Here is a 56,086-nt window from a genome sequence, read left to right as displayed (position 1 = left end):
GGTCGCGTGCCGCCCTCGACGGCGTGGCGGTGGTCGTGAACTGCGCCGGACCGTTCCTCGACACGGCCGAGCCGCTGGCGAGCGCGGCGGTCGCGGCCGGCGCCCACTACCTCGACGTCACGGCCGAGCAGCCCGCGGTGCAGCACCTCTACGAGCGGCTCGACGCCCCCGCGCGTGCCGCCGGCGTCGCCGTCGTGCCCGCCATGGCGTTCTACGGCGGGCTCGCCGACCTGCTCGTCACCGCCGTCCTCGACGGCGAGCGCGGGGCGGACTCCGTCGAGGTCGCCGTCGGGCTGGACCACTGGTGGCCCACCGCCGGCACCCGCGTCACGGGGGAGCGCAACACCGCGACCCGCCTCGTCGTCCGCGGCGGCCGCCTCGTGCCGCTCGCCGACCCCGCGCCCACCGGGCGGTGGGCGTTCCCGGCCCCGCTGGGCGAGCAGCCGGTGGTCGAGCTGCCGTTCTCCGAGGTCGTCACGGTCACGCGGCACCTCGCCGTCGGCGAGCTCACCTCGTACCTGAGCAGCGCCCCGCTGGCGGAGCTCCGTGACGACCGGACGCCACCTCCGCCCGGCGACGGAGCCCGGTCGCCGCAGCGGTTCGTCGTCGACGTCGCCGTGCGACGCGGCGGGACGACGCACCGGACGGCCGTCGCCGGCCAGGACATCTACGCCGTGTCCGCCCCGATCCTCGCGGAGGGAGTGGTCCGGCTCCTGGACGGGCGTGTCCGGGGCGCCGGGGCGCTCGCACCGGCCGAGGCCTTCGACGCGGCCGACGTCCTCGCGGACCTGGAGGCGCACCCGGCCGGGCTCACGACGGCCCGGCCGGAGGCGCAGCCGGCGGCCCTGGCGGCGGACCCGCTGCCCGGTCGCTGACGGCGCCGACCAGCCGTTCGAGGGGGCCCCGACCGAGGAGGAACCGCCACGCCGTCGCCGCGGCGAGGGTGACCAGGACCATCACGAGCAGCGGGCCGTTGGTGGTGGACCCCAGCAGGTCCCAGTGCCAGACGGCGACGATCTGGAGCGAGTACACCGTCAGCGCCATCGAGCCGACGGCGGCCAGCGGGGCCAGCACCCACCGCCCGACCCGGCCGACGTACAGGCACAGGCCCACGACCGCCGCCGCGAACCCGCCCGACGCGAGCACCTCGATCGTCGTGTCGTCGTGCGGGCCGTCGAGGAAGAGCCCCGCGACGCCGGGCCACGGGTCGCCCCAGGCGAACGGCGTCGTGTCGACGGACTGCCGCGCCATGACCTGGGAGGTCAGCACGACCTCCTCGCCGCCGGCGGCGCCCACCACCGCGCCGGAGAGGAACGAGAACGCACCCCACGCGGCCAGCCCGCCCAGCAGGAGCCCGCGGCGCAGCCGCGGCGAGCGCAGGTCGCAGCGCCCGATCGCCATGCCCGCGAGCACGTACGCCATCCAGACGATCGCCGGGTAGTGGCCGGTGAGCACGAAGTCCGTGACGGCGCCGGAGCCGTCGTGCGGCAGCCGCAGCCCGGCCCGCAGCAGCGCCTCCGGCCCCCAGTACGCGAGCAGCGGCCCCACCAGGGCGACCACCGCGGCGAGCGCGAGGAGGCGCGGGGGCCGCCAGCGCAGGAACGGCAGCGCGAGCGCGAAGTAGCAGGCGTAGAAGCCCAGGATGAGGGCGACGCGCGTGCCGAGGAGGTCCAGCAGCGCGACGACCACCAGCAGCAGCGCGGCGCGCACGAGCAGGCGGAGGCGGGCCCGCCGCAGCGGGTCGCCGTCGAGGGGGCGCGGCCCGCCGGTGACGATCGCGATGGAGACGCCGGCCACCAGCGCGAACAGGATCGAGGAGTGGCCGTGGGAGAGGTCGAGCAGCCACCAGGCGGGCCCGGCGTCGGGCGTCGTCACGCCGACGTGGGCGGTGAACATGCCCAGGACGGCGATCCCGCGGGCGACGTCGACCCCCGGGACGCGTCCCGGGCCGCCGGCGAGACGGCGCAGGCCGACGCGCAGCCCGGCACGAAGACGGGAGGTCGGCGCGCCGGTGGCCGCGGTCATGGCGTGATGATGCCACCGGCGGGTGGTGCGCGTCGTCCCGGTGCGTGAGAACGTCACGGCTTGCAGGCCGCGCGGTCACTACGGTAGGAGCATGAGTGACCTCAGCGCGGAGCCCGCACCCCAGGGCGACCCCGAACCCGCCGGTGCCGACCTCAACGACGCGATCGAGGCACCCAGCACCCACCACACGGTGCCCAGCAAGGAGTCCGAGTCGTACACGCACGGGCACCACGAGTCCGTGCTGCGCTCGCACCGCAGCCGCACGGCCCAGAACTCGGCCGGCTTCCTGGTGCCGCACCTGCGCGACGACATGTCCCTGCTCGACGTCGGCTGCGGACCCGGCACGGTGACCGCCGACTTCGCGCGGATCCTCGCCGGCGGCGAGGTCGTCGGCGTCGACGCCAGCCCCAAGGTGCTCGAGGCGGCGCGCGAGCACGCCGCGGCCCTCGGGTACGGCAACGTCCGCTTCCAGCAGGCGAACGCCTACGAGCTGCCGTTCGAGGACGACTCCTTCGACGTCGTGTACGCGCACCAGCTGCTGCAGCACCTGTCCGACCCGGTCGCCGCGCTGCGCGAGATGAAGCGCGTCGCGAAGCCGGGCGGGATGGTCGCGGTGCGCGACGCCGACTACGCGGGCATGGCTTGGTACCCCGAGACCCCGGGCCTGACGGAGTGGAACGAGCTGTACCACGAGGTCACGCACGCCTACGGCTTCGAGCCCGACGCCGGCCGCCGCCTCATGTCGTGGGTGCAGGAGGCCGGGCTGGAGGGCATCGTGCCCTCCGCGTCGTCGTGGTGCTACGCCACGCCGACCGACCGGCAGTGGTGGGGCGAGCTGTGGGCCGAACGCTGCGTGGAGTCCAACTTCGCGGTGCAGGCCAAGGAGTCTGGCCTGGCCGACGATGTCGCGCTCGAGCAGATCGCGCAGGACTGGCAGGCGTGGGCGCAGGCGCCCGACGGCTGGTTCGCCATCCTGCACGGCGAGGTGCTCGCCCGCGCCTGACGGTGCGGCTGACGGTGCCGCGCACGCGCCCCGCGTAACCTGGGCGCGTGCGCATCGCGAGATTCACCACCGGAGACGACCCCCGCTTCGCCCTCGTCCAGCAGGAGGGCGACAAGACGTTCCTCGCCGTCCTCGGCGGCGACCCGCTCTACATGCCGGCGATGCCGACGGGGGAGCGGATCGAGCTGGGCGACGGCGTCCGGCTGCTCGCCCCGGTGATCCCGCGCTCCAAGGTGGTCGCCGTCGGCAAGAACTACGCCGACCACGCCAAGGAGATGGGCGGCGAGGTGCCGGCCACGCCGCTGCTGTTCTTCAAGCCGAACACCGCCGTCGTCGGGCCCGACGACCCGGTGGTGCTGCCCGAGTTCACGCGCGAGGTCAGCTACGAGGCCGAGCTCGCCGTCGTGATCTCCAAGGTCACCAAGGACGTGGAGCCGGAGAACGTGCGCTCGTACATCCTGGGCTACACGGTGGCCAACGACGTCACCGCCCGCGACGCGCAGCGCACCGACGGCCAGTGGGCGCGCGCCAAGGGCTTCGACACCTCGTGCCCGCTGGGCCCGTGGATCGACACCGACCTGAACCCCGAGGACGTCGCCGTGCGCTCCCGCGTCAACGGCGAGCTCAAGCAGGACGGTCGCACGTCGGACATGGTCTTCGACGTGCCGTTCCTCGTGTCGTACATCAGCAAGGCGATGACCCTGCTGCCCGGCGACGTCATCCTCACCGGCACGCCGGCGGGGGTGGGCCGCATCGACCACGGCGACCGGGTGGAGTGCGAGGTCGAGGGGATCGGCGTCCTCGCCAACCCCGTGTTCCGGCGTGACTGAGACGCCCCTGCGGGACGACGCGCGGTCGGTGCTGCGGCGGATGCCCGCCGCCGACGACGGGCAGCGGGCGCTGCGCGACCGGTTCGTGGCGCACCTGGACGCGCACCCCGACGGCGTGCTGCGCACGTGCCGCCCGAACCACGTCACCGCGTCCACGGTGGTGCTGTCGGGCGACGCGTCGCGCGTGCTGCTGACGCTGCACGCCAAGGCGGGCCGCTGGTTCCAGCTCGGCGGGCACGCCGAGCCCGGCGACGGCACGTTGCTCGCCGCCGCCCGTCGGGAGGCCGTCGAGGAGTCCGGGCTGGACGTCGTGCTGGACCCCGTGCCCGCGCACCTGGACGAGCACGCCGTGCCGTTCTGCGGGCCCGACGGCGAGGCGCACCACCTCGACGTGCGCTTCGTCGCCGTCGCGCCCGACGGCGCCCGCCACACCGCGAGCGACGAGTCGCTCGACGTGCGGTGGTGGCCCGTCGACGACCTGCCGAACCCGGACCTCGCCGTGCTCGTGGCGCTCGCCGTCGCGCGCGTGCGCGCGGGTCAGGACGCCGTCCTCGGCTCGCGGTAGCGGTCCTCGTCGATGCCGGCCAGGCGGGAGGGGTGCACCTGCCCGCCGAGGCCGTAGAACCGCTGGAAGCTCAGGACCAGCGGCCGCCACAGGTCGGGGTCGATCCGGTCGGGGTGGCCCGCCAGCCGGATCGCCGGGTCGACCCACACCCGAGTCACGTGCGCCTCGACGGCGAGCTGCCGCGCGGCCCCCGGGTCGTCGCCGGGGCGTGAGCCGAGCGGCCGGACCTCCCGGACCACGGCCTCCAGGTGCACCAGGCACTCGGCCACGCGCTGCGGGCGCACGGTCGCCGAGCTGAGCGGCGTCAGCCCCGCGGCGGCGAACTTGTCCGGCACGTGCACGTAGCCTGCGCGGGTCTTCCACGGCGAGACGTCGGGTCGGCCCGTCGTGAGGGCCAGACGGTCCACGTGCGCCACGTTGGACGGTGACGCGAGGTTCATCACGAGCTCCGGGCGCCGTCTCAGGTTCGCCGCGGTCTGGCTGCGGGCGCCGATGCCCAGCACGGCGCTGCGCCCCAGCCAGAACACGGACGACATGGGCATGAGGTTCGTCGTCCCGTCCTCGTTGGCGGAGCTGAGCAGCACCACGGGCGTGCCGAAGTACAGGATCGCGGGGTCCACCGTGACGTGCTGGCCGGTGTGCTCACGGACGGACGGGGTCGTGGTCATGCCTCGACGCTAGGGCGGGCGGCGCAGGAGGTCCGGCGGGAATCGGACGCGGCGTCCGAGGCCCGGGAAGGTCGGCACCCGCTCGCGGCCAACTACGCTTGTCCCGTGATCCCCGCAGCAGGCTCCTCCGCCGTCCGTGTCCGCTTCGCCCCGTCACCGACGGGCATGTTCCACGTGGGCGGCGCCCGCTCGGCGCTGTTCAACTGGGCGGTCGCCAAGCAGCAGGGCGGTACGTTCGTGCTACGGGTCGAGGACACCGACGCCGCGCGCAACAAGCCCGAGTGGGTGGACGGCATCCTGAACGCCCTCGCGGCGCTCGGCATGCACGCCGAGGACCCGACGTTCGAGGGCCCGTACTTCCAGTCGCAGAACGTCGAGAAGCACCGCGAGGCGTCGGCCCGCCTGTACGGGGCCGGCCGTGCGTACTACTGCGACTGCACGCGCGACGACGTCGCCGCCCGCACCGGCAACGCGCACTCCGGCTACGACGGCTTCTGCCGCGACCGCGGCCTCACGTACGAGCCGGGCCGGGCGCTGCGCTTCCGCACCCCCGACGACGGCGAGACCCAGGTCGTCGACCTCATCCGCGGCAACCCGACCTTCCCGAACTCCGCGATGGAGGACTTCGTCGTCGCGCGCGGGGACGGCTCGCCCGTCTTCCTGCTCGCGAACGTCGTCGACGACCTCGACGAGGGCATCACGCACGTCATCCGCGGCGAGGAGCACCTGCCGAACACGCCCAAGCAGCAGCTGCTGTGGGAGGCGCTCGGCGCGCAGCCGCCCACGTGGGCGCACCTGCCGGTGATCGTCAACGAGAAGCGCCAGAAGCTCTCCAAGCGCCGCGACAAGGTCGCGCTCGAGGACTACCTCGCCGAGGGCTACCTGCCCGACGCGATGGTCAACTACCTCATGCTGCTCGGCTGGGCGCCCGGCAACGACGAGGAGATCCTGCCCTTCGACGAGCTGATCGAGCGGTTCCGCATCGAGGACGTCAACAGCGCGTCCGCGTTCTTCGACGTCAAGAAGCTGCTGTCGTTCAACGGCGAGTACATCCGGAAGCTGTCGGTCGAGGACTTCGTCGCCGCAGTCGACCCGTGGCTGCACGCCCCGAAGGCGCCGTGGACCGAGGAGCAGTACGACGCCGCCGCGTTCGCGAAGGTCGCCCCGCTCGCCCAGTCCCGCGTGGCCCTGCTGGCCGACATCACCGACAACGTGGACTTCCTCTTCCTCGACGAGCCGGTCGACGACGAGCGCTCGTGGGCCAAGGCGATGAAGGAGGGCGCCGCCGAGCTGCTCGCCGACGCCCGCGCGGCGCTCGCGGACCTCGCGACGTGGGAGGCGGAGCCGCTCAAGGACCTCGTCACGGCGGTGGGGGAGAAGCACGGGCTCAAGCTCGGCAAGGCGCAGGCGCCCGTGCGGGTGGCCGTCACGGGCCGCACGATCGGCCTGCCGCTCTTCGAGTCGCTCGAGGTGCTCGGCCGCGAGCGGACCCTCGCCCGCGTCGACGCCGCGCTGGCGAAGCTGTGAGGGTCGACGGCGTCCTGCTCGACGTCGACGACACGCTCGTCGACACCAAGGGCGGGTTCGCCAAGGCCCTCACCGCCGTCGCCGTCGAGTACCTGCCGCACGTGCCGGCGGACCGCTACCCCGAGCTGCTCGCGCACTGGCGCACCGACCCGGGCGGCTACTACAAGCGCTTCACGCGCGGCGAGACCGACGCCCTCACCCAGCGCCGGCTGCGCGCCGACCTCCTGCACCGCACGTTCGGCGGGGAGCCGGTCACCGAGGACTCCTTCGCCGACTGGGACGCCCTGTTCTGGGGCACGTTCGAGCGGTCGTGGGCGCCGTTCGACGACTCCGTGGCCGCCCTCGCCGCGCTGCATGCCGCCGGCGTCCGGATCGGCGTCGTGACGAACGCGTACGTCGAGCTGCAGGAGCGCAAGCTGCGCGCTGCCGGCCTCGACGGCGTCCCCGTGCTCGTGGGCGTGGACACGCTCGGCTACGGCAAGCCGCACCCTGACGTCTTCGTCGAGGGCGCCCGCCGCCTCGGCACCGACGTCGCGCGCACCGCGTACGTCGGCGACGAGCCCACGACGGACGCCCGTGCCGCCCACGAGGCCGGCCTCGTCGGCGTCTGGCTGGACCGGCCCGGCGCCCGCCGCGACGACGAGCACCACGTGGACGCCGACGCCCTGCGCGCCGACGGCATCGTCGTGCTGCCCGGGCTCGCCGGGCTGCCCGCCGCCCTCGGCCTCTGACAACTCGCTCAGGGGGCGAGGAGGAGGACGGCGGCCAGCGCCAGTCCGGTCACGACGACGGTGCCCAGGGCGCCGAGCAGCAGCGGACGGCGGGCGGTGCGCGCCAGGCGCGGGACGTCGACGCCGGTGCCGAGCGCGAACATCGCGGCGACGAACAGGATCGTCGTGAGCTGCTGGGCGGTGTCGGCGACGACGTCGGGCAGCAGTCCCGTGCTGCGGACCAGCACCGCGGCGAGGAAGCCCAGCACGAAGCCGGGGACGAGAGGGGCGCGTCGGCCGCGTGCCCCCGTGCCGCCCTCCGGGGGCTCGGGCGCGACGTCGTCCCCGGGTGCCGCGGTGAGCGCCGCGCGCCGCGAGAGCAGCGCGCCGGCGCCGGCGACCAGGGGCGCGAGCAGCACGACGCGGGCCAGCTTGGTGACGGTCGCGGTCGCCAGGGCGGCGGCCGAGACGGTGCCCGCGGCGGCGACCACCTGGGCGACCTCCTGCACGCTCGCGCCGATCCAGAGCCCCGCCTGGTGGTCGTCGAGCCCGATCGCCCCCGCGAGGGCGGGCAGGACGAAGATCGCGACCGTCCCGTAGACGGTGACGAGGGCGAGCGCGGCGGCGACGTCGTCGCGCAGCCGGGCAGTGCCCGCACCGCCGGCAGGGTCCGCGCGCGGGTCGCGCTCGAGCACGCTCGTCATCGCGGACACCGCCGCGGCGCCGCAGATCGAGAACCCGGTGGCGACGAGCAGCGACGTCGCGCGGGGCACCCGCAGCAGCCGGCCGAGGCCGAGGATCGCCGCGAACGTCCCCGTCACGGTGATCACCACGACGGCGATCCCGCGCCAGCCGAGCGCGAGGACGTCGGGGATCGAGAGCTGCAGGCCGAGCAGCACCACGCCGGCGCGCAGCACCGTGCGCGCCGTCCAGTCGGTGCCCGGCCCGACCCGCTCCGCGAACCGCGCGGCGCGGGCGCCCCGCGGCACGCACCGCCCCAGCGCGGAGCCGAGCACGGCGCCGGCCACGAGGGCCAGGACCAGGGGCGACAGCGCACCGTTCGTCAGCGGGGCGACGAGCCGGCTGACGCCGAGCAGGACCACGGTCGCCACGGCGGCCAGCGCGAGGCCCGGACCGAGACGGGAGACGCCGCGGGGGGTCCGGCGCGTCGGGTCCGTGGACTGGTCCGCGGTCGGGGCCGAGGGCTGAGCTGTGGGCACGTGTCCAGGCTCGCGACCCGCGCGGCGACCCGGAAGCGCCAGGTGCCGATCGATCCATAGACTGACGCTATGGCAGAACGTCCCCCGCTGGCCGCCCTCGAGCTGCTGGTCGCCCTCGACGCCCACGGCTCGATCTCCGCCGCGGCCCGCGCGGCCGGCGTCTCCCAGCCCACCGCGTCCGCGGGCCTGCACCGCCTCGAGCGGCGCCTCGGCCTCGAGCTGCTGTCCCGCGGGCCGCGCGGCACGGCGCTCACCGCCGTCGGGCGCCAGGTGGCGGAGGCGGCGCGCGGCGTCGTGGACGCCACGGACCGGTTCGAGGCCGCGGCCGCCGCCCTCCGCTCCGCGCCCGTCCCCGGGCTGCGTGTGGCCGCGAGCCTCACGATCGCCGAGTACCTGGCACCGCGCTGGCTCGCGGCGTTCGGGCGGGACGAGCGCGGGCGGACCGGAGCGGCGCCCGACGTCGAGCTCGTCGTGCGGAACTCCCGGGAGGTCATGGAGCTCGTGCTCGACGGCGCGGCCGAGCTCGGGTTCGTGGAGAGCCCGACCGTGCGGCGCGGGCTGCGCTCGCGCACCGTGGCCCACGACGAGCTGGTGGCCGTCGTCGCGCCCGCGCACCCGTGGGCGCGACGACGGTCCGTCAGCCCCGCGGGCCTCGCCGCGGGGCACCTCGTGCTGCGCGAGGCCGGCTCGGGCACCCGCGACGTGCTGGAGGACGCGCTCGGTCAGGCGGGCGTCCGCCTGCCGTCCCACGTCACCGCGCTGGGCTCCACGGCGGCCGTGAAGTCCGCCGTGCGGCACGGGGACGGCGTGACCGTCCTGTCCGCGCTGACCGTGGCGGACGACGTGGCGGCAGGCCACCTGGTGACCGTCCCGATCGCCCAGCTCGACCTCTCGCGCCGCCTGCGCGTGGTGTGGCGCGACGGCGCGTCGCTGTCCGCGCCGGCCCGTCGGCTCGCCGCCGTCGCGGGCGCGCGCTGAGCGTCGTCCGCCGTGAGGTAGTGCCTGCCGCACCCCGGCCGTGCCCGCCGCGCACTACCGGGATGCGGGAGGCACTACCTGGGCGGCACGGCTCCTCGCGTGCGGGCCCGGTACGCGTACGTGACGTACGGCAGCTCGATCTCGGTGCGGCCGGCGAGGTCGGGGTGCGTGGCCTCCAGGGCGTCGACCTCGGCGAGGCGCGTCTCGCGCTCGGCCTCCGGGAGTCGCAGGAGGTAGCTGCGCGTCCCCGCGAGCGTGCGCAGCGCGCCGGCCGGGAGGCGGTCGACCCAGCGGAAGGTCTTGGTCTCGACCGCCGTGAACCGGCCGCCGAGCTCCGTCAGGGCGTCGTGACCGGCCGCGGGCTCGAGGCGGTCGCCGCGGTGCAGGATCGCGCCGAACCGCGCGACCCAGTCCACCTCGGCGTCGCGGTCGTTCCAGACGACGCCGAGCGTGCCGCCCGGCCGCAGGACGCGGGCGATCTCCGCCGCCGCGGCGTCGGCGTCGAACCAGTGCCACGCCTGGGCGACCAGGACGGCGTCGACGGACGCGTCCGGGAGGGGGAGGTGCTCCGCGGTGCCCTGGCGGGTGGCGACGTCCGGCAGGCGCGCGGAGAGCTCGGCGAGCATGGGTAGCGACGGGTCGACGGCGACGACGTCCGTGCCCGCCCCGGCGAGGCCGACGACGACCTCGGTGAGCTTGCCCGTCCCGGCGGCGAGGTCGAGGACCCGCCGCGCGCCCCCGGGGAGCAGCCACTCGACGGCGTCCCGCGGGTACGTGGGCCTGACCTGGGCGTACACGTCGGCGTCCCGGTCGAACGAGCCCGCGCGGTCGGCGTGGTCGTGCGGGTCGTGCCCGGTGGAGGCGGGCGGCGGGGGAGACGAGGAGGTCATGCGGGGAGCCTGCCACGGCCGTCGGTCGAGCGTGACGTACGGCACCTCGCGCGCGTTTTGGCCGACGGCCACCTGTCCGGTAATGTTTTCCGACGTTGGGCCTGACGCCGGCGCTCCGATCATGTCGGATTTGCCCGGAAGGCTCGATCCATTGGGGTATGGTGTAATTGGCAGCACGAGAGATTCTGATTCTCTTAGTCTAGGTTCGAGTCCTGGTACCCCAGCGCAGCGCTCTTCGCCCGCCTGGTGCGGTGTGTAGAGTTCTCACCGGCACGGAGGTCCTCGAGACCATCGAGTCATAGGCCCCCATCGTCTAGCGGCCTAGGACGCCGCCCTCTCACGGCGGTAACGCGGGTTCAAATCCCGCTGGGGGTACGCAGGTCGTCCGTCTCGACGGACGGTCGCACGGTTCAGGTCTCCACGCCCGAGCCGGTTCCAGGCCCCCATCGTCTAGCGGCCTAGGACGCCGCCCTCTCACGGCGGTAACGCGGGTTCAAATCCCGCTGGGGGTACACAGCAGGCATCGCACAGGCAAGGCCCGGTCCACGTGGACCGGGCCTTCGTCGTTCCTCGGGCCGTGCACGACCCCTCGCGCCGACGGGGCGAGGCCCGCGGGGCCGGACCACTGGAACCGGGCCGCTGGAGGCGGACCGCTGGAACCGGCTCAGAGGAACGGGTCGGGCACGATCGCGCCGTCGCTGCGCGGATGGTCGTAGCTCGCGCCCGTGGGCTTCCAGCTGACCGGGTGCGCCCCGTCGCTGGGCCGGGCCTCCGGCGGGCGGGGCGCCGGGTTCGGGGGCTGCACGGCGATCGGCTGCGTGGTGGGGCGGGGCCCCTCCGACGTCTCGCGGCCGGGCACGACGGTCGGTGCGCCGGGAGCACCGCCGGGAGCGCCGCCGGGGGCACCGGCCGGCGGCCGCGTGGGGCCGCCGCCCAGATCGTCGTCGTCGTCCAGGCGCGGGCCGCCCGGCGTGAAGAGGGTGTCGCACAGGGTGCGGTAGGTGGAGTCCGGGCGCGGGACGAACCTGATGGTGCGCAGCGCCTGGTCCTGGCCGGCGGACTCCATGTCGAAGCGGCCGTAGCCGAGGACCTGGCCCGTGGGGCTGCGCGAGTACCCCATGTCGGTGACCTTCTTCATCGGCATCATCGCTACCTTGTGCACGACGAGCCCGTACAGCAGCAGGAGCCGCTTGTCGGTCGCGACGAACCACTCGTAGCGCCACTCGAGCCACTTCCAGGCGAGGCGGCCGGCGACGACGAACCACACCACCCAGAGCCACCCCACGGTGGAGCGCACGTCGACCGGCGTCGACATGACGATGGTGCCGATCAGCAGGAACGCGGCGGCCGTGGTCGCGATCGGCTCGAGGAGCAGCGCCCAGTGGTGGCGCGTCGCGACGATCACGCGCTCGTTCGGGAGCACGTACCGACGCAGGTGCGCGTGCGCGCGCACCCGGTCGCGCTCGCGCCTCTCGTCGGTGATCACGGGGTTCTCCGGGCCGTCGTCAGTCGGTCAGGTTCGCGAAGAACTGCCCGAAGCTGGAGAACGCGTTGGTGATGAAGTCCCAGATCGCCGTCACGATGTTCGCCGCACGGTCAGGGCTGCTCACGATCGCGTAGATCAGGAAGATCACGACGATCCAGATCAGCAGTGTCTTGGCCTTCGCGGGCATCAGGTCCTCACGCCTCTCGGGTCGCAGGGCAGGGCTGCCCCGTCAGCCAGGAGCGTACTGACCTGGGCGGGGGCCCGACAGCACCGGGCCCGGCGCGCCGCGTGGAGTCGCAGCGGGCCGGGCCCGGGATCGGTGCTGGTGGGGAGACGGGTCACTCGCCGGCGCGGCGCAGCACCTCGGTCAGGCGGTTGGCGGCGGAGACGACGGCGGCGGAGTGCAGGCGGCCCGGCTGGCGGGTGAGGCGCTCGACCGGCCCGGAGACGGACACGGACGCCACGACCCGGCCGGAGGGCCCGCGCACCGGTGCCGAGACGGACGCGACGCCGAGCTCGCGCTCGGAGACCGACTGCGCCCACCCGCGGCGTCGGACGCCGGAGAGGATCGTCGCGGTGAACACGGCCTCGCGCAGGCCGCGGTGCAGGCGGTCCGGCTCCTCCCAGGCCAGGAGGATCTGCGCCGCGGAGCCCGCGTGCATCGTGAGGGTGGCGCCCACGGGGATCGAGTCGCGCAGGCCGACCGGCCGCTCGGCGGCGGCCACGCAGACGCGATGGTCGCCCTGGCGGCGGTAGAGCTGTGCGCTCTCGCCCGTGTGGTCGCGCAGTGCCGTGAGCACGGGGTTGGCCGCGGCGAGCAGCCGGTCCTCGCCGGCCGCCGTCGCGAGCTCGTTGAGGCGCGGTCCGAGCACGAACCGGCCCTGCATGTCGCGGCCCACGAGACGGTGGTGCTCGAGGGCGACGGCGAGGCGATGCGCCGTGGGGCGGGCGAGCCCGGTCGAGGAGACCAGCTGCGCCAGAGTGGCGGGACCAGCCTCCAGGGCGCCCAGCACGGACGCGGCCTTGTCGAGTACGCCGACTCCGCTAGTATCGTCCATAGGACGATATTGACGTCTCAGTCACTGAGATTGCAAGTCGGGGACCGCATCTCACGGGACGGAACCGTCTCACGAGCCGGGCCCTCCGGGGTCCGAACGACGGTATCGCCCGGCGGAACAGCCGACGAGATCGACCGAGACACAGCACACGCACGACGGCCGCGGGGACGCGGCGGACGAGGAGCACATGATGGCCGGCACGCTGGCGGAGAAGGTCTGGGAGGCGCACCTGGTGCGTCGTGGCAGCGACGGGGCGCCCGACCTCCTCTACATCGACCTGCACCTCGTGCACGAGGTGACGAGCCCGCAGGCGTTCGAGGGGCTGCGCCTCGCCGGGCGCCCCGTCCGTCGTCCCGATCTCACGATCGCGACCGAGGACCACAACACCCCGACGCTCGACATCGACCTGCCGATCGCGGACCTCACCAGCCGCACGCAGATCGACACGCTGCGCAACAACGCCAAGGAGTTCGGCGTCCGCATCCACTCCCTGGGCGACGCCGACCAGGGCATCGTCCACCAGGTGGGCCCGCAGCTCGGCCTGACCATGCCGGGCCTGACCGTCGTCTGCGGCGACTCGCACACCTCGACGCACGGCGCGTTCGGCGCGCTGGCCTTCGGCATCGGCACCTCCGAGGTCGAGCACGTGCTCGCCACGCAGACCCTGCCGCTCGCCCCGTTCAAGACGATGGCGATCACGGTGAACGGCGAGCTGCCCCCGGGCGCCACCAGCAAGGACATCATCCTGGCGATCATCGCCAAGATCGGCACCGGCGGCGGGCAGGGCTACGTGCTCGAGTACCGCGGCGAGGCCATCCGCAAGCTCTCGATGGAGGCGCGGATGACCATCTGCAACATGTCCATCGAGGCCGGCGCCCGCGCGGGCATGATCGCGCCCGACCAGACGACGTTCGACTACCTCCAGGGCCGCCCGCACGCGCCCGAGGGCGAGGACTGGGACGCCGCCGTCGAGTACTGGACGACGCTGCGCAGCGACGACGACGCCGAGTTCGACGCCGAGGTCGTGCTGGAGGCGGCCGACCTCGAGCCGTTCGTCACGTGGGGCACCAACCCCGGCCAGGGGCTGCCGCTGTCGGCGTCCGTGCCGGTGCCTGCCGACATCGCCGACGCCAACGAGCGCGTCACGGCCGAGCGCGCGCTGGAGTACATGGGCCTGGAGGGCGGCACGCCGCTGCGCGACGTCAAGGTCGACACGGTCTTCATCGGCTCGTGCACCAACGGGCGCATCGAGGACCTGCGCTCCGTGGCGAAGGTGCTCCAGGGTCGGCAGAAGGCGGACGACGTGCGCGTGCTCGTCGTGCCCGCGTCCGCCCGCGTGCGGCTGCAGGCCGAGGCCGAGGGCCTGGACGTCATCTTCAAGGAGTTCGGCGCCGAGTGGCGCAACGCCGGCTGCTCCATGTGCCTCGGCATGAACCCCGACCAGCTCGCGCCGGGCGAGCGCGCGGCGTCCACCTCGAACCGCAACTTCGAGGGTCGCCAGGGCAAGGGCGGGCGCACGCACCTCGTGTCGCCGCTGGTCGCGGCCGCGACCGCCGTCCGTGGCACGCTGTCGTCGGTCGCCGACCTCGAGTTCGAGGGCGACGTCGACCTCACGACGTTCGACGGCACCCCGCTGGCGCCGCTGTCCGCCCCGTCCTTCGTCTGACCCCTACCCCGTAGCAGGAGATCGTCATGGAGAAGTTCACCACCCACACGGGCGTCGGGGTGCCGCTGCGCCGCACCAACGTCGACACCGACCAGATCATCCCCGCCGTCTACCTCAAGCGGGTCACCCGGACGGGCTTCGAGGACGCGCTGTTCGCCGCCTGGCGCGGCGACCCCACGTTCGTGCTCAACCAGGACGCGTACAAGGCGGGCTCCGTGCTGGTCGCGGGCGCCGACTTCGGTACGGGCTCCTCGCGCGAGCATGCCGTGTGGGCGCTCAAGGACTACGGCTTCCGCGTCGTGCTCGCGCCCCGGTTCGCGGACATCTTCCGCGGCAACTCGGGCAAGCAGGGCCTCGTGGCCGGCATCGTCGCGCAGGAGGACATCGAGATCCTCTGGAAGATCCTCGAGACCAAGCCCGGCACCGAGGTGACCGTGGACCTCGAGGCGCGCACCGCCCACGCCGACGACGTCACCGTGCCGTTCCAGATCGACGACTACACGCGCTGGCGCCTCATGGAGGGCCTCGACGACATCGGCCTCACGCTGCAGCACGAGGACGACATCGCGGCCTTCGAGGCGGAGCGCGCGGCCTGGCGGCCCAAGACGCTCCCGGCCAAGCACCTGCCGAGCGTCCCGATCGAGCCGGCGCGCCCGGTCGGCTGAGCCGCTCGACCTCGACCGCGCCGGGGCCCGTCCACCCTCAGAGGGTGGGCGGGCCCTGGCGCACCCGCTCGAGCAGGCGCTCGGGCGTCGCCTCCGCCGGGTCCCACCACGAGTCGACGAACCAGGTCGCGCCGGCGTCCGCGAAGGCGCGGGCCCGCTCGCGGGCCTCCCCCGGGTCGGACGGGAGGAGGCCGGACGCGACGACGTCGAACGGTCCGGCGTCGGGCCCGCGCTGATCCTCGATCCACGCGGTGAGCTCCCGCACGGCGTCGGGGCCGGCCTCCGCCTCCTCCGGCGTCGCGCCGCGCGCCTGCACGACGATCCCGTCCCAGCGCAGCGTGCGGTGCAGGTTCTTCAGGGGCGGGTTCGTGGCGTCCCAGACGCCGACCGGCCACACGGGGATGCGGCCGCGCACCGGGGGAGCGGCGAACCGGAACGGCCCGGTGCGCACCTGCGCGCCGTCGGTCTCGAAGGTCTCGCCGGACCACGACGTGCGCAGCCACTCAAGGGTCTCGTCGAGCGCCTGCGCCCGGTCCCTCAGCGCGGTCACCTGGCCCGGGACGGACGTGAACCCGCGGTCGTCGAGCACGCCCACGCCGGCCGGGAGCACCAGCCGCCCGCCGGACAGGTGGTCGACGGTCAGGGCGCGCTGCGCCAGCTCCCACGCCCGGTGCCGCGGCACCGCGAACACCATGGCGCCGAGCGCGATGCGCTCCGTCACGGCCGCGGCGCCCGCGAGGACCGCGAACGGGTCCCAGGCCGTCAGGGCGTCGCCGCCCCAGTCGCCCATGCTCATCCCGTCCCAGCTGAAGAAGCCGTCCCAGCCGTGCTCCTCGCACGCGCGGGCGAGGGCGACGTTCTGCTGCGGGGTGCCGAAGCTGCCGACGAAACCGAACCTCATGTGCGTCTCCTTCGTCGTCCTGGGGTCTGCGCCGACGCTACGCGCGGCGTCCGACACGGCCGTGGGACACGGGGAACGTAGGGTGTGCGGGTGCCTGACGAGAACGAGAAGCCCCTGGTCGAGATGTGGACCGACGGTGCCTGCAAGGGCAACCCCGGCATCGGGGGCTGGGGGGCGCTGCTGAAGGCAGGGGAGCACACCAAGGAGCTCTACGGCGGCGAGACCGTCACCACCAACAACCGCATGGAGCTCACCGCCGTCGTCGAGGGGCTGCGCGCGCTCAAGCGGCCCAGCACCGTGGTGATCCACGTCGACTCGTCGTACGTGATGAACGGCATGCGCACCTGGATCGCCGGCTGGAAGCGCAACGGCTGGACGACGGCGGCCAAGAAGCCTGTGAAGAACGTGGACCTGTGGCAGGCCCTCGACGCCGAGGTCACGAAGCACGACGTGCGCTGGGTGTGGGTCAAGGGGCACGCCGGCGACCCGGGGAACGAGCGCGCCGACGAGCTCGCGAACCTGGGCGTCGACTCCGTGCGGTAGTCCGGGCCCGACGACGTCGCGCGGGAGGTGCGACGGACGTCACGCCGCAGGGGGTGGCGCGCGCTAATAGGCTGGGCCCATGGCTTCCCACTACGACGTCGTCCTCCTCGGGGCTGGCCCCGGCGGCTATGTCGCCGCGATCCGTGCGGCCCAGCTCGGCAAGTCCGTCGCCATCATCGAGGAGAAGTACTGGGGTGGTGTCTGCCTCAACGTGGGCTGCATCCCCTCCAAGGCGCTGCTGCGCAACGCGGAGCTCGCCCACATCTTCAACCACCAGGCCGACTTCTTCGGCATGTCCGGTGACGTCACGTTCGACTTCGGCAAGGCGTTCGACCGGTCCCGCGTGGTCGCGGACGGCCGCGTCAAGGGCGTCCACTTCCTCATGAAGAAGAACAAGATCGCCGAGTACGACGGCCGCGGCACGTTCCGTGACGCGAACACCATCGAGGTCGCGCTGAACAAGGGCGGCACCGAGACGGTCACGTTCGACAACGTCATCATCGCCACCGGCTCGCAGGTCAAGCTGCTCCCCGGCGTCGAGCTGTCCGAGAACGTCGTGACCTACGAGAAGCAGATCATGACGCGCGACCTGCCGGAGTCGATCGCCATCGTCGGCGCCGGCGCCATCGGCATGGAGTTCGCCTACGTCCTCAAGAACTACGGCGTGGACGTCACGATCATCGAGTTCCTCGACCGTGCCCTGCCGAACGAGGACGCGGACGTCTCCAAGGAGATCGCCAAGCAGTACAAGAAGCTCGGCATCAAGCTCCTCACCTCCACCGCCGTCCAGACCATCAAGGACAACGGCTCGTCCGTCACCGTCTCCTACAAGGGCGTCAAGGACGACAAGCCCGGCGAGATCGTCGTCGACAAGGTCCTGTCCGCCGTCGGCTTCGCGCCGAACGTCGAGGGCTTCGGCCTCGAGAACACCGGCGTCCAGCTCACCGAGCGCGGCGCCATCGCGATCGACGACCACATGCGCACCAACGTGCCGCACATCTTCGCCATCGGCGACGTCACCGCCAAGCTCATGCTGGCGCACGTCGCGGAGGCGCAGGGCGTCGTCGCCGCCGAGACCATCGGCGGGGCCGAGACCCAGACGCTCGGCGACTACCGCATGATGCCGCGCGCCACGTTCTGCTCCCCGCAGGTCGCGTCGTTCGGCCTCACCGAGCAGCAGGCCAAGGACGAGGGCTACGACGTCAAGGTCGCGTCCTTCCCGTTCATGGCCAACGGCAAGGCCCACGGGCTCGGCGACCCCACCGGGTTCGTCAAGGTCGTCGCCGACGCCAAGTACAACGAGCTCCTCGGCGCCCACATGATCGGCCCGGACGTCTCCGAGCTGCTGCCCGAGCTCACCCTCGCGCAGAAGTGGGACCTCACGGCCGACGAGGTCGCGCGGAACGTGCACACGCACCCGACGCTGTCCGAGGCGCTGCAGGAGTCCATCCACGGCATCGTGGGGCACATGATCAACTTCTAGCAATCGGGACGAATCGGTCACCGATCGATCGCCTGGTCAGAGGCCCGGATCTGCGAGTTTCCGCAGGTCCGGGCCTCTTTTCTGTCTTGGTGAGGCCTGGACACCTAGAGACAGAAGGACCCCCTCCGTGCCACGAGATGTGGCACGGGGGTGGCACGAACCAGGAGGATCGAGATGGCCGAGAAGGGTGCGGCGCGACAGCGTCGCGAGGCATGGGGCATGCTCCGTCAGCTGCCGTCGAAGCGGTGGCAGGCGCGGTACAGGGGACCCGACGGGAACGTGTACTCGGCGCGCACGGCTGACGACCGGCCGCTGACGTTCCTCACGAAGACGGACGCGCGGGCGTTCCTCAACCAAACGCACGCGGCGATCGCGCGCGGGGAGTGGGAGTCGCCCGAGGATGCGGTCCGGCGGCGGGAGGCGGAGGCGGCGGCCGCCGCGCTGCGGGACGTGAGTTTCCGCGAGTACGCGCTGGCGTGGCTCGAGCGGGTCCAGCACGAGCCGGGCAAGGGCGGCCGGCCGCGGCGCCCGGGCACCGTAATGGTCTACCGCGGGCGGGTGCACAACTACCTGCTCGAGCCGCTCGGCGACGTGCGGGTGCGGGACATCGACACTGCCGTCGTCCGGGCGCTGACGGCGGAGATCGTGGCGCGGCCGTCGGTGCTCAAGCCGGGCGCGACGCACAACGGGGTCGCTGGCGACGCCGTCGACATGCTCAAGATGATCCTGCGCGCCGCCGTGCGCGATGGCCTCCTCGAGGCGATGCCGGACGTCCCGACGCCGTCGCGTCGCTCCGTCCGGCACGACGCCGACCACACGCCCGAGGATGACGTCGCGACGCCCCAGCAGGTCGACGCGCTCCACGAAGCTCTGCCGCAGCCGTGGCGGGTCGCCGTGCTGCTCGCGGCGTGGTGCCAGCTTCGCCGGGGCGAGGTGCTCGGGCTGCAGCGGCGCGACGTCGTCTGGGACGCCGACCGCACCGCCGCCACGCTGTACGTGCGGCGACAGAAGAACGGCACCACCGGCCAGCTCGCCGACCCGAAGTCGGAGAAGGGCGTGCGGTCGATGGCCGTGCCGCCGCTGATGATCGAGCGGCTGCGCGAGCACCTCGACGCCCACGTGGCCCCGGGGTGGACTGCGCCGATCGTGCCGCTGCGGTCCCGGGGTACCGAGCACATGTCGTCGACGACGTTCCACTCGGCCTGGGCCGCTGCCCGGGTCGAGGTGGCCGGGCTGCCCGCGGGGTACAGGTTCCACGACCTGAGGCACACCGGGCTGACGCGGTTCGCGCAGGAGGGCGCGACGCTCGCCGAGCTGATGCGGCGCGGCGGGCACTCGGACGTCAACGTCGTGCTCCGCTACCAGAAGGCCACCATGGCGCGGGACATCGACCTCGCCGCGCGGATGAGCGCCACCGTGCTGTCGGAGCTCGAGTCCGGACGTGGGGACGCGTGAACACCTGTGTCGCGAGGGCGGCACATGGGTGCCGCCGGGAAGGAGAGGTGCCATGGGAACCGTCACGGTCCAGGAGCGGCCCGGAGCGCACGGGCGGCTCGTCGATCTTGCGGCAGCCGCCGAGGAATTCAGCGTCTCGGTGAAGACCGTCCGCCGGCGCATCGCCGACGGCACCGTCACCGGATACCGCGTGGGCAGACTCATCCGCGTCGATCTCGACGAGCTACGCGAGCGGCTTGCTGTCGTCATACCCGCGGCGCGGGGGAGGTTCGGGGCCTGAGAGCGCCTCGCAATCCCGGAACCCCGTCGGTCCTGCGGAGTCTGCAGGACCGACGGCTTCCCGGCGAGGAAGCCGGTGACGGCTGCGGCGGTGAGGACTCCTCACCACCGTTGGGGCCCCCGAAATCGGCGTGGCCGCTGACACCGCGGCCCAGCGATCTGCGGCCGTCCGCTTGAGCACTGGGGCGGCTCGGTCGCACGGTCGTGATGAGTCATCACCACCGTGGTCTTCCACGTAATGACCGGGAACTCTCGGTGGTGGGGAGTCCCCACCACCGCTCTTTCCCCCGCGAAGCTCCCGCCCTGATGGCACGACAGAGGTCCGACGAGCGTCGGAGTCCGGTCAGCCGCGACGGCGTTGAGGTCCATGCCGCAGATGGTCTCTCGGGTGCGTTACCGAAAACGTACGGGGTAGGTACCCCGTACGCACCCCGTACGCACCCTCCACGGTCGCGTCACCGCAGGTCAGGGTGCGTACGGGGGAAGCATGAGGATTCTCTCCGACTGCCCAGTTCGGTCGCCGTCGCAGTGTTCCGCACAGGATGGTTTCGACCGGACACTCCGTGAGTTGCGCTCTCCTGACCTCAGCGCCCGTCACGTCCTCAGAGCATGGCCGTCCCAGCACCGGGCACACGCACAGGCTCCGCCGCGACCGGAAGGTCGAGCAGCGGCGACACCGGCCGACCGGCGACGAGCTGCCCGTCGAACACGAACCCCTCCGGCCTGTCGCGCAGGCGCTGGACCAGCGCGCTCCGCAGCGCCGCCAGCACCTGGACGTGCTCGCCGTCGGGGGAGCGGGCAAGGTCCCGCCGCTCTCCGTCCCGGGTGAAGTCGAAGAGCTGCTCTGTGCCGTCGTCGGAACGCCAGACGTACTTCCACCGCGGCGTCACGATCCATTGCAGTGACAACCCGAAGATGACGTGCTCGCCGTGGAGAGCTAGGTGCGGAGCCTCGGGTCCCGGACCGTCGAGGAGACGTCGCGCGTTGGACCGGCCGTCGATCCCGTCGGGGACCGAGAGGCCGGCGAGCTCGAGGAGGGTGGGCATGAGGTCTTCGAGCGTGACCAGGTCGGAGCAGGTGCTTCCGCCGTCGATGCCAGGCCCGGCCACCAGGAGCGGAACACCCGCGGAGCCTTCGTAGGGGTAGCCCTTGCGCCACATCCCGTGGTCGCCGAGCATCTCGCCGTGGTCGGAGGTGAACGCGATGTACGTGTCGTACGCATCGCCGAACTCACGAAGCGCCGTGAGGAAGCGGCCGAGCTGGGCGTTGATGTGCGTCATGTTGCCGAAGTACCCGGCGCGCGCGCGTCGCGCGGTCAGGTCGTCGTACGCGGCGTCGTGCGCGTCCGGCTCGTGGTCGGTCTTCCAGGGCTCCCAGACGTCCTCCCAGTCGGACCGCAGCGGCTGGTAGGTACCGTTGGCGTCGTCGTGCAGGTAACGGTCGAACGCCCACGCGGGTGGGGTGTAGGACGCGCGCGGGCCGGCGAACGACAGGTAGAGCAGGAACGGAGCGCTGGGGTCGCGCCGGTAGAGCCACTCGATGGCCTGGGTCACGACGTAGTTGGTGGGGTGATGGGCCTCCGGCCCGTCTCAGGAGCGTGCGGGAACGGCGTTGGGGTCCTGGCCCCAGTCGATGAAGTGGGCGGTCGGGTCGCCGGTCTGCCGGCGCAGCCAGGGCACGTAGTCATCCGTGAAGTCGACGGCGGTGGTGCGCACGCGTGAGTCGTGGCAGTAGCCGTTGTGCAGGACGACGTCGTCGAACCCTGCGCGGTGCCGGTCGGGGGCGACATGCATCTTGCCGATCGCCTTCGTCTGGTACCCGCCTTCGCGGAAGGACCCGGCGAGCGTGGTGCCCAGGTCGAAGGGCACGCCGTCCACGTAGCCGACCGACGCGGCGGGTTCGTGCGGGCGCGAGGCCGGTGAGCATGCTGGTCCGGGAGGGGACGCACGTCAGGCTGGGTGTGTACGCGCGGTCGAACCGCACGCCGTTCCCCGCGAGGGAGTCGAGCCATGGCGTGGAGTCGACCGGGTGCCCGGCGCCCGACAGGCAGTCCGCCCGCCACTGGTCGACGTGGACGAGCACGACGTTGGGGCGCCGGCGCCCACGCGATGCGAAATGCATGGGCGCTAGTATGGGATCGTTCCCTCACGGGATCAACCAAGGTCCCGGCCGTGTCGGAGCCCGACGGGGGCTAGCGCCGATGGTGCAATATGGACACGATTTCGTGCAGAGGGGTGTGAGGTGATGGCCGAGGCGACGGAGCCTGGGAACGGTGAGCGGTCGAACGGCGTCCGTCATCGCGCGACGATCAAGGACGTGGCCGAGCTGGCCGGGGTGTCCCGATCGACGGCGTCGCGCGCCCTGACCGGCCGGGGTTACGTCGCGCCGCAGGTCCGCCAACGGGTTCTCGACGCGGCGCAGGAACTACGGTACGTCGCGGACGTCATGGCGCGCAGCCTCAAGCAACAGACGTCGCGCACGATCGGGGTCATCGTCTCCGACCTGCGGAACTCGTTCTACGCGGAGATGGCCGCAGGCGTCGGTGCCGCAGCGCGCCGAGCCGGATACGCCATGTTCCTGGCCGACGACGGCGGAGAGGTGGCGGGCGAGGTGTCGGCCGCCGAACGGTTCGTCGCGCTCCGCGTGGCGGGTGTCGTCGTGACGCCCGTCTCGGCGTCGGTGACCGAGTTCCTGGAGGGCCACGGCATCCCGGTGGTGGAGGTGGACCGCCAGTTCGCGGCCGGGGCCTGCGACGCGGTCGTGGTGGACAACCGGGGCGCCGCGCGCCAGGTGACCGCCGCGCTCCTCGCACAGGGCCACCGGCGGATCGCGCTCTTCATCGACGAGACGGACTGGACCACCGGCCGCGAACGGCGCGCGGGCTACGTCGAGGCGTTCGAGGCCGCCGGTGAAGAGCTCGACCGCGACCTCGTCGTGCCGTCGGGCTGGAGCACCGACCACGCACGCGAGTCGGCCCGGCGCCTGCTGCAGAGCGACCAGCCGCCGACCGCCATCTTCGCCGCGAACAACGTCCTGGCCGAGGGGGCGTACCGCGCCGCCACGGACCTGGGACTCTCGATCCCCGACGACGTGTCGCTCGTCGCGTTCGACGACGCCCCCTGGATGTCGCTGGTGCGCCCCGGGATCACCGTGGTCGCCCAGGACGCGGGGGCGCTCGGTGACGCCGCCGTGGAACGGCTTCTGGGGCGCATCGACAACCCCAGCGCGCTCCCGCGCACCATCGTGCTCCCCGCGCGGGTGGTCCAGCGGGGGTCGACCGCGGCGCCGTCCGTCCGCGTGACCGCCTGACCGGCAAGCACGCGGACCGACGCGCGTCGCCACCCGTCAGAGCGGGGGCTCGCTGCTCGTGCCGGGCTTCCGCGTCGGCACGGGAGGCACGTCCGCGCCCAGACGGTCGAGCACCGCGTGCGCGAACGACGCCACGACGGGCCGCAGCACGTCCTCGGTGGCCGCCTCGACGGCGGCGAGCTGTCGCTGGAGACCGCTGACCCGCTCCTCGTCGACCGCCGCACCGCCGGCGCGGTGGTCGCCCAGCAGCTCGCACGCGAGTGCTCCCGCCGCGCCCGCCCTGGCGGCCGCGTCGATCCACGGACCCAGGGCGTTGTCGAGGGGCGTCGGCGGGACCGCGGGACGGACGAAGGACAAGAGGCGGAAGTTTTCGACGGCGTGGTGTCGCGCGGCTTCGTCCCCCTCGAGCGCCAGGGCACACCACGCTTCCAGCTCGGGGTCGCGCGGGGCGGACGGGGGCCACGCCGAGCACGCCCGCACGAGCGGCGCCAGGCGCTCGGCCGCCTCGCCCGCGACTCGGAGCAGGGCGTCACGTCCGGCTGCCGACCGGTCGTAGCCCTGCGGGTCGTGCGCCCACCGGCCGACCGACGCGAGCGCGAACCGCGACGGGAGCGGCTCCACCATGGGGTTGGCGACGATGCCGACCAGTGCGGACCCGGCGACGTCGTCGGTACGGCCCGTCAGCGGGCCGAGGAACAACCGGGACCGGTCGAAGTCGTTGACCGGGAAGTTGTCCCACAGCACCAGAGGGCGACCGAATGCGGCTCCTGCGGCATCGACGTCCTGCCGGGTCACCTCCCCGACGACGATGTCGCGGCCCGTCCACAGCACGACCGCCTCGGCGGGCAGCTCGGCCCGGAACCCCGCCCGGTAGGGGGTGAGGTCGTTGCCCGCGTAGTCCGTGGGACAGACGAGCAGCGGCGCGTCGATCCCGCGGGGCCGCAGGACGTTCGCCGCGAAGCGCGCTGCGGTCCGACCGTGGGCGCGGCCCACGCCCTCCGGCCCGTCGCCGAAGGCGACGCGGTCACCCGGGTCGACGAGCTCCATCGGTACGTCGTCGAACAGCAGCGAGAACGAGCGCACGCCGACCCGCCACGCCTGCTCGGCTTTGCGCGCCAGCGCGCGGTGCTCGTCGTCATCGGCGAACCGCATGTCCAGAGCGGGATGGAGCGCGAACGTGAACCGGACTCCGCGGGCCGTCGAGGCCCTGGCCAGCTCACCGATCCGCGCGAGGTCGGGCTCGGGGTACTCCTCGCGCCATCGCTCGCGGTGGAACGGGTCGTCCTTGGGCGCGTAGAGGTACTCGTCGAACCCTGCGCCCGCGCCCCACCCGAGGAAGTCGAGCCGTTCGTCGTGGGACCACGGCTGCCCGTAGAAGCCCTCCACGAGCCCGCACCGCACCGCACCGGGCACGCCGCGACCGTTCCTCTCGGCTCGCGCGGACTCTCGTCCGCCAGTCATCCGAGAGCATCCTCGACCTGGTAGGCGCTGGTAGCGGCTCCCCACAGGAAGCCGTCCGGAAATGCCGTCATCGTGCCGTTCCTCCATCCTCGGGCAGCCGGATGGCCGCGAGGTTCCAGGCGTCCACGACCAGGGATCGCGGCGCGTCGTCGTCGTGCCGCCACCGCACGGTCACCGTGCGGTTCTCCCCGGGCAGGAGCGGGCGGTCGTCCAGTACGAGCTCCGGCCACCCCGCGACATCGGCGCGGCGGCCGTCGTGCAGGGCGAGGCCCACGACCGCGGGTCCCGCCACGTGGCGCAGGTCGAGAGTCCAGACGTCGCCGTCCGCGACCAGGCTCGGCTCGACGACGGCCGGCGCCAGGTCGAGCAGGGGTGCCAGGTCCGGGCCGAGCGAGGAGACCTGGCGCTCCCGGTCGACGAGGTGACCGTCGGGTGCGACCCAGTCCGCCTCCCACAGGAGGACCGCTGGTCGCCCCTCCAGGCCGTCCAGGGTGAGCGCCGCGGCGCCACGCGGCAGCATCACGTCGTCGGCGACCGTCGCCGAGCTCTCGGCCAGGATCGTGCCCCAGGCGTCGCGCAGCCGCAGCGTCACGATCGACCCCGCGGCCACGCCGACGTCGGACCAGACCCAGGCGGATGCCGTCGGGGTCGTTCCCTGCGGCCACGTCGCACGGTCGACCCGCACGGTCACGCGCTCACGGGCGAAGGCCCGGGCGACGGCGTGGAAGGCGGGCTTGGGCTCGCCGGACCAGTCGACGGCCGCGGTGCACCACGCGTTGGGGAAGCTCTCGTTCAGCTGCCACGGCAGCACCATCGCGCACCGGGGCCGCCGACGACGGTCGGCCTCCACGGCGTACTGCAGGCCGGTCGCCTGCAGGTGTTGGCTCGCGCGCAGGACCGTGCCGACGTCGTCCGGCCGGTCGCCGAACGCCGCGCGCACCAGCGGGGCGTTGTTCCACCACTCGCCGCGGTGGCGGTAGGCGGGGTTGTCCTTGCCAGGCGGCCACTGCTCCTCGGCGCGCACCGTGTGGTCCAGCATGCGCCTGTTCGTCATCCCCTCGACGCCGAACTCGGTGTGCGCCAGCGAGGTCCCCGCGTTCGCGAGGGCGTAGTGGTCGGCAAGGCCCTGGTGCTCCCACGGGCCGTGCACGTCGTGCTGGTCGTCGGGTGCCGCCGCGATGCGGTCCGCGCGGTGGTGGAACTCGGGACCGCTGGGTGACGTGGGCAGCCAGTGGCGGCCGGGGTCCAGGCGGGAAACGACGTCGCGCAGCGCCGACAGGACGGGGGATCGATCGTCGTCGAGCGGGCCTTGCTCGTCCTGCAGCTCGTTGCCACCGCACCAGAGCGCCAGGCTGGGGTGCGAGGCCAGGCGCGGTACCACGCGCTCCGCCTCGGCGATCGCGTGCGTCACGAAAGCGTCGTCGCCGGCGGGGGCGCTCTGCATCCCCGAGCTGGACTGCGAGAACTCCTGCCACACCAGAAGTCCGGCCTCGTCGCAGGCGTCGTAGAACTCCTCGGTCTCGACCAGTCCTCCACCCCACACACGGAGGACCTGGGCGCCGGACGCGGCGGCCATACGTACCAGGTGCCGCACGCGTGCGGCACGCACGGCTCCGTGCTGGGTGTCGACCGGGGCCCAGTTCCAGCCCACGAGGTCGACGGCTCGACCGTTCACCACCGCGGAGTACGCGAGGGCACCCTGGGGGCTCCCCGGGTTGCGTCGGAACTGCACGTCGCGGAAACCGACGCTGCGTTCCCAGCAGATGCTCTCGCCGTCATCGGTGCGCACGACCACCCGGACGCGGTAGAGGTGCTGCGGACCCTGACCGCGTGCCCACCACCGCTCGACGTCGCCGCCTGGCTCGGTGCGTGCGTACGGGCCCGGGTCGGCGCGGTCCTCCCAGAGCCGGCGGACGAGCGACCCGTCCGCGTTCAGGAGATCCACCTCGACGTCGACGGGGGCGTCCGCATCGAGGTCGAAACGCACGTTGACGGTCGCGGGGCCGGCCGTGGTCAGCACAGCGGGGGAGCCGAGGCGGACGCGGCCGACCTGCAGGCGCACGGAGCGCCAGACACCCTGGTGGCGCATCGGTGGGGTGAAGTCCCAGCCCTGCCCCAGCCGCGGGGCCAGCACGTGGACCCGGTCGGTGCGGCCGACCTGCGGCTCGGTGCGCGTCGCGGGCGGGAGCACGAGCGCCAGGTCGTGCCACCCGGTCCCGACGCTCGCGTCCCCGGCGCGGCCCAGCTCGACGTCTGCGCTCGCGGTCAACGAGTCGGTGCTCGCCACCTCTTGGCCGTCCCAGTGCACGATGACGCCGGGATCGCAGCCGTCGAGCTCGAGCCACACCCGGTCGTCTTGGCGCAGGACGGGCACCAGCACACGCCGGCGCAGCACCCACCAGCGGTCGGCAACCCATTCCGCGGCGCGACTCTGGCGCCCGAACCGTGGGTCGGCCACCTCGCCTGCGCGGACCAGGTCCTCCAGCACGCTGCCGGGCACCCGGGCGGGGAGCCAGGGCGACTGCGCGGAGTAGGACGTGGAGTCGACGGCGGCGGCCGTGACGCTGTTGGCACGCTTACTGTCCCCGCTGGTCGCGTGCCGGACGTACCACCGCCAGCTCTCGCCGATCGCCTCGCGAAGCTGCCAGTCATCACCGTCAAGTGACTGCGTCTCCCTCATCCGACCCATCTTGGCCCAGGTTGTGGCAACGATGCCAGTCCATCAACACCGAGACCAGCAGTGGTCCTTGCGCCCCCTCGACGACGTGTGATCACATAGATACATGGCATCGTTGCCACAATGGAGGGCGACCGTATCGCGCCCCGGTGGTGGGCCACCGGGGTCCCTCATGCACCACCGGGATTTCCGGCTGCTCGTGGCGGGACAGACGACCAGCCAGCTCGGTACCCAGGTGGCGGGGGTCGCCGTCCCACTCCTGGCGATCGACGCGCTCGGGGCGACGGCGTTCGAGGTCGGGCTGCTCGGCGCGGCGTCGACCATCGCGTTCCTCCTCGTCGGGCTTCCGGCCGGAGCGTGGCTGGACCGCATGCGTCGACGGCCGGTGATGATCGCGGCGGACGTCGTCCGGGCGGTGGCGCTCCTCTCGGTGCCGGTCGCCGCCTGGTGGGGCGTGCTCACGATGGCCCAGCTCCTCGCCGTCGTCCTCGTGGTGGGGTTCGCCCGGGTGTTCTTCGACGTGGGCTATCAGGCCTACGTGCCGGCGCTCGTCAGCAAGGACCGGGTGCTGGCGGGGAACTCGGTGATGGAGCTGCTCCGCTCCGGGGGCCAGGTGGCGGGGCCGGGGCTGGGCGGAGTCCTCGTCTCGGTGCTCGGGGCCCGCGAACGTCGTGCTCGTGCAGTCACTCACGTTCGCGGCGTCCGCCGCCTCGTTGCTCGGGATCCGCGCGCGGGAGCCATCGCCGCGGCCGACGGGACCGGGCAGCACCCTGCGCGCCGAGATCGCTGAGGGGATGCGGTTCGTCATGCGCAACAGGGTGCTGCGGTCCCTGGCCGTGGCGAGCGCGCTGAGCAACCTGTCGTTCGCGGTCGCCTCGGCGGTCACGATGATCTTCCTGGCGCGCACCCTGGGCCTTCCGGCGTGGGGTGTGGGGCTGGTGGTGGCCGCCGGGTCCGGTGCCGCGATGGTGGGCGCCGCGGTGACGCCGGCGCTCTCCGACCGCGTCGGTTCGGCGCGGGTCGTCTGGGCGGCGCTGGCGGTGACGGGGCCGCTGACCGTCCTCGTCGCGGGCGCCCGCCCGGGGTGGTCGGTGACGCTCGTGATCCTCGGCATGGCTGCCGGCGAGCTGGGACAGATCGTCTACGCCATCACCAACGTCAGCATGAGGCAGCGGTTGTGCCCGGAACGGATCCTCGGTCGGGTCAACGCCACGATGCGGGTCGTGATCATGGCGCTGTTCCCGCTCGGGGCCCTGGCCGGCGGCCTGCTTGGGGACGCCCTGGGTCCCCGACCCACCCTCCTGGCGGCCGGGCTCGTCGCCCTGGCCGCCCCTGCCGTCCTCTTCCCGGCGTTGCGCGGGTACCGGGACGTCGAGGACCTGCCCGGCTGGGGTGTGTGACGCGGCCGGGTGGGCCCCGCGCGCTCACAGGCTGACGGGCACCGAGCGGTCCTCGACGTCCACGACGGCGTGGCACGCCTCGCCGAGCCGGGTGCCGTCGAGGACGACGTCGGCGGCGAGCACCTCCCGGCGGCGCGGCCGGGCCGGCGCTACCAGCTCGAACGTGAGCGACCGGGAGGCATGGGGGAGCACCTCGACGTCGACCGTGCGGGGGGAGCGGACCTCCCACCCGGCCGGAACCGCGATCGTGACCTGCGCGGGCACGGTCTCGGGCCGGACGTTCGTCACGACGACGGTTGCCCGGTGCGTCGCACCGGGCTCGACCCTGCGGTAGTACGGCTCGAGAAGCGCCACGTTGCCGTCGTCCGGGCGCAGATCGTCGTCCTCGGGCTGCAGCTCGTGATGGAGGCGCTCGGTCGCGGCACCCTGCGCGGCGAGCAGGTCGAGATAGGCGTCGTCGACCCAGCGACCCTTCCAGTGCCCGGTGACCAGCAGGTCGGGACGGACTCTCCGGTACAGCTCGGCGCTCGCCACGTAGTCGCCCCGCCGGAAGCGGTTGCGGTACTGGTAGTTGAGCACCTCCGGGTGCGCGGGATCCTTGCCGTCGGCGGCCTGCTGGTCGCCGGTGGCGAGCACCCGGACGCCGTCCACGACGAACTCGAACGCCGCGGCGTAGCGGGTGTGGCCGGGAAGGTCGTGCGTCGTGATCTCGTACTCGCGCCAGCGGACCGTCCCCCCGAGGTCGAGGACGCGGTCGGCCGGGGTCGACTCGAACCACTGGCACGGGAGGTCGGTGCGCATCGGGTCCGCCATGATCGGGGCCACGTGCTCGGGCACCCAGACCTCGGTGCCCTCCACGTCCCGGAGCAGGTTGCAGCCGGCGATGTGGTCGTCGTGATAGTGCGTGGCGAGCACCACCTCGACCGAGGTCACCCCAAATTCCCTCCGCAGCGCCGGCAGGGACGCCAGCCAGGGGCGACGCCCCGCCCGGTCGGTGCCGGCGGGCCAGCCGGTGGTCATGTCGTAGCCGTAGTCGATGAAGAGTGCGGGTCCGTCGTCCGACAGCAGCACGTACGAGCAGGAGTCGGCCGACCGGTTCACCAGAAGGTGCTCGGTGAGCCGGACGAAGGGACGGTGCAGCCGGTCCGCGAGGTCCCACGGTGACGTCCGCCGCGCGTCGACGTACTCCTGCATGCGGTCGCCGAGCAGGGCCAGGGCGTCGTCCGCCCCGCTCGTCATCGGGGCGCCGTGCGAGGGCAGCAGCGCATCGGCACGCTCCTCCTCGCGCAGCAGCAGGGTGGACAGCACGGTCATTGCCGGTCCCTCGAGCTCGGTGTACGACCACTGGGTCGCGGCGAGCGACCACACCTTGCCGGGGGAGTGGATGAGGTCGCCGGTGAACGCGAACCGGCGCCCGGCGCGCTCGACGAGGTAGGTGACCGACCCCATCGTGTGCCCGGGCGTGGGGACGGTGCGCACGTCGACGCCGCCGAACGACGCCGTCCGGTACTCGGGGACGGTGCCGGCGACCGGCACGGGCGCCCGCACGGAGAACGTGTCCTGCCGCAGGTTGTAGTCGTTCCACAGGGTGCGGGTGTGCCACATCTCGTCGACGCGGGAGAAGAGGTCCACCTCTTGGGGCGGCACCCACACCGGGATGTCGGCGGCGACGGCGCGGGGCAGACCTTGGCCCTGGTCGCGGTGGTGGTGCGTCATGAGCACCGCCGCCAACCGGTCGACACCGATCTCGTCGAGGTGGTCGAGCACGTCACCGGCGCCGAAGTCGATCGCGATCGCCGTGCCGGGATCGTCGAGCGCCCGCACGACGTAGACCGCGCAGGTGTCCTCGAAGCGATGGACCCCCGGGCCGACCTCGATGAAGTGCATGGTGCGGTTCACGGCTCCGTTCATGAGTCCAGGGTCCTGCGGTAGGCGCGCCACTGCTCCGCCACGGCGGCCAGGTCCTCCGCGCGGACGTCCTCGTCCGAGTTGTCGATCGACGTCACGTAGTAGAGGGCGGGAATCCCGTGCGCAGTCTGCTCGGCAGCGTACGCCGCCCACTCGGAGCGGTTCGGCATCGGCCACTGGTCGGTGTCCTGAAGGTGGTGCGGGAGCGCCCGGCGCACCACCTCGGCGCGGTAGCGCAGCTGGTCCACCACCCCGACGCGACGCCCGGCGGGGTCGCGCTCGAGGACGTCGTTGAGCCGCACGATGTCGCCCACGTCCGCGAAGAGCGGGCTCATCGCCTGCGTGACCACCACGGCGTCGGGCTTCGCCTCGTGCGCGGCGCGATGGATCGTGGACAGAAGCCGGTGAAGGGCGGCGATCCCCCATACGCCGCCGTGGGTGGCGTCGTCGGTGGCCGCGCGGAGCGTGCTGCCCGACGGCGCGCGCTGGGTGAAGTCGAGCTTGAACCCGTCGGCGTCGAGGCCCTCCGGCGACAGCAGCCCGTGGACGATCTCGCCGAGGCGGTCGAGGTAGGCGGGGTTGCCGGGGTCGACCGCGACGGGGCGACCGTCGGGCGTGCGCACGCACAGTTCGGCGGGCAGGCCCTCGGGGTCCCAGGCCTTGAACCACAGCAGCACCCGCTGGCCGTCGGCGTGCCGGTCGGCGATCCAGGCGCGCAGGTCGGGCCACTTGGAGGTGTCGGGCTCGCAGGTGCCGTACCGGGCCTGCCATCGGTCGTCGACGACGACGGTGCCGGGGCGCACGTCGTGCTCGGCCAGGATCCCGAGCCAGCGGTCGTAGCGTTCGGCGGTCGCGAGGTCCGCGGCGCTCGGGGCCGCGTCCTGGCCGGCGGGCACGCCCGCTGGGAGCCCGACGTCGCCGCCGCGTGCCAGTCGCACCGCGTCGGAGACCTGAGCGCCCCAGCCGCAGAAGATCGGCTCACGCGCCCACCGCGGGGGCGCCGGCGCCGGGTGCACCCAGCCGGCCGCCTCGAGCTCGCGGCGGTGGTCGTCGATGGTGTCCTCCGGGCCGTCCGCGGGACGCAGCACGAGGTCGGGTGAGGTCCAGCGCCCGTCGACGGCCGTGTGGCCCTCGTAGGTGAGCCGCATCAGGAAGGCCCCGTCCAGCGGTTCGTACCGCACGGTGGTGAAGGCGGCGTCCTGCACGGCGCACACGACCGACAGCCCGTACCAGGGGCACGCGGGCGTGCGCTCCCTGCGGCCCAGGCCCACGACCAGGGGTGGCGGGGAGAAGACCGCGTTGAGCCGGCCCGGGTCGGCGTCACCGACGACTCCGAGCTGCACCGCCGCGGCGGCCGGGCGGAAGGGCGCGTGGGGCTCGCTGGGCACCGGGGAGTACACCGTGTCAAAAGCCGCGCCCGACCGGAACGTGCCTGCAGCGCCGGTCGCGAGCAGCATCGGGCCGCCGCCGAGCGTGACGTCCGTGATCCGTCCTTGGCCCGAGATCTCCAGGCGCAGACGGAGCGCATCGGGCGCGCACACGAGGCGCACCACGTGCTCCTGCCACGCCGCGGAGCGGGCGCGCGCGGTGACGACGACGGTCCCGTCGAGCTCGTCCACCTCCAGCGGCTGCGGCAGCCACAGCTCGTCGTCGACGTCCGTCCGGTGCGCGGCGGCCACCAGGCTCAGCGTGAAGCGGACGTCGTCACCGGCGGGATCGGTGACCTCGACGCGGTGGCGGCCGCGCGCGCCCCGCACCGCGTAATGGCCGGCGCGGACGACGAACCGCCCGCCCTCGTCGGTGGTGATCGCGGGTGCGTCGTGGGGGCCGTCGTGGCCGGTGGTCATCGCAGCTCCTTGAGGTCGGTGAGGCTCGAGAGCTCCCGGGTGCTCTCGTGGTCCTGCAGCGTGATGCGGAACGAGGGGCTGGCATCGGGGACGCCGGACAGGTCGAGGTCGAGACGGGCGCTGCCGTCGGGATGGGTCCACTCGCAGCGCAGTGCGCGCGGGCCGGGTGAGCTCCACCGGAAGTCGCCGCCGAAGCCCGGGTGCTCGGTCCGTAGACGGACCAGGGCCAGGGTCGCCCGCGTGAGGTCGCTCTCCAGCGCTGCTGCGACCTCCTCCGGGGAGTACCTGTGGCGGTTGACCTCGCGGCCCTGGCCGGTCGCAGCGGCGAGCGCGCGGTCGTCGGTGCCGCCGAGCAGGCCGACGTAGTAGATCTGCGGCTCTCCCGGCAGCCAGAGCTGGAGGGCACGCGCCGCGAGCAGACTCTCGGGGTTCTCTCCGAGCACGCTGAGGAACGTGGCGTTGACCTGGTGCGGCATCGTCGCCCACTGCGGGACGACAGACGCGAGCCGGGAGTGGCCGCCCGTGGCCTCGGCCGCGCGGTCGAACACCGCGGCCATCTGCGACTCGTCGAGCAGGCCCGCGTGGTCGCCGGACGGTCCGGCGTCGATGATGCCGATCCCGTCGTGCGTGTCGAGCACCGTCACGGCGTTCGACGGGCGGACCTTCAGCCAGCGCCGCATCGGGCCGAGGTCTCCCGTGCCCCAGGCGTGCAGGAGGAGCGGTGGTGTCGCGAAGTCGTAGACGAGGTCGACCAACGGCGCGATCCGCTGCTGCTGGCTGTGGTGCGCGTGCACCTCGACAAGCACGCGCAGCCCGATCCTCCGGGCGACGGCCGTGATCCGCTCGACGAAGGCGAGGGTCTCGTCGGTCATGAAGCTCGACGTGCCCGGTGTCTTGACCGCGTAGCCCACGGCGTCCAGACGCACGGTGGTCACGCCGTGCTGCCGCAGCAGCCCGAGGACGTCCTGGAGGTAGGCCTCCGCCTGCGGGGACGCGACATCGAGGTCGACCTGGCTCGGCGCGAAGGTGGTCCACACCAGCCGACGCGTGCCGTCCGCGGACGGGTACGCCGTGAACGGCAGACCGGGGCGCGGCCGGTAGAAGCTCGTGACGTCCGCCGCACTCGCGCCGTCCGGGAACACGTCGTCGAACTCGAGGAACATTCCGTCGTACGGGGAGTCGGCGCCGCGCTCGAGCCAGTCGACGAACTCCGGGGAACCGCTCGACACGTGGTTGACCACCAGGTCGACCGTGACCTCGCGGCGGTCCGCGAGGGCGGCGACGTCCGGCCAGTGACCGAGCCGAGGGTCCACGGCCCGGTGGTCGAGAGGGTCGAAGCCGGCGTCCGCACCGTCGAACGGGGTGAAGAAGGGCAGGACATGGACCCCGGAGAAGGCGCGCAGGGGACCGTCCAGCAGACGGCGCAGTCCGACGAGGTCTCCACCGAGCCGGTCGGTGTACGTCAGCAGCTCGACGCCGCGGCTGCTCATCGCGCCGCCTGCCGTGTGAGGCCGGCCGCGCGCACGGTCGCTCCGACCGCCCACGCCGGGGAGGTGAGCACGGGGACGTCGCCGAGATCGTCGGGGACGGCCGTCGCCATGGAGGCCTGGGCGAGGACGACGACGGCCGCCCCATCCGCCACCGCCTGTGCCGCGGCCTCCGCGACGAGCCGGTCGTGCGCCGGCTGGTCGCCACGTGCCCGGGCTTCGGCCGCCCCCTCGACGAGCTGGGCGGCCACCGCGGTGTCGCCCGGGACCGCCGAGAGCTCAGCGGCGAGCAACCGGGACGTGGGGCCGAGGGTCGCCTCGAGCGTGGCCAGGACGGTGATCCCACCAGCGCCCGCACCGGGTGCGGAGGCGAGCGCGGCGGCGTGCGCCGCCATCGCGCGGTCGACCCGCACGACGGGCACGCCGACACCGATCGCTGCCTCGTCGGTGACCTCTCCGATCGACGAGCACGTCACCAGGATCGTGCGGGCGCCCTCGGCCTCCAGGTGCTGAAGGTGCGCGCGCGTCCGGCGCAGGGTCTCCGCGTCGACGCCGTTGCGCACCGCGCCGTCGAGCAGCTCGGCGTCCACGACGTGGGTGAGACGCACCGGGCCGTCCACCGCGACGCGCAGGTCAGCGTCCATCCGCGATGCGAGCGCCGGCACCGTGTGCAGCATCCCGACGTGCGCGGTCATCGGGCGGTCCACGGCGTCGCGTGCGCGTCGACCGTCGCACGCAGGGCCTCCAGGCGCGGCACGGAGCGCTCGGCGAGCGCGGTTGCCGCGTCGTCGAGCCCGACGACGTCCGACCACAGCGCGCGCCCGGCGAGGAAGCCGCTGGCGCCCGCCTCGCACGCCGCGCGCACGGCCGGCAGGAAGTCCGTCTGCCGCACGCCCTGCGAGAGCACGACCCACGGACCCTTGACGGCATCGCCGAGCTCACGGCTCGCCGCCAGCTGCTGGTCCGCCGTGCCCTGCCCGCTCAGCGGGACCTGGGCCTTGTAGAGCGAGGCGCCGAGGGGGGAGAGCTCGTGGGCCGCCTCGCAGATCGCCACCTGCTGATCCCAGGAGCCGTCCGCGAGCTCGCGATCCGTGGCACGCACGACGGGCTCGAGCACCGACAGCACGCCGAGGCGCCGCGACTCGGCGACGAACCGCGCGACCATGTCGATCCGGCGCTGCCGCTGCTCGTCACGCCGCCAGATCACCAGCAGCTTCAGCGCGGCCACACCCGTCAGGTCCACCTGGCCGCCGACGACGGCCTCGTCGAGGTCCGTGTCCTGGACCGGACCGCCGTCCTGCTGGTCGAGGGCGTCGGCGGCGAGGATGAGACCCGTGCCGGCGGGGAGGGTCCCGCGCGAGCGCAGGTCCTCGAAGCCGTAGTGACGGTCGATGAGGAACCCGCTCGCTCCGGCGCCGAGAGCGTCGGCCACCGCGAGCTTGAAGTCGACGAGGACCGAGTCGACGGGTCGGCCGGCTCCGGCCTTGTCGTACATGTCGCGGAGGCTCTCGCGCTGGTCCATCGCGACCATGGCGAACCCTCCGCCGGGGGTGGCGATGGCGTCCAGGGTGGGTGCGTTCATCGTGAGTCCTGCTTTCTGGGCTGGTGGTTCCGGGCGGTCGCCAGGAACCGGGTGTAGGTCTCGTGGGCGTCGGGCCAGGAGCGGTCCGGACCGGGGGCGGAGACAGGGAGCGTGGCGTCCGAGGGCGCGAGGTCGACAAGGGCGGCGGCCCGCAGCGCCGCGCCGGCGGCCGCCACCTCGGGGAAGGCCGCGGAGCGGACCACGGTGCCGAGCAGGCCGTCACGGGCTGCCTGCCAGGTGCCGCACCGTTGCAGTGGGCCCGGGATCACGACGGGCACCGCGGTCGGGCCGGCCAGGTCGCCGACCGTCTCGAGCATCCAGCGCGCCTGCAGCGCCAGCCCGCGCGCCACGGCGCCGAGCGCCACGGCGTCGTCCACAGGGAGCGCGCCGGGCCGGATGTCCGGGTCGGGCAGCGGGCACTGGCGACCGCGAAGGTAGGGGTGGACGACGTCGGATGCGCGGTCCCGGAGTCCCGCGAGGGCGAGCGGGTCGAGCGCGTCGAGGTCGACCTGGCGCTCGCGGGCGAACCACTCCAGGACGGCGCCTGCGGTGGCGCTCGCGCCCAGCACGGAGGTGCGCTTCCCGCTGAGATCGGGGGCGAGGCTCACGCCGGCGAGGCGGGCGGCCGCCACCTCCGGCGCGCCCTCGGCGAGGGCGTACATCGCCTCGGTGGTGCCGAGGGAGTCGGCGACATCGCCCGGCGCGCGGACCCCGACGGCCCAGGAAGCGACGGCGTGGTCGTGGCCCGCGAGCACGACGGGAGTTCCGGCGGGCAGGAGCGCGGTGAGCGGTGTCCCGGTGCGCCCGAGGGGCTCAGCGGACCGCAGCACCTCGGGGAAGTCCTCGGGCCGCAGCCCGCACAGGGCGAGCAGGTCGGGATCGAACGCCTCCGGGAGCGCGCCTCCGGGCGCAGGCCTCCGGTACGCGAGGGTCCGTGCGGCGAGCGTGGGATGGGTGGCGAGCCGCCCCGTGAGCGCGTGGCCGACGAGCTCGGCAGCCCCCGCCCACCGGGTCCGGCCGGACGTTCTGCCGGACATGAGGCGGGGGTCGCCTGCGGCGCGCAGCGCCTGCAGCATCGCGACCGGTGTCTTGCGCGGGTGCGGGACGCCGGTCGCGGCATACAGGGAGGGGTCGCCGTCGAAGGCCGTCGTGCTGCCCGCTTGCCAGCGCAGGAGCGGGCCGACCGGGACGTCGTCCACCAGGAGGGCACCGGTCTCGGCCATCGAGGTGATGCCGACCGCGGCCGGGGGTGGTGGACCGCCGGCGCCGCGGACCTGACGCACCAGGTCGACGACCGTATCGACGAGGCTCGCGGCGTCCACCGGGGTGGGGGCAGAGCACGCGGCGATCGCGTGCCCAGGCTCGGCAGGGTCGACGAGGACGGCCTTCGTGTTCGTCGTGCCGACGTCGATGCCGAGCACGGTCCGGGTGGTCACGTTCCCAGTATGTGAGGATCTGAACACTCAGTCCAATCAGGTGTGAAGAATTTGACATGCGGTTACCGGCGACCGTTCGATGTCTGCGTGAATGCCGTCGCGCATAGTCGCCAGGAAGAGCTGCTCCGCGTGCTCCACGCGTCCGGCTACGTCTCCTACGCGGAGGCTGCGCAGACGTTCGGGGTCTCCGAGATGACGATCCGCCGCGACGTCGGCCGCCTCGAGGCCGACGGACTGGCCCGGCGCGTGTCGGGCGGGGCGAGCGTGGTCGGGAGCCCGCACGGGCTTCCCTACGAGGAACGCGACCGCCGTGACGTCGCCGCCAAGCGGCAGATCGGGGAGGCCGTGGCGCCGCTGGTCGCGGGTGCCGCGGTCGTCGCCCTCGACGCGGGGACCACCGTGCTCCACGCGGTGGCGGCACTGCCCGCGGGCGCGACCGTGCTGACACACTCCGTGCCCGCGATCACCGCTGTGGCGGCGCGCGGTGAGCTCGACCTGGTCGGGCTGGGAGGCACGTACGTGCCGGAGACGCGCAGCTTCGCCGGGAGGTCGGCGGTCGAGGCGCTCGCGGGGCACGTGATCGACGTCGCGGTCCTGTCGGCGACGGCGCTCGACACGTCCGGGGTGATGTGCACGAACGGCGCCGACGCCGAGATCAAGCGCGCGCTCGTGGCGGCCGCCCAGCGGGTCGTCGTGCTGGCGGACAGCTCCAAGTTCGCCTCGCGGGCGCCGTTCCGCTTCGCGACCTGGGACGACGTCACGACGCTCGTCACGGACTCGCGAGCGTCAGCCGAGGAGCTCGATGCACCGCGGGGCGCCGGTGCAGGCGTCGTCGTCCCGGTGGGGCAGGCATGAGGCGGGCGCTCGGTGTCGTCGCCGACGACCTCACCGGCGCCACGGACCTGGCGGAGCAGGTCTGGCGCACCGGCCGCAGCGCCACGGTGCTCGTGGGCGTACCGGACGACGAGGCGCGCGATGAAGGACTGTTCGCCGACGGGCGCGACTGCGTGGTCGTGGCGCTCAAGAACCGCACGACCGCACCGGCCGACGCCGCGAGGGAGGCCGCGCAGGCGGCGCGCGCCCTGGTCGCCGGCGGCGCCGGCCTGCTCTACCAGAAGTACTGCTCCACGTTCGACTCCACCCCCGCGGGCAACGTCGGGCCGATCGGCGACGCGATCGCCCTCGTGGTGGCCGAGTCGGTCCAGGGGCCCGTCCGCTCCGTCGGGACCCCGGCGACGCCCAGCGTGGGGCGCAAGGTCCGCGACGGGCGTCTGTACGTGCACGACGAGCTGCTCGAGCACACCTCGATGGCCGACCACCCCCGGACGCCGATGCGAGACTCGCGGCTGGTCGAGCTGCTGCGCCCGCAGACGCCGCGTCCCGTCGTCGCGGTCACGACCGAGAGCCTGCAGCGCGGACCCGAAGCGGTGGCCGACGCGCTCGGCGCGGCGCCGCAGGACGGCTACGTGCTCTGCGACGCGCGCGACGACGCCGACCTCGACGTCCTTGCCGCGGCCTTGGAGGCGATCGTCGCCGGCGACGCACCGATCGCGCTGCACGGCGGGGCCGGGCTGGCCGCGGCCTGGGCGCGGCGTGGCAGTGCCCCCCGCCGCCCGAGCGGGACTGGTGTGGCCGTCACCGGTCGACGCCTGGTGCTGTCCGGATCGCTCTCCGCTGCGACCCGGGCGCAGCACCACGCCTTCAGCGGGCCGCGGGTCGTCATCGACCCGACCGCCGACGTGGGCGCCGAGGTCGACCGCGTCCAGGACGAGCTCCAGCCTGCCTATGCGGGCGGGGACGGACCGGTACTGGTGACGTCCTGGGACGGTCGTCCGCCCGGCCCCGTCGACGAGGCCGACGCCGACCGGGCCGAGGCGGTGCTGGCCGCCGTCGCCGCGCGCGCCGTCGCCGAGCTCGGGGTGCGCGAGGTGCTGGTGGCCGGTGGCGAGACCTCGGGCGCCGTGGTGCAGGCCTTGGGCGTCCGTGAGCTGAACCTGGCACGCAGCGTCGGGCCCGGTCTGGTGTGGTGTGACGCCCGTCGCGACGGAGCCGCGGTCGCCCTGCTGCTCAAGTCGGGCAACTTCGGGGGCCCCACCCTCTTCGACGACGCCTGGGAGGCCTCGGCATGAACAGGCACGAGACGCTCGACGACCACTCCGCCTCCCGGTCCGCGATTGTCGCGACCGCGCGGCGGCTGGCCGCCGCGGGGATGTCGCCCGGCAGCAGCGGCAACCTCAGCGTGCGGCTCCCGGGTGCCGTGCTGGTGACACGGCGGGGGGCAGACCTCGCGGCGCTGGAGCCCGCGGACCTCGTCCTGGTCGGCGACGACGGAGTCGTCCGTGCCGATCCCGTCACCCGCTCCGGCGCGCGGCCCACCAAGGAGACGGCCATGCACCAGGCGGTCTACGCGGCCCGGCACGGGGCGGGTGCGGTGGTGCACCTGCACTCCCACTACGCGACGGCGCTCGCGTGCCTGCCCGCAGGCGCGGACGGGTTCGCGGCCCTGCCGCCGTACACTCCGTACCGCGTCATGCGGCTGGGCGACGTCCCGCTCGTGCCGTTCGCACCACCGGGGAGCGCCGAGCTCGCTGGGCTCGTCGGTGCGGCCGCCGCGCGCGGGCACGCGATGCTCCTGGCGCAGCACGGCGCGCTCGTGGCCGCGGCGGACCTGGAGACCGCCGCGGCGGACGCCGCCGAGCTCGAGGCCGCCTCCCGGCTCTCGCTCGAGCTCGCAGGTCGACCGGCGGGGGTCATCGACGCCGCCGGTCTCGGAGCGCTGCGGGCCTGAGGCGGCGACCGTCGCCGTCAGGTCGTGAGGACCTGCCCGGTCTCCTCGAGCGAGCGACGCAGGTTGGCGACCGGGACGTCGTGCACGAGCCCGTCGCGTCGGGCCGCGTGGGCCGCCGCGATCCCCGCCGCGTGTCCGAGCATCTGGTACTGGGGTTCCATGCGGATCGACGAGAACGCCACGTGCGAGGCCGACAGGCACACCGGGACGACGAGGTTCGCGCAGTCCTCCCGGCGAGGCAGCAGGGCCTGGTAGGGGATGCCGTACCGGGGCACCGGTACCGAGAGATAGCCTTCCGTGAACACCATGCCGATCGGCCGTGGGTGCTCGTGGACCCAGCGCCAGGAGCGCTGCACCTCGCGGACGTCCAGGTGGTAGGAGCCGAGGGCGACCGTGTCCGCGGGGACCACCCCCGCACGCAGGTCCGCTTCCGTGAGCACGGTGGCGCCGACCATCCGTCGGGCCTCGCGCACGTAGAGCTGGTGAGGCAGGTGCCCCGTGTCGGCGAACTCGCGCGGCGCGTAGCCCCAGCGCTGCATCTCGGCGCGCACCGCCGCGGGCACCTCCGGGTCGTGCGCCAGGAAGTGCAGCATGCCGCGGGTGTGCCGCCGGTGGTGCTCGGTGATCGCCGCGCGTGTCGCGGCGTCACCGTCCGGGTACGCCGAGGCGCTGCCGTCGAGCACGTTGAGGGAGAACGGGCCGAGCGAGTTGCCGTCCGCGAGACCTCCCGGCAGGTTCGGCTCCAGGCCGACGAGGCGGCCGGCGGGCACCTCGACCCGGTCGCGGGCCCAGCGCCGAAAGAGCCGCCGTCCGAGCTCGTAGTAGGCGGGGTCGTCGTCCTCCGGGGCGTCGAACGGGACCCGGTCGGGGGCCGAGCTGAGGCACACGCGGTAGCCGTACGCCATGACCTGCCCGTCGCCTCGGCCCACGTCAACCAACGGGGCGGAGTTGAGCTGGGGGAGGAGGGCGCCCTCCTGCTCGCCGGTCGGGTCGCCGACGAACGGCGAGATCCACGGCGGCATGTTGTGCCGGCCCGGCAGCAGCTCCTGGCGGCCCGCGAACTGCTCGCCGTGCAGGTCCCGGTTCTCGCGACCCACTCGGTACGGCACGCCTGCCGCGGCGAGCAGGTCCCCTTCGTAGCCCGCGTCGACGAAGACGGCCGCCCGGTACTCGCGCTCGCTCCCGGCCTCGCCCGCGCGCACGGCGATGATCGCGGACCCGCGGCGGTCGCATCCGGTGAGCGGTGCCGAGAGCCGCACGTCGACACCCGCCCGGTCGAGCCAGCGGCTGAAGATGTCTTCCGCGACGTGGGGTTCGGGCCCTGCATAGCGTCCGACGGGCACGGCGTAGTGCTCGGCGACGGCGGCGCGGAACGCGGTGGCGGGTCCGCCGAGGGCGCGGGGGTCGCCCACGTCCGTGTAGCCGAGACCGCCGCTGGTCATGCCGCCGACATGGCGCCCGGGTTCGAGCAGGACCACGCTCGCGCCGGCCTCGGCCGCGGCCACCGCGGCGCACACGCCCGCCGCGGTTCCGCCGTAGACGACCACGTCCACGCTGGTCGTCGGCATTGCGGCTCGTCCGCCCCGTGCGTCGGCGGCGGGCGATGCTGCCGTCCGGGACTCCTTCGCTCCTCCGGTCATGGATGGCTATGGTAACGATGCCAGAGTGCAGCAGCCACTACCCGCACGAAGGAGTGCGATGCCCCGCATCACGCAGGTACTGATGGTTCCCCACACGCACCACGACGTGGGCTACACCCAGAGTCCCCGGCTCGTCGACCGGGCGCACCGGGCGATCGTGGACCGCGTCCTCGATCTCGCTGAGGGATCCGATCCGGACGGACCGGGAGCGTTCCGCTGGACGTTCGAGGCCGCCCGCCCCGTGCTGGGGTTCGTGCGGTCGGCGCCGCCCGATCGGGTGGACCGCCTCGTGCGGCTCGCTCGCGAGGGCCACGTCGCCGTCACCGGCGGCTACCTGAACATGACGCAGCTGCCTGGGATCCGCGAGATCGAGGCCGCCTACCGCGCGCTGGACGTCCTGCGCGACCGCGGGCTCGAGGTGCGCACGGTGCAGCACGGCGACGTCAACGGCCTGGCCTGGGGCGCTGTCGACGCGATGCTCGACCACGGTCTCGACCGGCTCGTCATGGCGCTCAACCCCGACCACGGCCGGCCGCCCGCCAGGCAGCCGTCGGTCTTCGACTGGCAGGGGCCGACCGGGCGGACGGTGCGCACCCTGTTGTCCACCCACTACGGGTACGGCGAGGAGTGGGGGATCGTCGACGGCGATGCCGGCCGTGCCGTGGCCGAGATCGAGGCGTTCTGCGAGGGTCTGGAGGCTCGGGCCGACTGGCCGTACGCCACGGCAGTGGTGCACGCGGCGAACGACAACCGCTGGCCGACCGCGCGGTTTCTCGACGTCGTGCGCGCGTGGAACGCCCGCCACCCGGGCACACCGATGTCGACCGCGACCGCCGACCAGGCGCTCGACCGTCTCGAGGCCGAGCGGGTCGGCCCGCCCCCGGTGCTCCGCGGCGAGTGGTCGGACTGGTGGAGCCACGGTCACGGGTCGACGGCACGAGAGGTGGCGGTCTACCGCGAGGCGCGGCGGCTGCACCGCTTCGCCGAGGAAGCCCTGGCGACGTCGCTCGTCCGAGCAGGTCACCGCCCCGAGGCCTCCGGCCCGTCCGCCGTGCCCCTGGCCCAGGTGATCGGCTATCGGCGTGGTCCCGTGCTCCTCCGCGCCGACGAGGAGCTGCACCGGGAGCTCACGCGGGTCGAGGAGCTCCTCGCCCTCTTCGGCGAGCACACCTGGGGCGCCTGGGAGACCTACAGCGCCCCCGACTCCGTCTTCAACGCGAGCCACTGGAACGCGAAGGCCGGCTACGCCTACGAGGCCTACGACCGTGCCCGGGACGTCGCCCTGGAGATGCTGCACCGTGGCTGGCTGCGCCGGGACGCTCCCGGCCCGACGCCCGTGGAGCAGTGCCCGTCCGGGGGGGTCGTCGTCGTGAACGCCGACGCGCGACGACGGCGCGCGGTCGCCTGGGTCGAGCTCGAGGGTTCCTCCGTGCGACCGGTCGTGGCGGACGTCCCTGCGGGCGGAGCCGTCGTCCGCCCTGTGCCCGTCACCGGCCGGGCGACCGCCGGGTGGGAGCTGCGGCGCGGCCGGTATCACGTCGTCGTGGACCGGGCACGGGGTGGCGTCGGTTCGCTCGTGGACCTGATCGAGGGCCGGGAGCTCGTGGACCGCTCCCGCCCTGCCGGCCTCGGCGCGGTCGTCGCGGAGCAGATCGTGGCGGACCCGCCGCACCCCATGCTCACGGACCCCAAGGCGTTCAGCCCTGCGCACCCCGGCCCGGCCTTCGAGCCCCGGCACGGGCTGGTCGTCGGCGTGCCGGAGGTCCGAGAGCACGACGACGGCGCGAGCCTCGCCTGGACGTCCGTCATCGAGGGGTTCAGTCGCCACGAGCACGAGCTGCACGTGCTCGACGGGGCGAACGGCGTCGAGTACCGCGTGACGATCGACAAGCCGGTGCGGTCCGGGCCCGAGAGCGTGTTCGTCACGTTCCCGTTCGCGGTCCCGCAGCCGCGCTTCCTCCTCGAGACGGCCGGAGCGGTGTACGAGGCAGGCGCCGAGCAGCTGCCGGACACGAGCATGGACTGGTTCTCGATCCAGCACGCGGTCGGCGTCGTGGGCGCCGAGGCCGGCGTCGTGTGGACGACGACGGACGCGCCGCTCGTGCGCCTCGGCCGGCAGCCGATCGGGGCCTGGAGCCGACGGTGGGAGCCGGCGGACGGCACGGTCGACAGCTGGGTGATGAACAACCTGCACTTCACGAACTTCCAGGCGCGCCAGGGCGGCCGCACCACGTTCTCGTACCGGTTCGCGCCGGCAGCCGCCGGGGAGGTCTCCGCGAGCGCCGTCGCCGTGGCGGGTCACGACGCGGCCCACCCGCTGGTGGCTCGCGCGCTCCTTGACGGAGAGCGGGTCGAGGGCGTCGGGGCGGACGTCGGACTCGACGTCGACGCGGGGGACGCGGTCCTTGTCGAGCGGGCTGCCGGCCCGCAGGGCGAGGTCCGGGTCACGCTGCGGAACACCGGGGCCGCGGAGTCGCTCGCCGTGGTGCGCTCTGCGGGCGGGGAGCGCCGGGTCGTGGTGCCTCCTCGGACGGCGGTCGTGGTCGCTACCGCGGCTGTGACGACGGCATTTGCCGCATCGCTGTGAACGCGGTTACAGTGCCGTGTGGTAACGATGCCACATCGGGCGCCCACAAAGCCGGAGCGCCGAGTCCAGGAGACCAGGGAGGTCGTGCGATGACGCACCTCACCACGTCGGGCAGCACGGCGACGCCGCCCGTGCAGCCGCCGCGTCGGCGAGCCAAGAAGTACAACACCCGCGAGGCGGTCGCCGGGTACCTGTTCATCTCGCCGTGGATCGTCGGGTTCCTCATCTTCACCGTGGGCGCGATGGTCTTCAGCCTGACGGTGTCCTTCAGCCACTACAACCTCGTCACGGGAACGATGGCGCCGGCCGGGATCGACAACTACGCGCGGCTCTTCGACGACCCGAAGGTCATGCTGTCGCTGCGGAACACGTTGTTCTACGCCGTGATGGCCGTGCCCCTGGAGATCGTGGTCGCGCTCCTGCTCGCGCTGCTCCTGCACCGCGCCGGGCGCCGGAGCGCGGGCATCTTCCGCACGCTCTTCTACCTGCCCAAGATGACGCCCGCGGTCGCCACCGCGGCCGTCTTCCTCCTGCTGCTCAACGGCAACTCCGGAGCGATCAACAAGGGACTTGCGGTGTTCGGCATCCAGGGGCCGCAGTGGCTCGTGGACCCCGCGTGGGTGAAGCCCTCGATCGTCCTCATGACGCTCTGGACGGTCAGCGGCACCATGGTGATCTTCCTCGCGGCGCTGAACAACGTGCCCCGCGAGCTGTACGAGGTGTCCTCCCTCGACGGCGCCGGCCCGGCGCGGCAGTTCTTCAACATCACGCTGCCGATGATCTCGAGCGCGGTGTTCTTCAACCTGCTCGTGCTGACCATCGCGGCCCTGCAGATGTTCGACCAGGCCTACCTGCTCTTCTGGCGAGATCAGTCCTCGACGTCGCCCGAATCGTCCCTGTTCTACGCGGTCTACCTGTTCCAGCAGGCTTTCCGGCAGTTCGACTTCGGGTTCGCCGCGGCGATGTCGTGGCTGATGTTCGTGATCGTCATGGCGATCACCGTGTTCCAGCTCAAGTTCGGCAACCGGTTCGTGTACTACGAGGGTGGTGATCGCTGATGGCGACGATCGAGAAGCACGACGCGGTGCGGCGTTCGTCGGAGGTCCCGGCGGCACCCGAGGGGCCGCCGGCCGGCCGGCCGGTGCGCCGCGACAAGAACGGGGGCCGTTGGCGGCGCCCCGTCGTGACCGTGCTGTTGGTCCTTGTCTCGTGCCTGTTCCTCTATCCGTTCGCCTGGCTGCTCGCTGCGAGCTTCAAGCCGAAGGGGCAGGTCTTCGACAACAGGCTGTGGCCCGAGACCTTCCAGCCGCACAACTACGTCGAGGTGTTCCAGCAGCTTCCGGTCGGGAACTGGCTCTTCAACAGTCTCGGTATCGCGCTCCTGGCCGCCGTGTCCGTGGCGGTCTCCAGCTCGATCGTGGCGTTCGGGTTCGCGTACTTCCGGTTCCCGGGACGGAACTTCCTGTTCGTCCTGGTCCTCGCGACGATGATGCTCCCCGGCGCCGTGACGCTCGTCCCCAACTACCTGATCTGGCAGCACCTCGGGCTTGTCGGCACGTGGGTGCCGCTCTTCGCGATGAACCTCTTCGGGTCTGCCTTCTACATCTTCCTCCAACGGCAGTTCTACATGGGATTGCCTCGCGAGCTGTTCGAGGCGGCGCGCGTTGACGGAGCGAGCTACTGGCGGATGTTCTGGAAGATCGTGATGCCGCTGTCGATCCCGTCGTTCGTCATCGTGTTCGTCTTCGAGTTCCAGGCCAGCTGGAACAACCTGCAGGCCGCCTTGATCTATCTCAATGCCGGGTCGCCGGAGAAGTTCACCGCACCGCTCGGCATCGCCTACGCGATGACCAAGTACGCGCCAGGTAACGGCGGACAGGGCGACTACCAGTACGTGATGGTCGCTGCGCTCCTCGTGACGATCCCCATGCTCATCATCTTCGCGTTCGCCCAGCGGCACTTCGTCGAGGGCATCGCCACGACAGGACGCAAGGGCTGAGCGAGCCCGTTCAGAGCCCAGGCTCTTTGAGAACAGGAGTACGACAGAAATGACCGATGTGCTGTCAGAGCGCGCGGTGCTCGCGCTCGACATCGGCGGGACAAAGCTCGCGGCGGCCGTCGTCGGGTCCGACGGCGTCGTCCGGGGGCACCGCGTGACCCCGACCCGGCGCGAGGAGGGTCCGGACGCGGTGATCCGACGGTTGTTCGATCTCGGTCGGAGCGCCCTGGACGCCGAGGGAGTCGCCGTTCCCCTGGCGGTGGGGATCTCGTGCGGCGGTCCGCTCGACGCAGCGCAGGGCGTGCTCCTCTCGCCGCTGCATCTGCCGGGGTGGACGGCGGTGCCGATGGTGGACCTCGCGGAACGGGAGTTCGGCGTTCCGGCGCGGCTTGAGAACGATGCCACACTCGGCGCGCTGGGCGAGTTCCGGTTCGGGCACGGCCGTGCCGTGCCGGACGGGACGCTCGTCTACCTCACCCTGTCGACCGGAGTCGGCGGTGGGGCCGTCATCAACGGCCGCCTGCACGAGGGCGCGGCCGGCAACGGGGGCGAGTTCGGGCACGTCGTGGTGAGGTACGGCGGCCGCTCGTGTCCCTGTGGCCGAGCGGGGTGCCTGGAGACGTACGCGTCGGGCACCAACATCGCGGTGCGGGCCCGGGAACGGCTCGCGCAAGCCTCGGACACCGTGCTCGCGGCCTACGGCGAGCAGGTCCGGGCGGAGCACGTCACTGCGGCGGCTGCCGCCGGCGACCAGGTGGCTCGAGAGCTCTGGGACGAGACGGTCGACGTCCTCGCTGACGCGGTGACCGACTTCGTGAACGTGTTCGAGCCCGACCTGGTCGTCCTCGGCGGGGGAGTGACCACGTCCGAAGCGCCCCTGCTGGAGCCTCTCCGACAGGCCGTGTCCGCACGCGCCATGCGGCCTGCGGCTCGGAAGGCCCAAGTGCACCTCTCGGCGCTCGGCGCCCAGGTGTGCCTCGCGGGCGCCGCCGCCGCGGCGTTCGACCTGGTGGCCGACGGCGCCCGTGAGATCGTCTCCGCGGAGCGTGTCGGATGAGCGCGGACGTGGTCGCCCGGACGACCGGTTGGGCCGCGGACCAGGTGGGCGACCACGTGGCGGCGGGCGAGGCGGCGCGCGCGCTGGTCCCGGCGGCGATGGCTGTCGCGGACCTGCTGCGCGAGTCCTTCGACCGTGGTGGCATCCTGTACACCTGCGGCAACGGCGGTAGTGCCGCCGACGCCCAGCACTTCACCGGCGAGATCATCGGGCACTACAAGGCCGACCGCCGCCCGCTGGGCGCCGTGACGCTCAGCACCGACCCCACAACGATGACCTGCATCGCCAACGACTACAGCTACGACGACGTGTTCTCCCGACAGGTCGAGGGGCTCGCCCGGCCCGGCGACGTCGTCGCCGTCTTCACGACGAGCGGCAACTCGGCGAACGTCGTCGGTGCGCTGGCCGCCGCCCTTGACCGGGGAGCGACGACGGTGCTCTTCGGAGGCGGGGACGGCGGGGCGTGCCTCGCGTACGCCGATCACGTGCTGCTGGCTCCCAGCAGCACCACCCCCCGGATCCAGGAGGTGCACACCCTGCTGCTGCACCTGATCTCCGAGAGCATCGACCGCTGGGCCGCCGGCGAGGAGGAGTACCGATGAGCCAGGCACCGATGTCGAACGCGCCGTCGGGTGCGTGCGACGAGCGTGGGACGACACCCCGACCGCTTGCGACCCCGGACAGGGACCTTTACATGATCGGTGCGACCCACATCGACCCCGTGTGGCTCTGGCCATGGCAGGAGGGGTACCAGGAGGCACGCGCGACGTTCCGGTCTGCGCTCGACCGCATGGACGAGTATCCGGACTTCGTCTTCACCTGCGACCAGGTGGTGCTGCTGAGCTGGGTCGAGGAGTCGGACCCCGAGATGTTCGAGCGGATCCGTGAACGGGTCCGCGAGGGCCGCTGGGTCAACGCCGGCGGCTGGTGGGTCGAGCCGGACTGCAACATGCCGATGGGGGAGAGCTTCGTGCGGCACGGGCTGTACGGCCAGCGGTTCCTCGAGTCGCGGTTCGGCAGGCGCGCGACCGTGGGGATGAACGTCGACCCCTTCGGGCACAACGTCATGCTGCCGCAGATCCTGCGCGGTCACGGGCTCGACACGTACATGTTCCTGCGCCCGGGCCCGCACGAGAGCGACTTCCGCGACACGCTGTTCTGGTGGGAGGCGCCCGACGGGTCGCGCGTGCTGGCCTACCGGATCCCGTTCGAGTACTGCAGCCCGCCGGGGCCGGTCGACCACCAGACCGAGAAGTCGCTCCAGGCGATGGGCAGCGACCTCGACTCCGCGATGGTGCTGTTCGGCGTCGGCAACCACGGCGGCGGGCCGACGAAGGCGAACATCGACTCGATCCACCGGTTCGACCGGATGGGTTCGTTCGGCCGCATGCGGATCGCCTCGCCCCGGGAGTACTTCGACGACCTGCTCGCGCGCGGGGACGACTTCCTCGGCACGCTGCCCGTGCGCAGCGACGACCTGCAGCACCACGCGTCCGGCTGCTACTCCGCCCACTCCGGCATCAAGGCGTGGCAGAAGCGCGCCCAGTTCGCCGTGCTGTCCGCCGAGCGCTGGGCCGCCGTCGCCGAGCGGCTCGGCGGCCGGCCGTATCCGCGGGCCGGGCTCGAGAACGCGTGGAAGCAGGTCTTGTTCAACCAGTTCCACGACACGCTGCCGGGCTCCGCGATCGAGACCGCCTACGACGACGCCCGGGACCAGCTGGGCGAGGCGACCGCGATCGCGAAGCGGATCATCGTCCGGGCGCACAACGAGATCGCCCGCCGCGTCAACATTCCCTTCGACGACGCCACCCAGCCCGTGCTCGTGTTCAACCCGCACCCGTGGCCGGTGACGCAGACGGTGCCGTTCCAGTTCGGCGCCCAGCGTGGCGGCGTGCACGTGGTTGACGCCGACGGCAGCCCTGTCCCGGCGCAGGAGACCCAGTCGGTCGCGACCACCAACGACCAGAGCCGCGGTGCGATCGCGTTCCGCGCCGAGGTCCCGGCGTTCGGGTACCGCCTGTACCGCCTGGCGCCGGGGCGCGTACCGACGTCGGCCCCTGACGTCGTCCGTTCGGACACGGTGCTGGAGAACGAGCACCTGCGCGTGGAGGTGGACCCGGGCACAGGGTGGGTCTCCTCGCTGCTGGACAAGGCGACCGGGATGGACCTCGTCGCCGGCACCGGCGCCGAGCCGCACACGGTGATCTGCGAGGACCCGACGGACACGTGGGGCCACCGGGTGGTCTCGTACGCGTGGCCGGGCTCGCCGATGGAGACCGTGTCGATGCGGGTGCGCGAACGCGGTGCGCTGCGCGGCGTGCTGCGGGTCGAGCGCCGCTGGGGCTCCTCGACCATGATCGAGGAGTTCGTCCTCGAGGCCGGTGCGACGACGCTGCGGGTCGACGTCGAGCTGGACTGGCGCGAGCAGGCGCACGTGATGAAGGTGCGGGTGCCCGTGGCGCTCGACGCGCCGCGCGCCCGCTACGAGATCCCCATGGGCTCCATGGAGCGGCCCGTCGACGGCGCGGAGGAGCCCGTGCAGGGATGGGTCGACCTGTCGGGCGAGCACGAGGGGAAGCCCGCCGGCCTCACGGTGGTGCTGACCAACAAGAACGGCGTCGACGTCTCTCCTGCCACGACTCCGGACGGCGTGCCGAGCATCGGCATCACCGCCACCCGGAGCCCGGTCTACTCGTGGCACGACCCGCGCACCCTGGACCCTGAGGGCATCTACCGCTACCAGGACCAGGGGGTCCAGCAGTTCGGCTACGCCCTGGCGCCGCACGCGGGGCGCTGGCAGGACGTCGGCGCCACCCGGCGGGCCGCCGAGCTCGGGCGGCCCGTGCGCGCCATGGCCGAGTCGTTCCATCAGGGCGACCTCCCGCCGGAGATGTCGTTCGCGGACGACGGCGCGGGCCGCGTCATGGTCACCGCGGTGAAGGGCGCCGAGGACGAGCCGGCCGGAGGTCTCTCCGACGTGGTCGTGCGGGCCGTCGAGATCGCCGGCGAGGACGGCGAGGCGACGATCGAGGTGCCGTTCGCCGGCGTGAGCATCACCCGGCGCTTCACGCCGCACCAGATCCGGACCTTCCGCATCTCCGCGTCAGGCGACGTCACCGACGTCGACCTGCTCGAGGGCCCCGTGCCCTCGGACGAGGAGCCGGGCGAGGAGACGACTGTCGAACATGCTGAGGCCGAGATCCACGCGACGGGCGAGGACGAGGCGTGACACGTCCGGACGTCGTGGTCGAGCTGGTCGACGACGCCACCGGAGCTGCGGTCGAAACCTCACGGGTGGCGACCATGGTCCAGGTCGTCGAGCGCGAGGTCGGCTGGGGGGTCACCGCGACCGCCCGGCTGACCACGGGGTCGGCCGTCAGGGGACGGTTGCGGGTATCAGTGTCGTTCCCGGCGGCCGACCCCTGGTGGCTGGTCCCGGGCGCCTTCTACGGCGAGAACTGCCCGGCCGACAACGACCGGCCCTACCCGCGCTTCGAGGTCGGGGCGGCGGCGGGGTCGGGCGCCGCGGGTATGACGAGCTCGTGGTGGGAGCTGCGGGCTGACCGCGCCGCCACGGTGCTGGTGTGCGGCTGGGGCGACGACGACGGGATCGGTCTCGCGGCCGACGAGACGACCGGGCTCGGCATGACGGGGCTCGGCTTCGCGCACGACGAGGGCCGGGCCACGGTGTGGCTGTCCTTCCCGTACGCGGAGGGGCCCATCTCCTACTACGGGGACGACGCCCCGCGCCCGGCCGTGCGGGAGTCGTTCACGTTCGAGCCCGGCCACGAGGTCACGGTCTCGTGGCGCGTCTTCGCGCTCGGCCCGGACCGCGGCGACCACGCCGCCGTCGTCCGGGCCCGTTACGCGGAGACGGCCGACCGTACGCCGGAGACCCCGTGGGTCGAGGTCCCTGAGGCGGCGCGGCTCGCCGCGCACGGCCTGCACGAGTGGCACTACGACCCCGACCCGGGGGTCCTGCTCGAGACGATCGGCTTCGACCGCGGGGTCACCGGGCAGGACGGGAGGCCCGTCGACCGCCAGGCGATGCACGTGGCCTGGATCAGCGGCATCCCGTGGGCCTACGCGCTCCTGCGGCACGCGGCGCGTGTCGAGCGCGCCGACTACCGGGAGGCCGCGGAGAAGGTGGTCCGGTTCGTCTGCGACGCGCGCTCGCCCAGCGGCTTCCTGTGGGGAGTCTGGTACCGGGAGCGCGGGTGGGCCAAGAGCTGGACGCCGATCGAGCGCGGGCTGCACTCTCGGACGTTGGCGGAGGCGATCCTCTTCGCCGGCCGCAGCATCCCGCTGCTGGGGGACGACCTCCGCGCGCAGGTCACCGCGACCGTGCGCCGCAACCTCGATCTCGTCGTCGCGCGACAGCGTGCCGACGGGTGCCTCGGCTCGGTGTTCGACGCCGAGACCGGCGAGGTCCTCTCGTGGCGCGGCGCCTCCGGGCTGACCTGGGTCGCGGCCCTTGCCGAGCAGGCCGCCCTCGACCCGCGCTACGCGGAGGCGGCCGTGCGGGCCGGCGCCTACTACACGCGCTTCGTCGAGGCGGAGTACCTCCACGGAGCGCCGGAGGACGTCGATCTCGCCCCGACGTCGGAGGACGGGTACGCGGCGATCCTGGCCTACGTCGCCCTGGCGCGGCTGACCGGGGACGAGCGTTGGGTGGACGTGGCGGCGCGCGCCGCCGACTGGACCATGACCTTCCGGTACTCCTACGACGTGGGGTTCGCGCCGGGCACGCTGCTCGCGCAGTACGACTTCCGGTCGCTCGGCGCCGACCAGGCGTCGCCGTCGAACCAGCACCTGCACTCGTACGGCCTCGTGTGCCACGACGAGCTGCGCTGGCTCGCGGCGCGCCGCCACGATGACTACCTGGCGCGCCGCGCCGAGGACACGCTTCGCTGCTTCCGGCAGTTCGTCGCGCGGTTCGACGGCGACTTCAACGCGTACCGGGGGATGGTCTCCGAACGCTTCTACCAGACGCACTGCTTCCAGCCGAAGGGCATGCTGCTCACGCTCTCCCACGCGTGGTGCGTCGGTGTGCTGCTGCTCGCCTGCGAGGACGAGCTGGCTTCGAGCGGCCCGACCGCCGGCATTGCCTCGGGGCCTGGAGGGCATTCTGGCAGCGATCCCACAAAATGTGGCCGAGGCGCGCCATCGGCGACTGCCCAACTCTGACCAATCGTGCGACGAGACCTTGAATCTCGCCGCCAATCCATCTAGCGTTCGATGTGGTAAGGATCCCACATCATGGGGCCCAGGGTGAGGAAGCCCGGGCGGAGGAGTGTGACATCAATGAAGAGGCACGTACTGGGACTGACGGCCACCGCGGCCGCTGGAGTGATGCTTCTCGGCGCCTGCTCCGGCTCCGGAACCGATGCGGCGGGAGGATCGGCCGCAGACTTCTCCGGCGACGCGAGCGGGTCGCTGAGCGCGTGGGGCTTCGAGAACGCGGACGACGTGGGGACCTCGCGTCTCGACTACGCGAAGAAGGAGCTGCCAGACGTCGACGTCCAGCTCGACCAGGCGGCGTTCGACGCGCAGAAGTTCACCACCCTCGTGGCCAGCGGCAACGTGCCGGACGTCGTGCAGATGGACCGCCGGTTTGTCGCGACCTATGCGGCCCAGGGGCTGATCCAGCCGCTCGACAAGTGCTACGAGGCGCAGGACATCGACCCGGACGAGGCGTACTACCCGTGGGTGGCCGACGAGATGCGCTACGACGACAAGATCTGGGGGGTGCCGCAGTTCTACCAGCCGCCGGCGATCATCGTGAACGCACGGGTCCTGAAGGAGGCCGGCGTCTCCGCGGACGACATCGACACCTCGGACATCGACGGCCTCGTCAAGGCCATCGAGAAGGTGTACCAGGAGAAGGGTGGCAACCCGACCGTACTCGGGCTGGACCCGGTGGCCGCCGGGAGCCCGGAGCTGTGGATCCAGGGCCTCGGCGGGTCGATCCTCGATGAGGACGGGGCTCCGACCCTGGACACGCCGGAGAATGCCGCAGCGATCGAGGATCTCAAGCGCATCACCGACGCCCAGGGTGGGTACGCCAAGGTCAAGAGTCTCGGCGACTCCTTCGACCTGTTCGGCGAGAAGAACCAGTTCGTCAAGGACCAGGTCGGCGCCCAGGTGGACAACCAGTGGTACGTCAACGTCCTCTCGCCGTACCTGGACGACATCGACATCACGGCGGTCCCGTTCCGGGACAAGAACGGCGAGCCGTTCACGGTGGCGAGCGGACAGTCGTTCGTGATCCCGACGGGAGCCAAGAACCCCGGCGCGGCCTGCGCCTGGGCGACGACTCTCACGTCGCTCGACTCGTGGCTCGCCGCCGGTGACGCGCGGGCGAAGACGCTGGCCGACGATGGCGGCGTCAACACCGGCCTGTTCACCGGCAGCCCGGAGGCCGACAAGCAGATCCGGGAGAAGTACGTCAAGAAGACGGGCGACGCCGGGCTCGACCAGACGATCCAGACGTTCTACGACGTCGCCGAGCACGGCCAGTCGATCGGCGCGTCGCCGGCCGGCCAGCAGGTCAAGGACGAGCTGGTGAACGCGGTGACGTCCGCGCTGCTGGGCGACAAGACCGCGGAGCAGGCGCTGGCGGACGCGCAGGAGAACGCACAGCGCGCGTACGACCAGGCGAAGTCCGGGAGCTGATCGACGCCAGGACGTCGGCGCACGGGAGGGATGGTGCGCCGACGTCCGGCTCGCGTTGTCGGGGGGACGTGGGCAAGGCGGTATGTGGTAACGATGCCACCTTGCCCCGGAAGGCGGCGACGACGCCGCGTAGGACACACATGGAGGTGTGATGGAAGGCATCGGAGTCGGTGTCGCGGGGTTCTGGCACGTTCACGCGAACGACTACGCCAGGCAGGTCGTGGACCACCCCCGGACGCAGCTCGTCGCAGGCTGGGACCGGGACGCGAAGCTCGCCGAGGACGGGGCAGCGACCCTGGGGTTACCGCTGGTCGACGACCTCGACACCCTGCTCGCCCTGCCCGAGGTCGATGCGGTCACGGTGACCACCGCGACGTCAGACCACGTGGACGTCATCCGCCGCGCGCTGCAGGCGGGCAAGCACGTCTACACGGAGAAGCTGCTCGCGCCGAGCGTGGCGGAGTGCGAGGCGCTCATCAAGGAGGCGGAGGCCCAGGGCGTCCAGCTCGTCGTCTCGCTGCCGCGGCTGTCGGAGCCGGCCACCGTCGCCGCCTCGCGGCTGATCGCCGAAGGCGAGCTCGGCAGGGTCACGTACGCGCGTGTCCGCATGGCCCACGACGGCTGGCTGGGTGGTTGGCTTCCCGACCGCTTCGCCGACCCGTCCACCGCCGTCGGCGGCGCGTTCACGGACCTCGGCTGCCACCCCGCCTATCTCGTCCAGCGGTTCCTCGGGAGCGCCCCGAGCACGGTCAGCGCGTCCTACGGCGACGTCACCGGCCACGGGGTCGAGGACAACGCCGTGGTCGTGGCGCGGTACGCCGACGGCGCGATCGGCGTCGCCGAGGCGAGCTTCGTGACGACTCCGGGCGCCTCCGCCTTCGAGGTCCGGGGCACCGAGGCGACCCTCCTGCACGGCTTCGGTGGCGAGGAGCTCATCGGCAAGGGCGGTCGGTTCGGCGACGCCTGGACCCGGGTCGAGCTCCCGGACGCGCAGCCCCACCCGTTCCAGCTGTGGGTGGACGCGATCCAGGGGAGGGCGGACGGGAGCGAGAACCGCGCGGCCGCCGTCGAGCTCACCCGCCTCGTCGTGGCGGCGAACGAAGCCGCTGACACCGGCCGGACCATCGAGTACGACGCCCGTTGAGAGGGAAGACGCAGATGACAGACAAGATTCGTATCGGGCTAGTCGGCGCCGGCGGGATCGCCGGCGCGCACGTGGCGGGCTACCGCCGGAACCCGGAGGCGGTGGTGTTCGCGGCGATCGCCGACCCGGTGCGGGAGAACGCCGAGCGTCGTCGCGGGGACGACGACGTGGCGATCTACGACGACTACCGCACGATGATCGCGGAGGCAGAGCTCGACGCGGTCGACATCTGCCTGCCGCACCACTTGCACGCGGACGCGATCATCGCGGCCGCCGAGGCCGGCCTGCACGTCCTGTGCGAGAAGCCGTTGTGCCTGACGCTGGCCGAGGCGCAGGCGATCTCCGAGGTAGCCGCACGCACGGGTGTGACGATCATGTGCGCGCACAACCAGCTCTACTTCCCGGCCGTGGCGGAGACGAAGCGCCTCCTGACGGAGGGCACCTTCGGCACGGTCTACGAGGTGCGCACCACCGACAGCTTCTACAACGACTTCACCCCGGAGAGCATGGGGTGGCGGGCGCACGCGTCGACCGCGGGCGGCGGTGAGCTCATCGACACGGGCTACCACCCCGTCTACCTGCTCCAGCACCTTGCCGGGGCGGTGCCGACCGAGGTCACGGCGATGCTCTCGCGCCATCGGCTCGGATTCATGGAGGGCGAGGACTCGGCGCAGGTGCTCGTGCGTTACGAGAACGGCGTAGTCGGACACGTGACGACGAGCTGGGCCTACCCGGCGGCGCCTGGCACGGAGAAGTTCTCGCTCGTCGGGTCCGAGGGCTCCCTGTCGTCCGACGGGGTCAGCCTCACGTACCAGCTGCGAGGGCAGGACCCGGTGACCATGAAGTTCGACCCGGTGCACGACATCGCCGCCGCGGTCGCCGACTTCGCGCGCTGCCTGCTCACCGGTGACCGCCCGATGCACACGCACGTCGAGGGCATCGACGTGCTCGGGGTCATCCTCGCGGCCTACGAGTCTGACCGGACGCGTGCGTTTGCACCCGTCACTCGCGTCGCGGTGCCCGCGCGCTGACCGACGTCGCGCCCGGCGCGGGGGGGGGACCCCGACCCGCCCCCGCGGGCCGCCAGGGCCCCCGCCTCAAACGGCCAGGCGGGAGCAACCCCGGACCGCCCCCCCC

The 56,086-nt window shown here is 72.9% G+C and carries 48 protein-coding genes, 3 tRNA genes and 1 pseudogene (1 of these 52 running past the window's edge); 32 read left to right on the top strand and 20 right to left on the bottom strand.

Going from position 1 to position 56,086, the window contains the following annotated elements; all coding sequences use genetic code 11:
• On the top strand, nucleotides 1–875 hold the 3' portion of the coding sequence (locus ACFQ8T_RS07020) for a saccharopine dehydrogenase family protein (protein ID WP_430545829.1). 187 nt of this gene lie to the left of the window's left edge; only the last 875 of its 1,062 coding nucleotides appear in the window; the start codon falls outside the window, past its left edge; the stop codon is at nucleotides 873–875.
• On the opposite strand, the gene ACFQ8T_RS07015 is transcribed toward ACFQ8T_RS07020, so the two are convergent.
• Entirely contained in the window at nucleotides 811–2,025 is a 1,215-nt protein-coding gene (locus ACFQ8T_RS07015) for a heparan-alpha-glucosaminide N-acetyltransferase domain-containing protein (protein ID WP_430545828.1), read from the bottom strand. The genes ACFQ8T_RS07020 and ACFQ8T_RS07015 overlap by 65 nt on opposite strands.
• A 91-nt stretch (nucleotides 2,026–2,116) precedes the next feature.
• On the opposite strand from ACFQ8T_RS07015, the gene ACFQ8T_RS07010 reads away from it, so the two are divergent.
• The 3 genes from ACFQ8T_RS07010 to ACFQ8T_RS07000 are packed head-to-tail and all read left to right on the top strand — an operon-like array spanning nucleotide 2,117 to nucleotide 4,423.
• Entirely contained in the window at nucleotides 2,117–3,028 is a 912-nt protein-coding gene (locus tag ACFQ8T_RS07010) for a class I SAM-dependent methyltransferase (RefSeq protein ID WP_430545827.1), read from the top strand.
• A 47-nt stretch (nucleotides 3,029–3,075) separates the two neighbouring features.
• On the top strand, nucleotides 3,076–3,858 hold the full coding sequence (locus ACFQ8T_RS07005) for a fumarylacetoacetate hydrolase family protein (RefSeq protein ID WP_430545826.1): 783 nt from the start codon (nucleotides 3,076–3,078) through the stop codon (nucleotides 3,856–3,858).
• Nucleotides 3,851–4,423, top strand: coding sequence for an NUDIX hydrolase (locus ACFQ8T_RS07000; protein ID WP_430545825.1), 573 nt, complete (start codon nucleotides 3,851–3,853; stop codon nucleotides 4,421–4,423). Before ACFQ8T_RS07005 ends, ACFQ8T_RS07000 begins: the two co-directional genes overlap by 8 nt.
• Here ACFQ8T_RS07000 and ACFQ8T_RS06995 read toward each other — a convergent pair.
• Nucleotides 4,396–5,091 (bottom strand): flavin reductase family protein, encoded by a 696-nt coding sequence (locus tag ACFQ8T_RS06995; RefSeq protein WP_430545824.1) that lies wholly within the window; start codon nucleotides 5,089–5,091, stop codon nucleotides 4,396–4,398. The two genes, ACFQ8T_RS07000 and ACFQ8T_RS06995, sit on opposite strands and share 28 nt — an antisense overlap.
• Nucleotides 5,092–5,196: 105 nt before the next feature.
• Between ACFQ8T_RS06995 and gltX the strand changes: the two genes are divergently transcribed.
• Both gltX and ACFQ8T_RS06985 read left to right on the top strand, forming a co-directional pair.
• A complete protein-coding gene (gltX, locus tag ACFQ8T_RS06990; protein WP_430545823.1) occupies nucleotides 5,197–6,618 on the top strand; it encodes a glutamate--tRNA ligase in 1,422 nt (473 codons plus the stop codon).
• A complete protein-coding gene (locus tag ACFQ8T_RS06985; RefSeq protein WP_430545822.1) occupies nucleotides 6,615–7,349 on the top strand; it encodes an HAD family hydrolase in 735 nt (244 codons plus the stop codon). Before gltX ends, ACFQ8T_RS06985 begins: the two co-directional genes overlap by 4 nt.
• A gap of 8 nt (nucleotides 7,350–7,357) precedes the next feature.
• On the opposite strand, the gene ACFQ8T_RS06980 is transcribed toward ACFQ8T_RS06985, so the two are convergent.
• Nucleotides 7,358–8,548: a YeiH family protein gene (locus ACFQ8T_RS06980; protein WP_430545821.1), complete on the bottom strand. Its 1,191-nt coding sequence runs from the start codon at nucleotides 8,546–8,548 to the stop codon at nucleotides 7,358–7,360.
• A 69-nt stretch (nucleotides 8,549–8,617) separates the two neighbouring features.
• On the opposite strand from ACFQ8T_RS06980, the gene ACFQ8T_RS06975 reads away from it, so the two are divergent.
• On the top strand, nucleotides 8,618–9,526 hold the full coding sequence (locus ACFQ8T_RS06975) for a LysR substrate-binding domain-containing protein (RefSeq protein WP_430545820.1): 909 nt from the start codon (nucleotides 8,618–8,620) through the stop codon (nucleotides 9,524–9,526).
• Nucleotides 9,527–9,600: 74 nt separating this feature from the next.
• Here the strand turns inward: ACFQ8T_RS06975 and ACFQ8T_RS06970 are convergent, their stop codons facing one another.
• Nucleotides 9,601–10,416, bottom strand: a complete 816-nt coding sequence (locus ACFQ8T_RS06970) for a class I SAM-dependent methyltransferase (RefSeq protein ID WP_430545819.1) — start codon at nucleotides 10,414–10,416, stop codon at nucleotides 9,601–9,603.
• A 152-nt stretch (nucleotides 10,417–10,568) separates the two neighbouring features.
• Between ACFQ8T_RS06970 and ACFQ8T_RS06965 the strand changes: the two genes are divergently transcribed.
• From ACFQ8T_RS06965 to ACFQ8T_RS06955, 3 genes are all read left to right on the top strand, one after another.
• A tRNA-Gln gene (locus ACFQ8T_RS06965) sits at nucleotides 10,569–10,640 on the top strand.
• 78 nt (nucleotides 10,641–10,718) lie between these two features.
• Nucleotides 10,719–10,791: transfer RNA gene (locus tag ACFQ8T_RS06960), tRNA-Glu, on the top strand.
• Between the two features lie 64 nt (nucleotides 10,792–10,855).
• Nucleotides 10,856–10,928, top strand: a tRNA-Glu gene (locus ACFQ8T_RS06955).
• Nucleotides 10,929–11,080: 152 nt separating this feature from the next.
• Here ACFQ8T_RS06955 and ACFQ8T_RS06950 read toward each other — a convergent pair.
• From ACFQ8T_RS06950 to ACFQ8T_RS06940, 3 genes are all read right to left on the bottom strand, one after another.
• Nucleotides 11,081–11,902, bottom strand: coding sequence for a PH domain-containing protein (locus ACFQ8T_RS06950; protein WP_430545818.1), 822 nt, complete (start codon nucleotides 11,900–11,902; stop codon nucleotides 11,081–11,083).
• A gap of 19 nt (nucleotides 11,903–11,921) precedes the next feature.
• Nucleotides 11,922–12,089, bottom strand: coding sequence for a hypothetical protein (locus ACFQ8T_RS06945; RefSeq protein WP_176168850.1), 168 nt, complete (start codon nucleotides 12,087–12,089; stop codon nucleotides 11,922–11,924).
• A 151-nt stretch (nucleotides 12,090–12,240) separates the two neighbouring features.
• Nucleotides 12,241–12,960, bottom strand: a complete 720-nt coding sequence (locus ACFQ8T_RS06940; protein ID WP_079574616.1) for an IclR family transcriptional regulator — start codon at nucleotides 12,958–12,960, stop codon at nucleotides 12,241–12,243.
• A gap of 190 nt (nucleotides 12,961–13,150) precedes the next feature.
• Between ACFQ8T_RS06940 and leuC the strand changes: the two genes are divergently transcribed.
• Nucleotides 13,151–14,626, top strand: a complete 1,476-nt coding sequence (leuC, locus tag ACFQ8T_RS06935) for a 3-isopropylmalate dehydratase large subunit (protein ID WP_430545817.1) — start codon at nucleotides 13,151–13,153, stop codon at nucleotides 14,624–14,626.
• 26 nt (nucleotides 14,627–14,652) lie between these two features.
• Nucleotides 14,653–15,291, top strand: coding sequence for a 3-isopropylmalate dehydratase small subunit (leuD, locus tag ACFQ8T_RS06930; RefSeq protein ID WP_430545816.1), 639 nt, complete (start codon nucleotides 14,653–14,655; stop codon nucleotides 15,289–15,291).
• A gap of 37 nt (nucleotides 15,292–15,328) precedes the next feature.
• On the opposite strand, the gene ACFQ8T_RS06925 is transcribed toward leuD, so the two are convergent.
• Nucleotides 15,329–16,192: an LLM class flavin-dependent oxidoreductase gene (locus tag ACFQ8T_RS06925; protein ID WP_430545815.1), complete on the bottom strand. Its 864-nt coding sequence runs from the start codon at nucleotides 16,190–16,192 to the stop codon at nucleotides 15,329–15,331.
• Between the two features lie 123 nt (nucleotides 16,193–16,315).
• On the opposite strand from ACFQ8T_RS06925, the gene rnhA reads away from it, so the two are divergent.
• The 4 genes from rnhA to ACFQ8T_RS06905 all read left to right on the top strand — a co-directional run bounded on the left by rnhA (nucleotide 16,316) and on the right by ACFQ8T_RS06905 (nucleotide 19,953).
• The gene (gene rnhA / locus ACFQ8T_RS06920) at nucleotides 16,316–16,735 is read left to right on the top strand and encodes a ribonuclease HI (protein WP_430545899.1); all 420 of its coding nucleotides are present in this window, start codon (nucleotides 16,316–16,318) and stop codon (nucleotides 16,733–16,735) included.
• A gap of 79 nt (nucleotides 16,736–16,814) precedes the next feature.
• On the top strand, nucleotides 16,815–18,218 hold the full coding sequence (gene lpdA, locus ACFQ8T_RS06915; protein WP_430545814.1) for a dihydrolipoyl dehydrogenase: 1,404 nt from the start codon (nucleotides 16,815–16,817) through the stop codon (nucleotides 18,216–18,218).
• 174 nt (nucleotides 18,219–18,392) lie between these two features.
• Entirely contained in the window at nucleotides 18,393–19,673 is a 1,281-nt protein-coding gene (locus tag ACFQ8T_RS06910; protein ID WP_430545813.1) for a tyrosine-type recombinase/integrase, read from the top strand.
• Between the two features lie 52 nt (nucleotides 19,674–19,725).
• Nucleotides 19,726–19,953: a helix-turn-helix domain-containing protein gene (locus ACFQ8T_RS06905; RefSeq protein WP_430545812.1), complete on the top strand. Its 228-nt coding sequence runs from the start codon at nucleotides 19,726–19,728 to the stop codon at nucleotides 19,951–19,953.
• A gap of 601 nt (nucleotides 19,954–20,554) precedes the next feature.
• Here ACFQ8T_RS06905 and ACFQ8T_RS06900 read toward each other — a convergent pair.
• The 3 genes and pseudogenes from ACFQ8T_RS06900 to ACFQ8T_RS06890 form a co-directional block, all read right to left on the bottom strand.
• Nucleotides 20,555–21,505, bottom strand: a complete 951-nt coding sequence (locus ACFQ8T_RS06900) for a sulfatase-like hydrolase/transferase (RefSeq protein ID WP_430545811.1) — start codon at nucleotides 21,503–21,505, stop codon at nucleotides 20,555–20,557.
• Nucleotides 21,506–21,541: 36 nt separating this feature from the next.
• On the bottom strand, nucleotides 21,542–21,820 hold the full coding sequence (locus tag ACFQ8T_RS06895; RefSeq protein WP_430545903.1) for a hypothetical protein: 279 nt from the start codon (nucleotides 21,818–21,820) through the stop codon (nucleotides 21,542–21,544).
• 85 nt (nucleotides 21,821–21,905) lie between these two features.
• A pseudogene (locus tag ACFQ8T_RS06890) lies at nucleotides 21,906–22,073 on the bottom strand (sulfatase-like hydrolase/transferase); the annotation flags it as partial.
• A 123-nt stretch (nucleotides 22,074–22,196) separates the two neighbouring features.
• Between ACFQ8T_RS06890 and ACFQ8T_RS06885 the strand changes: the two are divergent.
• Nucleotides 22,197–23,261 carry a LacI family DNA-binding transcriptional regulator gene (locus ACFQ8T_RS06885; protein WP_430545810.1) on the top strand — a complete coding sequence of 355 codons (1,065 nt, stop codon included), beginning with the start codon at nucleotides 22,197–22,199 and terminating at the stop codon, nucleotides 23,259–23,261.
• Between the two features lie 36 nt (nucleotides 23,262–23,297).
• Here ACFQ8T_RS06885 and ACFQ8T_RS06880 read toward each other — a convergent pair whose 3' ends face one another.
• Nucleotides 23,298–24,722 (bottom strand): protein O-GlcNAcase, encoded by a 1,425-nt coding sequence (locus ACFQ8T_RS06880; RefSeq protein ID WP_430545809.1) that lies wholly within the window; start codon nucleotides 24,720–24,722, stop codon nucleotides 23,298–23,300.
• A 67-nt stretch (nucleotides 24,723–24,789) separates the two neighbouring features.
• Nucleotides 24,790–27,402: a glycoside hydrolase family 2 TIM barrel-domain containing protein gene (locus ACFQ8T_RS06875; protein ID WP_430545808.1), complete on the bottom strand. Its 2,613-nt coding sequence runs from the start codon at nucleotides 27,400–27,402 to the stop codon at nucleotides 24,790–24,792.
• A gap of 169 nt (nucleotides 27,403–27,571) precedes the next feature.
• Between ACFQ8T_RS06875 and ACFQ8T_RS06870 the strand changes: the two genes are divergently transcribed.
• On the top strand, nucleotides 27,572–28,189 hold the full coding sequence (locus ACFQ8T_RS06870) for an MFS transporter (RefSeq protein WP_430545807.1): 618 nt from the start codon (nucleotides 27,572–27,574) through the stop codon (nucleotides 28,187–28,189).
• A complete protein-coding gene (locus ACFQ8T_RS06865) occupies nucleotides 28,071–28,799 on the top strand; it encodes an MFS transporter (protein WP_430545806.1) in 729 nt (242 codons plus the stop codon). Before ACFQ8T_RS06870 ends, ACFQ8T_RS06865 begins: the two co-directional genes overlap by 119 nt.
• A 24-nt stretch (nucleotides 28,800–28,823) precedes the next feature.
• On the opposite strand, the gene ACFQ8T_RS06860 is transcribed toward ACFQ8T_RS06865, so the two are convergent.
• From ACFQ8T_RS06860 to ACFQ8T_RS06835, 6 genes are read right to left on the bottom strand one after another with little or no spacing between them, the layout of a single operon-like run.
• Nucleotides 28,824–30,710 (bottom strand): MBL fold metallo-hydrolase, encoded by a 1,887-nt coding sequence (locus tag ACFQ8T_RS06860; protein ID WP_430545805.1) that lies wholly within the window; start codon nucleotides 30,708–30,710, stop codon nucleotides 28,824–28,826.
• Complete coding sequence (locus ACFQ8T_RS06855) at nucleotides 30,707–32,554, bottom strand: hypothetical protein (RefSeq protein ID WP_430545804.1); 1,848 nt, start codon at nucleotides 32,552–32,554, stop codon at nucleotides 30,707–30,709. The genes ACFQ8T_RS06860 and ACFQ8T_RS06855 overlap by 4 nt, the downstream gene beginning before the upstream one ends.
• Nucleotides 32,551–34,044: an alpha-amylase family glycosyl hydrolase gene (locus tag ACFQ8T_RS06850; RefSeq protein WP_430545803.1), complete on the bottom strand. Its 1,494-nt coding sequence runs from the start codon at nucleotides 34,042–34,044 to the stop codon at nucleotides 32,551–32,553. Before ACFQ8T_RS06850 ends, ACFQ8T_RS06855 begins: the two co-directional genes overlap by 4 nt.
• Nucleotides 34,041–34,736, bottom strand: a complete 696-nt coding sequence (locus tag ACFQ8T_RS06845; protein WP_430545802.1) for an aspartate/glutamate racemase family protein — start codon at nucleotides 34,734–34,736, stop codon at nucleotides 34,041–34,043. Before ACFQ8T_RS06845 ends, ACFQ8T_RS06850 begins: the two co-directional genes overlap by 4 nt.
• Nucleotides 34,733–35,623 (bottom strand): hypothetical protein, encoded by an 891-nt coding sequence (locus ACFQ8T_RS06840; RefSeq protein ID WP_430545801.1) that lies wholly within the window; start codon nucleotides 35,621–35,623, stop codon nucleotides 34,733–34,735. The genes ACFQ8T_RS06845 and ACFQ8T_RS06840 overlap by 4 nt, the downstream gene beginning before the upstream one ends.
• Nucleotides 35,620–37,059, bottom strand: coding sequence for an FGGY family carbohydrate kinase (locus ACFQ8T_RS06835; RefSeq protein ID WP_430545800.1), 1,440 nt, complete (start codon nucleotides 37,057–37,059; stop codon nucleotides 35,620–35,622). The genes ACFQ8T_RS06840 and ACFQ8T_RS06835 overlap by 4 nt, the downstream gene beginning before the upstream one ends.
• Before the next feature lie 87 nt (nucleotides 37,060–37,146).
• Here ACFQ8T_RS06835 and ACFQ8T_RS06830 point away from each other — a divergent pair, with 87 nt between their 5' ends.
• From ACFQ8T_RS06830 to ACFQ8T_RS06820, 3 genes are read left to right on the top strand one after another with little or no spacing between them, the layout of a single operon-like run.
• Nucleotides 37,147–37,914 carry a DeoR/GlpR family DNA-binding transcription regulator gene (locus ACFQ8T_RS06830; protein WP_430545799.1) on the top strand — a complete coding sequence of 256 codons (768 nt, stop codon included), beginning with the start codon at nucleotides 37,147–37,149 and terminating at the stop codon, nucleotides 37,912–37,914.
• Nucleotides 37,911–39,188: a four-carbon acid sugar kinase family protein gene (locus ACFQ8T_RS06825; RefSeq protein WP_430545798.1), complete on the top strand. Its 1,278-nt coding sequence runs from the start codon at nucleotides 37,911–37,913 to the stop codon at nucleotides 39,186–39,188. Before ACFQ8T_RS06830 ends, ACFQ8T_RS06825 begins: the two co-directional genes overlap by 4 nt.
• Nucleotides 39,185–39,847, top strand: a complete 663-nt coding sequence (locus tag ACFQ8T_RS06820) for a class II aldolase/adducin family protein (protein WP_430545797.1) — start codon at nucleotides 39,185–39,187, stop codon at nucleotides 39,845–39,847. Before ACFQ8T_RS06825 ends, ACFQ8T_RS06820 begins: the two co-directional genes overlap by 4 nt.
• A gap of 17 nt (nucleotides 39,848–39,864) precedes the next feature.
• Here the strand turns inward: ACFQ8T_RS06820 and ACFQ8T_RS06815 are convergent, their stop codons facing one another.
• Nucleotides 39,865–41,415, bottom strand: coding sequence for an FAD-dependent oxidoreductase (locus ACFQ8T_RS06815; protein WP_430545796.1), 1,551 nt, complete (start codon nucleotides 41,413–41,415; stop codon nucleotides 39,865–39,867).
• Between the two features lie 130 nt (nucleotides 41,416–41,545).
• On the opposite strand from ACFQ8T_RS06815, the gene ACFQ8T_RS06810 reads away from it, so the two are divergent.
• From ACFQ8T_RS06810 to ACFQ8T_RS06765, 10 genes are all read left to right on the top strand, one after another.
• On the top strand, nucleotides 41,546–44,074 hold the full coding sequence (locus ACFQ8T_RS06810) for a hypothetical protein (protein ID WP_430545795.1): 2,529 nt from the start codon (nucleotides 41,546–41,548) through the stop codon (nucleotides 44,072–44,074).
• An 89-nt stretch (nucleotides 44,075–44,163) separates the two neighbouring features.
• On the top strand, nucleotides 44,164–45,132 hold the full coding sequence (locus ACFQ8T_RS06805) for a carbohydrate ABC transporter permease (RefSeq protein WP_430545794.1): 969 nt from the start codon (nucleotides 44,164–44,166) through the stop codon (nucleotides 45,130–45,132).
• Entirely contained in the window at nucleotides 45,132–46,073 is a 942-nt protein-coding gene (locus ACFQ8T_RS06800) for a carbohydrate ABC transporter permease (protein WP_430545793.1), read from the top strand. Before ACFQ8T_RS06805 ends, ACFQ8T_RS06800 begins: the two co-directional genes overlap by 1 nt.
• A 49-nt stretch (nucleotides 46,074–46,122) precedes the next feature.
• On the top strand, nucleotides 46,123–47,130 hold the full coding sequence (locus ACFQ8T_RS06795) for an ROK family protein (protein WP_430545792.1): 1,008 nt from the start codon (nucleotides 46,123–46,125) through the stop codon (nucleotides 47,128–47,130).
• Nucleotides 47,127–47,732, top strand: a complete 606-nt coding sequence (locus ACFQ8T_RS06790; RefSeq protein WP_430545791.1) for an SIS domain-containing protein — start codon at nucleotides 47,127–47,129, stop codon at nucleotides 47,730–47,732. Before ACFQ8T_RS06795 ends, ACFQ8T_RS06790 begins: the two co-directional genes overlap by 4 nt.
• A gap of 92 nt (nucleotides 47,733–47,824) precedes the next feature.
• A complete protein-coding gene (locus ACFQ8T_RS06785) occupies nucleotides 47,825–50,359 on the top strand; it encodes an alpha-mannosidase (protein WP_430545790.1) in 2,535 nt (844 codons plus the stop codon).
• Nucleotides 50,356–52,317, top strand: coding sequence for a hypothetical protein (locus ACFQ8T_RS06780; RefSeq protein ID WP_430545789.1), 1,962 nt, complete (start codon nucleotides 50,356–50,358; stop codon nucleotides 52,315–52,317). The genes ACFQ8T_RS06785 and ACFQ8T_RS06780 overlap by 4 nt, the downstream gene beginning before the upstream one ends.
• A 117-nt stretch (nucleotides 52,318–52,434) precedes the next feature.
• On the top strand, nucleotides 52,435–53,805 hold the full coding sequence (locus tag ACFQ8T_RS06775; RefSeq protein WP_430545788.1) for an ABC transporter substrate-binding protein: 1,371 nt from the start codon (nucleotides 52,435–52,437) through the stop codon (nucleotides 53,803–53,805).
• A 151-nt stretch (nucleotides 53,806–53,956) separates the two neighbouring features.
• Complete coding sequence (locus tag ACFQ8T_RS06770; protein ID WP_430545787.1) at nucleotides 53,957–54,949, top strand: Gfo/Idh/MocA family protein; 993 nt, start codon at nucleotides 53,957–53,959, stop codon at nucleotides 54,947–54,949.
• 14 nt (nucleotides 54,950–54,963) lie between these two features.
• Entirely contained in the window at nucleotides 54,964–55,980 is a 1,017-nt protein-coding gene (locus ACFQ8T_RS06765; protein ID WP_430545786.1) for a Gfo/Idh/MocA family protein, read from the top strand.
• The last annotated feature ends 106 nt before the right edge of the window (nucleotides 55,981–56,086 follow it).

It is taken from the genome of Isoptericola sp. NPDC056618 (assembly GCF_042792715.1).
Taxonomy (GTDB): domain Bacteria; phylum Actinomycetota; class Actinomycetes; order Actinomycetales; family Cellulomonadaceae; genus Isoptericola; species Isoptericola nanjingensis.
The sequence above is the reverse complement of the archived record's forward strand: the minus strand, read 5'-3'. Positions and strand labels throughout refer to the sequence as shown.

Coding starts and splice junctions, on each gene's coding strand:
- ACFQ8T_RS07015 (WP_430545828.1), bottom strand. CDS start 2,025: ATGACCGCGGCCACCGGCGCGCCGACCTCCCGTCTTCGTGCCGGGCTG.
- ACFQ8T_RS07010 (WP_430545827.1), top strand. CDS start 2,117: ATGAGTGACCTCAGCGCGGAGCCCGCACCCCAGGGCGACCCCGAACCC.
- ACFQ8T_RS06995 (WP_430545824.1), bottom strand. CDS start 5,091: ATGACCACGACCCCGTCCGTCCGTGAGCACACCGGCCAGCACGTCACG.
- ACFQ8T_RS06975 (WP_430545820.1), top strand. CDS start 8,618: ATGGCAGAACGTCCCCCGCTGGCCGCCCTCGAGCTGCTGGTCGCCCTC.
- ACFQ8T_RS06970 (WP_430545819.1), bottom strand. CDS start 10,416: ATGACCTCCTCGTCTCCCCCGCCGCCCGCCTCCACCGGGCACGACCCG.
- ACFQ8T_RS06945 (WP_176168850.1), bottom strand. CDS start 12,089: ATGCCCGCGAAGGCCAAGACACTGCTGATCTGGATCGTCGTGATCTTC.
- ACFQ8T_RS06940 (WP_079574616.1), bottom strand. CDS start 12,960: ATGGACGATACTAGCGGAGTCGGCGTACTCGACAAGGCCGCGTCCGTG.
- leuC (WP_430545817.1), top strand. CDS start 13,151: ATGGCCGGCACGCTGGCGGAGAAGGTCTGGGAGGCGCACCTGGTGCGT.
- leuD (WP_430545816.1), top strand. CDS start 14,653: ATGGAGAAGTTCACCACCCACACGGGCGTCGGGGTGCCGCTGCGCCGC.
- ACFQ8T_RS06925 (WP_430545815.1), bottom strand. CDS start 16,192: ATGAGGTTCGGTTTCGTCGGCAGCTTCGGCACCCCGCAGCAGAACGTC.
- rnhA (WP_430545899.1), top strand. CDS start 16,316: ATGTGGACCGACGGTGCCTGCAAGGGCAACCCCGGCATCGGGGGCTGG.
- lpdA (WP_430545814.1), top strand. CDS start 16,815: ATGGCTTCCCACTACGACGTCGTCCTCCTCGGGGCTGGCCCCGGCGGC.
- ACFQ8T_RS06910 (WP_430545813.1), top strand. CDS start 18,393: ATGGCCGAGAAGGGTGCGGCGCGACAGCGTCGCGAGGCATGGGGCATG.
- ACFQ8T_RS06905 (WP_430545812.1), top strand. CDS start 19,726: ATGGGAACCGTCACGGTCCAGGAGCGGCCCGGAGCGCACGGGCGGCTC.
- ACFQ8T_RS06885 (WP_430545810.1), top strand. CDS start 22,197: ATGGCCGAGGCGACGGAGCCTGGGAACGGTGAGCGGTCGAACGGCGTC.
- ACFQ8T_RS06880 (WP_430545809.1), bottom strand. CDS start 24,722: ATGACTGGCGGACGAGAGTCCGCGCGAGCCGAGAGGAACGGTCGCGGC.
- ACFQ8T_RS06875 (WP_430545808.1), bottom strand. CDS start 27,402: ATGAGGGAGACGCAGTCACTTGACGGTGATGACTGGCAGCTTCGCGAG.
- ACFQ8T_RS06870 (WP_430545807.1), top strand. CDS start 27,572: ATGCACCACCGGGATTTCCGGCTGCTCGTGGCGGGACAGACGACCAGC.
- ACFQ8T_RS06860 (WP_430545805.1), bottom strand. CDS start 30,710: ATGAACGGAGCCGTGAACCGCACCATGCACTTCATCGAGGTCGGCCCG.
- ACFQ8T_RS06855 (WP_430545804.1), bottom strand. CDS start 32,554: ATGACCACCGGCCACGACGGCCCCCACGACGCACCCGCGATCACCACC.
- ACFQ8T_RS06850 (WP_430545803.1), bottom strand. CDS start 34,044: ATGAGCAGCCGCGGCGTCGAGCTGCTGACGTACACCGACCGGCTCGGT.
- ACFQ8T_RS06845 (WP_430545802.1), bottom strand. CDS start 34,736: ATGACCGCGCACGTCGGGATGCTGCACACGGTGCCGGCGCTCGCATCG.
- ACFQ8T_RS06840 (WP_430545801.1), bottom strand. CDS start 35,623: ATGAACGCACCCACCCTGGACGCCATCGCCACCCCCGGCGGAGGGTTC.
- ACFQ8T_RS06825 (WP_430545798.1), top strand. CDS start 37,911: ATGAGGCGGGCGCTCGGTGTCGTCGCCGACGACCTCACCGGCGCCACG.
- ACFQ8T_RS06820 (WP_430545797.1), top strand. CDS start 39,185: ATGAACAGGCACGAGACGCTCGACGACCACTCCGCCTCCCGGTCCGCG.
- ACFQ8T_RS06815 (WP_430545796.1), bottom strand. CDS start 41,415: ATGCCGACGACCAGCGTGGACGTGGTCGTCTACGGCGGAACCGCGGCG.
- ACFQ8T_RS06810 (WP_430545795.1), top strand. CDS start 41,546: ATGCCCCGCATCACGCAGGTACTGATGGTTCCCCACACGCACCACGAC.
- ACFQ8T_RS06805 (WP_430545794.1), top strand. CDS start 44,164: ATGACGCACCTCACCACGTCGGGCAGCACGGCGACGCCGCCCGTGCAG.
- ACFQ8T_RS06800 (WP_430545793.1), top strand. CDS start 45,132: ATGGCGACGATCGAGAAGCACGACGCGGTGCGGCGTTCGTCGGAGGTC.
- ACFQ8T_RS06795 (WP_430545792.1), top strand. CDS start 46,123: ATGACCGATGTGCTGTCAGAGCGCGCGGTGCTCGCGCTCGACATCGGC.
- ACFQ8T_RS06790 (WP_430545791.1), top strand. CDS start 47,127: ATGAGCGCGGACGTGGTCGCCCGGACGACCGGTTGGGCCGCGGACCAG.
- ACFQ8T_RS06785 (WP_430545790.1), top strand. CDS start 47,825: ATGATCGGTGCGACCCACATCGACCCCGTGTGGCTCTGGCCATGGCAG.
- ACFQ8T_RS06775 (WP_430545788.1), top strand. CDS start 52,435: ATGAAGAGGCACGTACTGGGACTGACGGCCACCGCGGCCGCTGGAGTG.
- ACFQ8T_RS06770 (WP_430545787.1), top strand. CDS start 53,957: ATGGAAGGCATCGGAGTCGGTGTCGCGGGGTTCTGGCACGTTCACGCG.
- ACFQ8T_RS06765 (WP_430545786.1), top strand. CDS start 54,964: ATGACAGACAAGATTCGTATCGGGCTAGTCGGCGCCGGCGGGATCGCC.